Below are 57671 nucleotides of genomic sequence, written 5' to 3' on the forward strand. Positions count from 1 at the left end.
TGCAGATGCCACTTGGAATAGCCTGCTTTAGCCGCCACATTATCCAGTGACAAAGGCTGGTCGAGATGACCTTCCAGCCAGGTGAGCAGGTCGCGAATAATTCCAGCCTGATCCATATACTATCCTCATCCTTAAAACAGCAGGTGCCTGATAACAGGTTAGCGGATAATAGCATTTTTTGATGTTTTAGCATTCAGTGTTTTTTTTGCGCATTCATGCTTTTTAGAGCACATTACAGGCAGATATATTCTAATCCTGTGATCTTGCTACATTTTTGTCTAAAGTGTTGAATAATCGCTCAGTGTAATTTTAAAGAATGGTAACAATATGAAATACAAGACTTTGATCTTCACCGCATTGATGTTGATGGTCGCGCGCGTCGCGCAGGCGGAACAGATTGGTTCCGTCGATACCGTGTTCAAAATGTTCGGCCCGGACCACAAAATTGTGGTGGAAGCGTTTGACGATCCGGACGTGAAAAACGTCACCTGCTATGTCAGTCGCGCGAAAACGGGCGGTATCAAAGGCGGCCTGGGGCTGGCGGAAGATACCTCCGATGCGGCGATCTCCTGCCAGCAGGTGGGCCCGGTTGAATTGAGCGATAAAATTAAAAACGGTAAAGCGCAGGGCGACGTGGTGTTCCAGAAACGGACCTCGCTGGTATTCAAAAAGCTGCAGGTTGTGCGTTTCTACGATGCGAAACGCAATACGCTGGCTTACCTGGCCTATTCCGACAAAGTGGTGGAAGGCTCACCGAAAAACGCGATCAGCGCGGTGCCGATTATGCCGTGGCATTAATTCAGGGATGAACCATGCAACAACCTGTGGTCTGGCTGGTTGAAGACGAAATCAGTATCGCCGATACGCTTATCTACATGCTCCAGCAGGAGGGGTTTGCAGTAAAGGCGTTTGAACGGGGTTTGCCGGTGCTGGAGGAGGCGAGTCGGCAGGCTCCGGCGCTCGCCATTCTGGATGTCGGGCTGCCGGACATCAGTGGGTTTGAGCTCTGTCGCCGGCTGCTGGCGCAGCATCCCTCGCTGCCGGTGCTGTTTCTGACGGCGCGCAGTGATGAGGTGGACAAGCTGCTTGGCCTCGAAATGGGGGCCGATGACTACGTTGCTAAACCTTTCTCCCCCCGCGAAGTCTGTGCGCGGGTGCGGACAATTTTACGGCGTATGCAAAAATCCGCCGCACCATCAGAAACGTTGCGCATCGGCCAGTTTGAACTTAACGAACCTGCCGCGCGAATCAACTGGTGCGGTGAAGCATTACCGCTCACGCGCTATGAGTTTTTGCTGCTCAAAACCTTACTGCAGGCTCCTGGACGGGTGTTCTCCCGTCAGCAGTTAATGGACAAGGTGTGGGGCGAAGACGGCGACAGTTTCGATCGTACCGTGGACACCCATATCAAAACCCTGCGCGCCAAGCTGCGGGCGGTGAACGAGGAACTGTCACCCATCAGCACCCATCGCGGTATGGGCTATAGCCTGGGGCTTTATTAATGCGCATTGGGATGCGTTTGCTGCTGGGGTATTTCCTGATCGTGGCCATCGCCGCGTGGTTCGTGCTGTCGATCTTTGTTCAGGAAGTGAAGCCCGGCGTGCGCAGAGCAACCGAGGGCACGTTAATCGATACCGCGACCCTGTTGGCCGAAATTGGACGTGACGATTTGCTTTCGGGTAATGCGCAGCAGGGCAAGCTGGCACAGGCCTTTTCTCAGCTTCATCAGCGCCCTTTCCGCGCCAATATCGGCGGGATTCATAAAGTGCGTAACGAGTATCACGTCTACATGACCGATGCACAGGGCAGGGTTGTGTTTGATTCCACCGGTCTGGCCGTGGGGAAAGATTACTCGCGCTGGAACGATGTCTGGCTGACGCTTCGCGGTGAATACGGCGCGCGCAGCACCCAGAGCCATCACGACGATCCGGAGAGCACGGTGATGTATGTTGCCGCGCCGGTTGTGGAGCAGGGCAAGATTATCGGCGTGCTGTCGGTCGGGAAACCTAACAGCGCGATGGCACCGGTTATCCATCGCAGCGAGCGAAGGATCCTGTGGGCAGGCGGAGCGCTGCTCGGCATTGCCCTGCTGATCGGTCTTCTCGTCGCCTGGTGGATCAATCGTTCTATCAGTACGTTATCGCGCTATGCCGACTCGGTGACCACGGATACGCCTCTCCCGCTGCCTAATCCAGGCAGCAGCGAACTGCACAAGCTGGCGCAGGCGCTGGAGAATATGCGCATTCGCCTGGAGGGGAAAAACTATATTGAGCATTATGTCCATGCGCTTACCCACGAGCTGAAAAGCCCGATCGCGGCCATTCGCGGTGCGGCAGAAATTCTCTCCGAACAGCCACCGCCGCAGGTAGCCACGCGGTTTATCGATAATATTCTGGTGCAAAACGCACGTATGCAGTCGCTGGTTGAAAAGCTGCTCACTCAGGCGCGGCTTGAAAATCGGGTCGAGATTACGCCTGAGGTCGTCAGCGTCGACTCGCTGTTCACACGGCTTGCCGACGCGCGAGCGGCACTGCTGGCAGCGAAAGAGATTGTACTGACCCTTGAGCCGACTTCGCTTAATGTTGCGGGCGATCCCGACCTTCTCGATCAGGCGCTAGGCAACTTGCTGGATAACGCTATCGATTTCACACCGCAGGGCGGGGCCATCACACTCGCGGCTCGGGAAGATCGCAAGCAGGTACAGCTGATCGTCACCGACAGCGGCAGCGGGATCCCGGATTATGCGCGGGATCGTATTTTTGAACGTTTCTATTCCCTTCCTCGTGAGAACGGGTTGAAGAGCAGTGGACTCGGGCTGGCGTTTGTCCAGGAGGTCGCGCGTTTGCATCAGGGAGAGATCGGTTTGCACAATCGTGATGAAGGGGGCGTGGTGGCCACGCTAACACTTCACCGTCCCTTCACATAACTTCAAACTGGCCCCACACGGCCCGGTTACGCTCTTCTCATCACAAAGGAGACGTAATGATGAAATCCCCCCTGTTCTGGAAAATTAGCACCCTGCTGGGGTGCATCCTGCTGCTGTTAGTCCCGCTTTTTATGGTCAGTAACCTGATATCAGAGCGGGAGAGCTACCGCAACGATGTCGAAAATACGCTGCGCCAAAGTACCAGCGGACCGCAAAAACTGGTCGGTCCGATGATTGCGATTCCGGTGACGGAGATCTTTTACAAGATAGAGGACGAGAAGAAGGTCGAATTTAAGAAAAGCTACATGCATTTCATTCTGCCGGAATCTCTGGTTGTTGAAGGGAACCAGCACGTTGAGTCGAGAAATATTGGCATCTATGACGGGCAAATCTGGAACACGGACCTGAAGATAAAAGCGCAGTTTAATACCGAAGAACTGAAGCAGTTGAGAGGGGAAACGATAACAACAGGGCAGCCGTTTATCGTGACGGGCGTTGGCGACGCGCGGGGTATTGGCACGGTCAGCATCTCTAAAATCAATGGTGAGACGCTAAGCGTGGAACCCGGTTCCGGTGTCTACGGGGCGCTTGCTGGGATCCACATCCCGCTGACCGACAAAGCGCTGGAAGCCAAAACGTTTCCACTTGAGATGTCACTCACTCTGGCGGGAACCGGCAGTTTTGCGGTGGTGCCGGTAGGGCGTAATAGCGAAATGACGCTCAACAGCAACTGGCCGCATCCGGGTTTTATGGGCGATTATCTCCCTGTTAAGCACCAGATAGGCGAGTCCGGTTTCCAGGCGAACTGGCAGAGCAGCTGGTTTGCAAATAACCTTGAGAGCTGGTTCTACGATAAGGAATCGCCGGAGTGGCAGGCGCTTCCGGCCTTCAGCGTGACGGTAGCGACGCCAGCCGACCAGTATCAACTGACGGACCGGGCAATTAAATACGCTATATTGCTGATTGCGCTGACGTTTATGGCCTTCTTTGTCTTTGAAACCTTAACCGGATTACGCCTTCACCCGATGCAATATCTGCTGGTGGGGCTGTCGCTGGTACTGTTCTATCTGGTGTTGCTGGCGCTGTCTGAACACGTTGGGTTTACCCCCGCCTGGATTATCGCAAGCCTTGTTGGGGCAGCGATGAACGGGATGTACCTGCAGGCGGTGTTGAAAAGCTGGAAGCGCAGCGGAATGTTTGTGCTGGCACTCCTCGGACTGGATGTCGTGATGTGGTTCCTGCTGCGTTCGGAGGACAGCGCATTGCTGCTGGGCTCGGCTGTTCTCGCCCTGGCGCTGTTCGCGGTGATGTACCTCACCCGTCATTTTGACTGGTACTCGCTCTCTCAGCCGAAGCGCCCTGAACCTGCTGCAGAGTCTGATAACGACACGATGCGGATCTGGAAATAAAAAAAACGGCGCATAAGCGCCGTTTTTTAATGCGTTAACTGCGGGATTACTCCTGCAGGTCACCGCAGAAACGATACCCTTCGCCGTGAATAGTGGCGATGATTTCCGGCGTATCAGGCGTAGATTCGAAGTGCTTACGAATACGACGGATGGTGACGTCTACGGTACGGTCGTGCGGTTTCAGCTCACGGCCGGTCATTTTCTTCAGCAGTTCTGCACGGGACTGAATTTTGCCCGGGTTTTCGCAGAAGTGCAGCATCGCGCGGAATTCACTGCGCGGCAGTTTATACTGCTCACCGTTCGGGCTAATCAGCGAACGGCTATTGATATCAAGTTCCCAGCCGTTGAATTTGTAGCTGTCTACGCTACGACGCTCTTCACTGACCGTACCCAGGTTCATTGTGCGGGACAGCAGGTTGCGTGCACGAATGGTTAACTCGCGAGGATTGAACGGCTTGGTGATGTAGTCATCCGCACCGATTTCCAGGCCAAGAATTTTATCAACTTCGTTGTCACGGCCCGTCAGGAACATTAACGCGACGTTCGCCTGCTCGCGCAGTTCGCGCGCCAGAAGAAGACCGTTTTTGCCCGGCAGGTTAATATCCATGATCACCAGGTTGATATCATTTTCAGAAAGGATCTGATGCATCTCTGCGCCATCGGTCGCTTCAAAGACATCGTAGCCTTCTGCTTCGAAAATGCTCTTTAACGTGTTGCGTGTTACCAACTCGTCTTCAACGATAAGAATGTGCGGGGTCTGCATGTTTGCTACCTAAATTGCCAACTAAATCGAAACAGGAAGTACAAAAGTCCCTGACCTGCCTGATGCATGTCGCAAATTAACATGATCGGCTTAACGTGACTAAAGTACGTAATTGCGTTCTTGATGCACTTTCCATCAACGTCAACAACATCATTAGCTTGGTCTTGGGTACTTTCCCTTTGGACCCGACAGTGTCAAAAACGGCTGTCATCCTAACCATTTTAACAGCAACATAACAGGCTAAGTGACACCAGACACCCAATAAAACTACGCTTCGTTGACATATATCAAGTTCAATTGTAGCACGTTAACAGTTTGATGAAATCATCGTAGCCGAATGCTAGCCTTTGTCACAATTTTTCAATAAACCAACTAGTTGCGGACATTGATTTATAAACGAAGTGAATCCAATCAGAATAGGGTATTCATGACGCTATTATCATTATAAAACATGGGGATAATAGTGTTCTGTTAACATTCTAACTGATTGTTCAGACAAGGAATAGTTTAGCGTTTTTAATTTGTTATGAAACGCTATTTCGGTGATTTGTGTTGCAATTTTGTAAATTCGCGCTGCGTAATATGTTGAAGCGCATCACATTTTTACCCGCTAACTGATTAAAAAGAGAGCATAAATGCATCTGTCGATTGTACTGGTCGCCCCAGCCAGAGCAGAAAATATAGGCGCTGCCGCGCGCGCCATGAAGACCATGGGATTTACCGATTTACGTATCGTGGACAGCACTGCCCACCTGGAGCCTGCGGCACGTTGGGTGGCGCACGGATCAGGTGATATTCTTGATAATATAACCACTTACGATACGCTCGCCGCTGCGTTACACGATATTTCCTTCACCGTCGCCACCACAGCGCGCAGCCGGGCAAAGTTCCACTATTATGCCACGCCAGCGGAGCTGGTGCCGATGCTGAGCGAGAAAAGCCAGTGGCTGGAGAAAGCAGCGCTGGTGTTTGGCCGTGAAGATTCCGGATTAACAAACGAAGAACTGGAGCTGGCTGACGTTCTTACCGGTGCGCCTATGGTGGCTGATTACCCGTCCCTGAATTTAGGCCAGGCGGTAATGGTTTACTGCTATCAATTAGCCTCCCTAATACAAATTCCCCAGCCTCAGGCAGAAGGGGCAAACGAAAATCAGCTGGCTGCGCTGCGCGCTCGTGTTGAGCATCTGTTATCCCAACTGGGAGTGGCGGACGATCAAAAAATGGCTGACTGGCTGCAGCAGCGTCTTGGGCGTCTTGAGCAGCGAGACACCGCAATGCTGCATCGTTTGCTGCACGATATTGAAAAAAAATTGGCCGAGTAAAATACTGCCATAAGTTTTTACTATGGCAGATAAGTCTGTCCGGAAGGGTTGCATTTGGGGGAATCGGATGAAAATAAATCTGCAAGCAGCGGGACGTGAGAGCCTCCCGAAATGTGATCAAATTAAAAATCCATTGACTTAAGGTGCCCGATCCTTTAACCCTAAAAGAATACAGCACAGACAGATAATAATGACAGAGTACACAACATCCATGAAACGCATCAGCATCACCACCATTACTACAACCATCATCATTACCACAGGTAACGATGCGGGCTGACGCGTACAGGAAAAACAAAAAAAAGCCCGCACCTGAACAGTGCGGGCTTTTTTTTCGGCTAAAGGAAACGAGGTAGAACCATGCGAGTGTTGAAGTTCGGCGGTACATCAGTGGCAAATGCAGAACGTTTTCTGCGTGTTGCCGATATCCTGGAGAGCAACGCCAGGCAGGGGCAGGTTGCAACCGTGCTCTCTGCCCCGGCGAAAATCACTAACCATCTGGTGGCAATGATTGAAAAAACCATCGGTGGCCAGGATGCACTCCCGAACATTAGCGACGCCGAGCGTATCTTCGCTGAGCTACTGCAGGGGCTGGCGGAGGCACAGCCTGGCTTCCCGCTTGCACAGTTGAAGTCCTTTGTAGAGCAAGAATTCGCGCAAATTAAACACGTTTTGCACGGTATCAGCCTGCTGGGTCAGTGCCCGGACAGCATTAACGCGGCATTGATCTGCCGGGGCGAAAAACTCTCTATCGCCATCATGGCCGGCGTGCTGGAAGCGCGCGGCCATAACGTGAGCGTGATCGATCCGGTTGAAAAACTGCTGGCGGTGGGCCACTACCTCGAATCCACCGTTGATATTACCGAATCAACCCGCCGCATTGCCGCAAGTAAAATCCCGTCTGACCACATGATCCTGATGGCGGGCTTCACCGCGGGCAACGAGAAAGGCGAACTGGTGGTGCTGGGCCGTAACGGCTCCGACTACTCCGCCGCCGTGCTGGCCGCCTGTTTACGCGCGGACTGTTGTGAGATCTGGACTGACGTTGACGGCGTCTATACCTGCGACCCGCGCCAGGTACCCGATGCCAGACTGCTGAAGTCGATGTCGTACCAGGAAGCGATGGAGCTCTCCTACTTCGGCGCCAAAGTGCTTCACCCGCGTACCATCTCCCCGATAGCCCAGTTCCAAATCCCTTGCCTGATTAAAAATACCGGTAACCCGCAGGCGCCGGGTACGCTGATTGGCGCCAGTACTGATGAGGACGGCCTGCCGGTGAAAGGCATTTCCAACCTGAACAACATGGCGATGTTCAGCGTCTCCGGCCCTGGGATGAAAGGGATGGTCGGCATGGCGGCTCGGGTGTTTGCGGCCATGTCCCGCAACGGAATTTCTGTGGTGCTGATCACCCAGTCCTCTTCCGAGTACAGCATCAGCTTCTGCGTGCCGCAGGGTGACTGTCTGCGCGCCCGTCGTGCGCTGGAAGAAGAGTTCTATCTGGAGCTGAAAGAAGAGCTGCTGGAGCCGCTCTCCATTCAGGAGCGTCTGGCGATTATCTCTGTGGTCGGCGACGGTATGCGCACGCTGCGCGGTATCTCCGCCAAGTTCTTTGCCGCGCTGGCGCGCGCCAATATCAATATCGTAGCAATTGCCCAGGGCTCGTCAGAGCGTTCAATTTCTGTTGTCGTGGACAACGATGACGCCACCACCGGCGTACGCGTGGTTCACCAGATGTTGTTCAACACCGATCAGGTCATTGAGCTGTTCCTGATTGGCGTCGGAGGCGTGGGCGGTGCGCTGCTGGAACAGGTGAAGCGTCAGCAGGCGTGGCTGAAGAAGAAACATATCGATCTGCGCGTCTGCGGGATTGCGAACTCAAAAGCGCTGCTGACCAACGTTCACGGGCTGAACCTGGAAAACTGGCAGGCCGAGATGAACGAGGCAAAAGAGCCGTTCAACCTGGGACGCCTGATCCGTCTGGTGAAAGAGTATCACCTGCTTAACCCGGTAATCGTTGACTGTACGTCGAACCAGGCGGTTGCCGACCAGTACGCGGACTTCCTGCGCGAAGGGTTCCACGTGGTGACGCCGAACAAAAAGGCCAACACCTCGTCGATGGATTACTATCACCAGTTACGTCTGGCGGCGAGCAAGTCGCGCCGCAAGTTCCTGTACGACACCAACGTGGGTGCTGGCCTGCCGGTTATTGAGAACCTGCAAAACCTGCTCAATGCGGGCGATGAACTGCAGCGTTTCTCCGGCATTCTCTCCGGCTCGCTGTCCTTTATCTTCGGCAAGCTGGATGAAGGCATGAGCCTGTCAGAAGCAACCCGCGCCGCGCGCGAGCTGGGCTATACCGAGCCGGATCCGCGTGACGATCTATCCGGTATGGACGTGGCGCGCAAGCTGCTGATCCTTGTACGTGAAACGGGCCGTGAGCTTGAGCTTTCCGATATTGTGATTGAGCCGGTACTGCCGGCAGAATTTGACAGCAGCGGTGATGTCAGCGCCTTTATGGCCAGGTTGCCGCAGCTTGACGACGTTTTTGCCGCGCGTGTTGCGAAAGCCCGTGATGAAGGTAAGGTATTGCGCTATGTTGGCAATATTGAAGAAGATGGTGTGTGCCGGGTGAAGATTGCCGAAGTCGATGGCAACGACCCGCTGTACAAAGTCAAAAACGGCGAAAACGCCCTCGCGTTTTACAGCCACTATTATCAGCCATTGCCGCTGGTGCTTCGCGGCTATGGCGCAGGGAACGATGTTACAGCGGCGGGTGTGTTTGCCGATCTGCTGCGTACCCTGTCATGGAAGTTAGGAGTTTAACATGGTCAAAGTTTATGCCCCGGCTTCCAGCGCCAATATGAGCGTCGGATTTGATGTGCTGGGTGCGGCGGTCACGCCGGTAGACGGTTCACTACTGGGCGATACGGTCACGGTTGAAGCGGCAGAGAGCTTCAGCCTGAATAACGTGGGGCGTTTCGCCAGCAAGCTGCCGTCTGACCCGCGCGAGAATATCGTCTATCAGTGCTGGGAACGCTTCTGTCAGGAGATCGGCAAAAACGTGCCGGTCGCCATGACGCTGGAAAAAAGTATGCCGATTGGCTCCGGGCTGGGTTCCAGCGCCTGCTCGGTGGTGGCTGCCCTGGTAGCGATGAACGAGCATTGCGGCAAGCCCCTGAACAACAACCGCCTGCTCGGCTTAATGGGCGAGCTGGAAGGCCGTATCTCCGGCAGCATTCATTATGACAACGTCGCGCCGTGCTTCCTCGGCGGCATGCAGCTGATGATCGAAGAAAATGGCATCATCAGCCAGCAGGTGCCAGGGTTTGATGAGTGGCTGTGGGTACTGGCCTATCCGGGCATTAAAGTGTCTACTGCCGAAGCGCGTGCGATCCTGCCCGCGCAGTATCGTCGTCAGGATTGTATCGCCCACGGACGCCATCTGGCGGGCTTTATCCACGCCTGCTACACCCGTCAGCCACAGCTGGCGGCGAAGCTGATGAAGGACGTCATTGCCGAGCCGTATCGCACGAAACTGCTGCCCGGCTTTAACGAGGCGCGACAGGCATCAATGGATATTGGCGCGCAGGCGTGCGGCATTTCCGGTTCCGGCCCGACGCTGTTCGCCTTATGCGATAAGCCCGACACCGCACAGCGCGTGGCGGACTGGCTCTCTAAACACTACCTGCAAAATCAGGAAGGCTTTGTTCATATTTGCCGTCTGGACACGGCTGGCGCACGAGTACTGGGATAATCAATGAAACTCTATAACCTTAAAGATCATAACGAGCAGGTCAGCTTCGCGCAGGCGGTGACTCAGGGACTGGGCAAAAATCAGGGCCTGTTCTTCCCGCATGACCTGCCGGAATTTCAGCTGACCGAGATTGATGAACTGCTGAAGCAGGACTTTGTCACCCGCAGCACCAAAATTCTGTCTGCGTTTATCGGCGATGAAATTCCGCAGGAGCTGCTGGAAGAGCGCGTGCGTGCGGCGTTTGCTTTCCCTGCACCCGTTCAGCAGGTTGAGCCTGACGTCGGCTGTCTGGAGCTATTCCACGGCCCAACCCTGGCGTTCAAAGACTTCGGTGGCCGCTTTATGGCCCAGATGCTGACCCACATCAGCGGCGACAAACCGGTGACCATCCTGACTGCGACCTCCGGCGATACCGGTGCGGCAGTGGCTCATGCCTTTTATGGGCTGAAGAATGTGCGCGTGGTGATCCTCTATCCGAAAGGTAAGATTAGTCCGCTGCAGGAAAAACTGTTCTGTACGCTCGGCGGCAATATTGAAACCGTGGCGATCGACGGTGACTTCGATGCCTGTCAGGCGCTGGTTAAACAGGCTTTCGACGACGAAGAACTGAAGGTAGCGCTGGGTCTGAACTCTGCCAACTCCATCAACATCAGCCGCCTGCTGGCGCAGATCTGCTACTACTTCGAGGCGGTGGCGCAGCTGCCGCAGGAAGCACGCAATCAGCTGGTGGTCTCCGTGCCTAGCGGTAACTTTGGTGACCTGACGGCAGGTCTGCTGGCAAAATCTCTGGGGCTGCCGGTGAAGCGCTTTATCGCTGCCACCAATGCCAACGATACCGTACCGCGCTTCCTGAAAGACGGAAAATGGGCGCCAAACGCCACGCAGGCGACGCTCTCCAACGCGATGGATGTGTCCCAGCCAAACAACTGGCCGCGCGTGGAAGAGCTGTTCCGCCGTAAGATCTGGCGTCTGGGCGACCTGGGCTACGCTGCGGTGACGGATGAAACCACCAAAGCCACCATGCGTGAGTTAAAAGCGGTGGGATACACCTCTGAACCGCACGCGGCGATTGCGTACCGCGCGCTGCGTGACCAGCTTAACCCGGGTGAATATGGCCTGTTCCTCGGCACCGCGCATCCGGCGAAGTTCAAAGAGAGCGTGGAAGCGATCCTCGGTGAAACGCTGCCGCTGCCGAAAGAGCTGGCCGAGCGTGCTGACCTGCCGTTGCTGTCTCATGAGCTGCCGGCGGATTTTGCCGCGCTGCGTAAGCTGATGATGACCCGCGCGTGATGTTTGTCGGGTGGCGGCTACGCCTTACCCGACCTACAACGGCTCAGAACGTAGGCCGGGTAAGCGCAGCGTCACCCGGCAACAGCAGCACTGTACCGAGGCCGGGCAAGGCGAAGCCGCCACCCGGCTTTTTTATGGAGAAATTAAGGAGAAAGTAAGCAGGAAAAAAGCAGAAATTCCCAATAAATGCGGTCACTTAGCGTTTAGGATTGCAGAGAATAACATCCCCGGTTCCCCTCACGTAATCTCCTTACATCGGCCCACGTTGGGCAAGAAGAATAAGGAGTCACCGATGTCTAAACTGAAATCTGCGCTCATCGCGCTTTCACTGATGCTGGTCGCTCCCATGGCGGTACAGGCATCCGAAATTACCCTCGTACCTGCGGTCAAATTGCAGATTGGCGATCGGGATAATAACGGGCACTACTGGGACGGCGGCCGCTGGCGAGATCATGACTGGTGGAAAGCGCATTATGACTGGCGCAATGACCACTGGCGTCCGCATGATGAGCATCGCGATCGGGATAACCACCACGACCGTCACGATGACCGACATGACGATCATCGTCCAGGCCCGGACTGGAAACATCATTAATGCAAAACCCCGCCAGATGGCGGGGTTTGTTTTACTGCTCGTGGCGCTTAAACACCAGCTCACCTTTCCCTGACGACGCCTCGTCAAAGAAATAGCCTTCGCTGTTGAAGGTGGTCAACTGTTCCGGCTTCGTCAGGCGGTTCTGAATGATGTAGCGGCTCATCAGACCGCGCGCTTTCTTGGCGTAGAAGCTGATCACTTTGAACTTACCGTTCTTCTCGTCGAGGAACACCGGCTTGATAATTTCCGCATCCAGTTTTTTCGGCTTCACCGACTTGTAGTATTCATCGGACGCGAGGTTAACCACCACGTTATCGCCCTGAGCGTGCAGCGCCGCATTCAGCTTGTCGGTGATGATATCGCCCCAGAAATGGTACAGATCTTTGCCTTTGGCATTTGCCAGGCGGATCCCCATCTCCAGACGATACGGCTGCATCAGGTCCAGCGGGCGCAGTACGCCGTACAGACCCGACAGCATGCGCAGATGCTGCTGGGCAAAATCGAAGTCGGCTTCGCTAAAATCTTCCGCCTGCAGGCCGGTATAGACATCGCCTTTAAAGGCCAGAATGGCCTGGCGAGCGTTAGCTGGGGTGAAATCCGGATGCCACTCGTGAAAGCGGGTTGCGTTAAGGTCTGCCAGTTTGTCGCTGATGCTCATCAGCGAGGCGATTTGCGGCGCAGAGAGTTTACGCGCTTCGCGGATCAGCTGTTGGGAGTAATCCAGCAGTTCAGGCTGGGTATAGCGTTCAGTGGCGAGCGGGCTCTGGTAGTCGAGCGTTTTTGCAGGTGAAATCAGAATCAGCATATCCAGTCCTTGCAGGAAATTTAGAGCGACTTTAGCAAAAAATCGCTCTGAATTGATCGATAGCTGTTATTGCCGCGGCAAATCATCCCACGTGCCGGGGGCCAGCTGCGCCTTAACGTCGGGATAGCGTGCGGGATCAAATACCGGCGGAATACCCAGTTTGCGCTGACGAAGGTAGTCTCTGGCAATCAGGGTAACAACCGGCGAGAGCAGTAGGATCGCAGTGAGGTTCGTGATCGCCATCAGCGCCATAATGATATCGGCCAGTTGCCAGACCAGCGGCATGCTGAGCAGGGAGCCTGCTATGACCATCAGTATGACGCCCAGGCGCAGCGCCCCGATTGCGGCGCGGGAGTCGAGCTTCAGGAAAATAAGGTTATTTTCGGCGTAGAGGTAATTCACCACAATCGAGCTGAAGGCAAATAAGATCAGGATGAGCGAGACAAATCCGGCTCCCCATCCGCCGGTCAGGCTCATCAGAGCCTGCTGGAGAAGCTGTATTCCGGCGGTTTCCGACGAATGTGGTACGGGGCCTGCCAGCAGCAAAATCATAGCGCTGGCGGAACAGATAATAATGGTATCGGTAAACACGCCAATCATCTGCACAATGCCTTGCGCGGCCGGGTGCGGCGGCCACGACGAGGCGGCGGCTGCCGCGTTGGGGGTTGACCCCATACCGGCTTCATTGGAAAACATGCCTCGCTGAAAACCCGCCATCAACGCCTGGCTGAAGGTGTAGCCCAGCGCGCCGGATGCGACCTCACGCCAGCCAAAAGCGCTTTTGACGATGGTGACTATCACGCCCGGAACCTGGTCGAAGTGCAGTGCGGTGACGAACAGGCTCGCGACAATCCAGAGCAGCGCCATAAGGGGAACCAGCCACTGCATGAGACGGGCGATGCCTTTGAGACCGGCAGAAATGGTGAGCAGAACCACGAGGGCTAAAACGGTACCGGCGATCCACTCCGGACACGCGAAGGCGTAGCGCAGGGCATTGGCGACAGAGTTCGCCTGAACGGTATTAAAAATAAGACCGTACGCGAGGAGTAAAAAAAGCGAGAACAGAACGCCCATCCAGCGCATCCCTAAGCCACGCGCCATGTACCAGGCAGGACCGCCGCGAAACTGGCCGTGCTTATCTTTCTCTTTGTAAAGCTGCGCGAGCGAACTTTCGGCAAAGGAGGTGGCCATACCGAGAAGCGCCGTCACCCACATCCAGAAAACGGCGCCGGGCCCACCGGCACTGATGGCCAGCGCAACTCCCGCCAGATTCCCACTGCCGAGGCGTGCTGCAAGGCTGGTACAGAGCGCCTGGAACGACGTTAATCCGCCCGGCTGGGGCGTAACGCTGTTTTTCAGACTTCTGCCAAACTTGCGAATATAGCGAAACTGGATAAAACCGCTGCGTAACGTAAACCAAATACCTGCTCCCAGAAGCAGGTAAATCATTATCGAACCCCACAGGACTTCGTTAATAAAGAAAAAGAAATCAGGCATTAACGTCCCTCTTGTTGATGCCAAAGTGAATATGTAAGCGCTACCACTGATTGGGCATGCTGTTGCTTAGCAGCCTGTTAATATTCCGAGTTTATCATACTCTACCTAAGCGCACTGTCTGCGGTTGCGCTACCCCTCCGTCGTGTTATCATCAGGGCAGACCGGTTACATCCCCCTAACAAGTAAACCTGTCATTTTTCCGCTGCAGGCATGCTGTCGGTAGCGTGAATTATCCAGGGCACGTTAAAAGAGAAACACTATCATGACGGATAAATTGACCTCCCTTCGTCAGTTCACCACTGTCGTAGCTGACACCGGAGATATCGCGGCAATGAAGCTGTACCAGCCGCAGGATGCCACAACTAACCCTTCTCTGATCCTTAACGCCGCACAGATCCCTGAGTATCGCAAACTGATTGACGACGCAGTGACCTGGGCGAAAGCACAGAGCAACGACCGCGCGCAGCAGGTTGTGGATGCCACTGATAAACTGGCAGTAAACATCGGTCTGGAAATCCTGAAGCTGGTTCCTGGCCGTATCTCTACCGAAGTGGATGCACGTCTGTCCTACGACACCGAAGCGTCCATCGCGAAAGCAAAACGTCTGATCAAAATGTACAACGATGCGGGCATCAGCAACGACCGTATCCTGATCAAACTGGCTTCTACCTGGCAGGGCATCCGCGCTGCAGAGCAGCTGGAAAAAGACGGCATCAACTGTAACCTGACTCTGCTGTTCTCCTTCGCGCAGGCGCGTGCATGTGCAGAAGCGGGCGTATACCTGATTTCTCCGTTCGTGGGCCGTATTCTGGACTGGTACAAAGCCAACACTGACAAGAAAGAGTACGCACCAGCGGAAGATCCAGGCGTGGTTTCCGTGACTGAAATCTACGAATACTACAAACAGCACGGCTATGAGACTGTGGTTATGGGCGCAAGCTTCCGTAACGTCGGCGAAATCATTGAGCTGGCTGGCTGTGACCGCCTGACCATCGCCCCTGCGCTGCTGAAAGAGCTGGCTGAAAGCGAAGGTACCCTGGAGCGTAAACTGTCTTACACCGGTGAAGTGAAAGCGCGCCCAGAGCGCATCACTGAATCCGAGTTCCTGTGGCAGCACAACCAGGATCCAATGGCGGTAGACAAACTGGCGGACGGTATCCGTAAGTTTGCTGTTGACCAGGGCAAACTGGAAAAAATGATCGGCGACCTGCTGTAATCATCCTGCGTGACCGGGCTCCCGGTCACGCGACTTCTTTCGTACCCTGTCTGAATCTCCTCTCTGCGTGTATCATTCCCTTTAATCAGTACTCTTTGAATGGAATGGATATGAATACCTTACGCATCGGCTTAGTGTCGATTTCAGACCGCGCCTCCAGCGGTGTTTACCAGGATAAAGGCATCCCCGCTCTGGAGGAGTGGCTTGGCAGCGCGCTGACTACCCCCTTTGAAATTCAGACCCGCCTGATCCCTGACGAACAGCCGATCATTGAGCAGACGCTCTGTGAGCTGGTGGATGAGATGAGCTGCCATCTGGTGCTGACCACCGGGGGAACGGGGCCTGCCCGCCGCGATGTGACGCCTGACGCGACGCTGGCAATCGCCGATCGCGAAATGCCGGGCTTCGGTGAACAGATGCGCCAGATCGGTCTACACTTTGTTCCGACAGCCATTCTCTCCCGCCAGGTGGGCGTCATCCGCAAACAGGCATTGATTCTGAATCTGCCGGGCCAACCGAAGTCAATCAAAGAGACGCTGGAAGGGCTGAAAGCGGAAAACGGCAGCGTCATCGTGCACGGTATTTTCGCAAGTGTACCGTATTGTATACAGCTGCTTGACGGTCCCTATGTGGAAACCGATGAGAAAGTGGTAGCAGCATTTCGTCCTAAAAGCGCGCGTCGCGACACAATCTCCTGAAAATAATCATTATGTGACATTAGCTGAAGCGGCGATGGCGTGGTAAGGGTTTTACGGTATAGTAATTTTTTCTTTACGACTACTGTAAAAATAAATCCACAACAAAAGCTAAATGGTTCGCTATGTCACATAACACCCGACCTCTGAATCGACAGGACTATAAAACCCTCACGCTCGCGGCCTTAGGCGGCGCGCTGGAGTTTTACGATTTCATCATCTTCGTCTTCTTCGCCGCCGTGGTGGGGGAGCTCTTCTTCCCGGCGGATATCCCCGAGTGGCTGCGTCAGGTACAAACCTTCGGCATTTTTGCCGCAGGGTATCTGGCGCGTCCGCTTGGCGGCATTGTCATGGCGCACTTTGGCGATCTGGTTGGCCGTAAAAAGATGTTTACCCTCAGCATCCTGCTGATGGCCGTACCCACGCTGGCCATAGGTCTGCTGCCTACCTATGCCTCTTTAGGCATTCTTGCTCCGCTGCTGCTGTTGCTGATGCGCGTGCTTCAGGGCGCGGCGATAGGCGGTGAAGTACCGGGCGCGTGGGTGTTTGTGGCGGAGCATGTTCCGGCGCGCCGCATTGGTATCGCCTGTGGAACCTTAACGGCGGGCCTGACCGTCGGGATCTTGCTGGGGTCGGTGGTCGCGACGATTGTAAACACCAGCATGACGCAGCAGGCCGTGCATGAGTGGGGCTGGCGTATTCCGTTCCTGCTGGGCGGGGCGTTTGGTCTGGTAGCGATGTATCTGCGTCGCTGGCTGCAGGAGACACCGATTTTCCTTGAGATGCAGCAGCGCAAAGCGCTGGCGCAGGAGCTACCGGTGAAAGCCGTCGTGGTGCGCCATAAAAAAGCGGTAGTGGTGTCGATGCTGCTCACCTGGCTGCTTTCGGCGGGCATTGTGGTGGTGATATTGATGTCGCCAGTCTGGCTGCAGAAACAGTACGGATTCGCCCCGGCGGTGACGCTGCAGGCAAACAGTATCGCGACCATTATGCTCTGCTTTGGCTGTCTCGCCGCCGGGCTGGCGGCAGATCGTTTCGGTGCCAGCGTAACCTTTATCGTCGGTAGCCTGTTACTGGCCGCATCAAGCTGGGCGTTTTACCATCTGGCAGGCAGCCATCCTGAACAGCTGTTCCTGCTGTACGGCGTGGTAGGGCTGTGCGTGGGCGTTGTCGGGGCGGTACCGTACGTGATGGTCCGCGCGTTCCCGCCAGAGGTACGCTTCACCGGGATCTCATTTTCCTACAACGTGTCGTATGCCATTTTTGGCGGACTGACGCCGATTGCGGTGACGGTGTTAATGGGCGTGTCTCCCATGGCTCCGGCCTGGTACGTGCTGGCGCTATCGTTGATGGGGCTGGGATTAGGGATTTGGCTGGGACAGATGCGAGGATGTCGTGCCCGCGAGGCGGACACGACAGAGGGATCAGTGTTTTTCACCAATCGGTAGAATGGTGCGGTCAAACTGCTCGTTCAGCACTTCACCCATTGCGAGGTAGATAGCGCTTGCGCCGCAGACCAGACCAATCCAGCCTGCCACATGAACGATGCCTTCGTTATCCACCAGGTGGCCAATCGCCAGCAGGGCGAACAGCACGGTCAGGCTCAGGAAGACGAACTGCAGCATGCGGTTACCTTTCAGGGTACCGAAGAACATAAACAGGGTGAAGACGCCCCACAGGCCCAGGTAAACGCCCAGGAAGTGGGCGTTTGCCGCGTCTGCCATGCCCATTTTAGGCAGCAGCAGAATAGCGACCAGGGTCAGCCAGAAAGAGCCGTAAGAGGTGAAGGCGGTTAAGCCGAAGGTATTGCCTTTCTTATATTCCAGCAGGCCCGCGAAGATTTGCGCGATACCGCCGTAAAAAATGCCCATCGCCAGGATGATGCCATCCATCGGGAACATCCCGATATTGTGCAGGTTCAGCAGGATAGTGGTCATGCCAAAACCCATCAGGCCCAGCGGAGCCGGATTAGCCAACTTAGTGTTGCCCATAAGTCCTCAAAAAAATCATCATTAATATGGTGAAATGGTTAAACCCGCGTCAGTTCTCCCTGACGGGGCGCGGCATCATAATGGGCGCAATCGATGGCGTCTATGATCTCATCAGGGTGAAATTAAAAATTTTTTTATCCTTCCCCCTTGATGGATGACGTTGCGACCCCATCTTGTAAGCAACCGCAGTGTGTGGACCTGAAAAAAATCAAATCTGGGCAGTTGAAAAAGCACGTTCTGCCCTTATTACAGGTACACAACCACATGTTGACTGAATTTTTAGTGGAGACGTTTAGATGGGTAAAATTATTGGTATCGACCTGGGTACTACCAACTCTTGTGTAGCGATTATGGATGGCACTACTGCACGCGTGCTGGAGAACGCCGAGGGCGATCGCACCACGCCTTCTATCATTGCTTATACCCAGGATGGTGAAACTCTGGTTGGTCAGCCGGCTAAACGTCAGGCAGTGACAAACCCGCAAAACACCCTGTTTGCGATTAAACGCCTGATCGGCCGCCGCTTCCAGGACGAAGAAGTTCAGCGCGACGTTTCTATCATGCCTTACAAAATCATCGCGGCAGATAACGGCGATGCATGGCTTGATGTGAAAGGCACCAAAACTGCACCACCGCAGATTTCTGCTGAAGTGCTGAAAAAAATGAAGAAAACCGCTGAAGATTACCTGGGTGAGCCGGTAACTGAAGCTGTTATCACCGTTCCTGCATACTTCAACGATGCTCAGCGTCAGGCTACTAAAGATGCTGGCCGTATCGCAGGTCTGGAAGTAAAACGTATCATCAACGAACCTACCGCGGCTGCACTGGCTTACGGTCTGGATAAAGAAGTGGGCAACCGCACTATCGCGGTTTACGACCTCGGTGGTGGTACCTTCGATATCTCAATTATCGAAATCGACGAAGTTGACGGCGAAAAAACCTTCGAAGTTCTGGCAACCAACGGTGATACCCACCTGGGTGGTGAAGACTTCGATACCCGTCTGATCAACTACCTCGTTGACGAGTTCAAGAAAGATCAGGGCATTGACCTGCGTAACGACCCGCTGGCCATGCAGCGCCTGAAAGAAGCCGCTGAGAAAGCGAAGATCGAACTGTCTTCCGCTCAGCAGACCGACGTGAACCTGCCGTACATCACTGCAGACGCGACCGGTCCTAAACACATGAACATCAAAGTGACCCGTGCGAAACTGGAAAGCCTGGTAGAAGACCTGGTAAACCGTTCTATCGAGCCGCTGAAAGTTGCCCTGCAGGACGCTGGTCTGTCCGTCTCTGACATTCAGGACGTTATCCTGGTTGGTGGTCAGACGCGTATGCCAATGGTTCAGAAGAAAGTGGCTGAGTTCTTCGGTAAAGAGCCACGTAAAGACGTTAACCCGGACGAGGCGGTTGCTATCGGTGCTGCGGTTCAGGGTGGCGTACTGACCGGTGAAGTGAAAGACGTACTGCTGCTGGACGTTACCCCGCTGTCTCTGGGTATCGAAACCATGGGCGGTGTGATGACTGCGCTCATCAACAAAAACACCACCATCCCGACGAAACACAGCCAGGTGTTCTCTACCGCTGAAGACAACCAGTCTGCGGTAACCATCCATGTGATTCAGGGTGAGCGTAAGCGTGCGGCGGATAACAAATCTCTGGGTCAGTTCAACCTGGACGGTATTAACCCGGCACCGCGCGGCATGCCGCAGATCGAAGTAACCTTCGATATCGATGCTGACGGTATCCTGCACGTGTCTGCGAAAGACAAAAACAGCGGTAAAGAGCAGAAGATCACCATCAAGGCATCTTCTGGCCTGAACGAAGCGGAAATCGAAAAAATGGTTCGCGATGCAGAAGCTAACGCTGAATCCGACCGTAAGTTCGAAGAGCTGGTTCAGACCCGTAACCAGGGTGACCATCTGCTGCACAGCACCCGTAAGCAGGTTGAAGAAGCAGGCGATAAACTGCCAGCGGAAGACAAGACTGCTATCGAAGCTGCACTGAACGCGCTGGAAACGTCTCTGAAAGGCGAAGACAAAGCGGATATCGAAGCGAAGATGCAGGAGCTGGCGCAGGCTTCCCAGAAGCTGATGGAAATCGCTCAGCAGCAGCATGCTCAACAGCAGGCGGGCGCTGACGCTTCGGCGAACAACGCGAAAGACGACGACGTTGTCGACGCTGAGTTCGAAGAAGTTAAAGATAAAAAATAATCGCCCTGATGCAGGGTAATTAATCGGCACGGGCGTAGGAGAACTCTCCACGCCCGTGCTCGCATGTTAAGGGGCTTAAAAAAACCAATGGCAAAGCAAGACTATTACGAGATTTTAGGCGTTCCGAAAACTGCGGAAGAGCGTGAAATCAAAAAGGCGTATAAGCGCCTGGCCATGAAATTCCACCCGGACCGTAACCAGGGTGACAAAGAGGCTGAAGCCAAATTTAAAGAGATCAAAGAAGCCTACGAAGTCCTGACCGATGCACAAAAACGTGCAGCCTATGACCAGTACGGTCACGCAGCCTTTGAACAGGGCGGCATGGGCGGCGGTGGATTCGGCGGCGGCGGCTTTGGCGGCGGCGCTGACTTTAGCGATATCTTCGGCGATGTGTTTGGCGATATCTTCGGCGGTGGCCGTGGTCGTCAACGCGCAGCGCGCGGCGCGGACCTGCGCTATAACATGGAGCTTTCGCTGGAAGAGGCCGTTCGCGGTGTCACCAAAGAGATCCGCATTCCGACGCTGGAAGAGTGTGACGTTTGCCACGGCAGCGGCGCGAAAGCGGGCACCCAGCCGCAGACCTGTCCAACCTGTCACGGTTCTGGTCAGGTACAGATGCGCCAGGGCTTCTTCGCGGTACAGCAGGCCTGTCCTCACTGTCACGGTCGCGGTACGCTGATTAAAGATCCGTGCACCAAATGCCACGGCCACGGTCGCGTTGAGAAAACCAAGACCCTGTCCGTTAAAATCCCGGCTGGCGTGGATACGGGCGACCGCATCCGTCTGGCTGGCGAAGGCGAGGCCGGCGAACACGGCGCACCAGCTGGCGATCTGTACGTTCAGGTGCAGGTGAAACAGCATGCTATCTTCGAGCGCGAAGGGAACAACCTGTACTGTGAAGTGCCGATCAACTTCGCGATGGCGGCACTCGGTGGCGAAATCGAAGTCCCGACGCTGGATGGTCGCGTAAATCTGAAGGTACCAGGCGAAACTCAGACCGGCAAACTGTTCCGCATGCGCGGGAAAGGCGTTAAATCCGTTCGCGGTGGTGCGCAGGGTGACCTGCTGTGCCGCGTCGTCGTGGAAACGCCGGTTGGCCTGAACGACAAGCAGAAACAGCTTTTGAAAGAGTTGCAGGAGAGCTTTGGCGGCCCGACGGGTGAGAAAAACAGCCCGCGCTCCAAAAGCTTCTTCGATGGCGTCAAAAAATTCTTCGATGATTTGACCCGTTAATCTGTTAGCAGGTTTCCATTCGCAAAAGCCCGGAAGTGATTCCGGGCTTTTTCTATTTGTGGGTATTGCTCGGTAAAACTGAATCTATACTCAATATTAATCTGTTTTTGCCGAGTTATATGGCTTGGTATTATGGTTTTATCGAGGTATTGTTGTTACAGAGAGAATTAAAGTGAAATTACTACACCGTTTTTTTAGCAGTGAAGCATCCGGTGGCGTGATCCTGATTATTGCCGCTGCGGCCGCGATGGTGCTGGCAAACGTCGGTTTTACCCGCGATCTGTATCATGCTTTTCTGGAAACGCCCGTCGAGCTGAAGGTTGGGGCGCTGGAAATCAATAAGAACATGCTGCTGTGGATCAACGATGCGCTCATGGCAGTGTTCTTCCTGCTGGTCGGGCTTGAGGTTAAGCGTGAGCTGGTACTGGGCTCGCTTGCCAGCCGCCAGCGAGCTGCGTTTCCGGTGATTGCCGCGCTCGGTGGGATGGTCGTTCCGGCGCTGCTCTTCCTGGCATTCACCTGGCAGGATCCGATTGCTCGTCACGGTTGGGCAATCCCGGCTGCGACGGATATCGCTTTTGCGCTCGGGGTGCTGGCATTGCTGGGAAGCCGCGTGCCGGTTGCCCTGAAAATCTTCCTGATGGCGCTGGCGATCATCGATGACCTGGGCGCCATTGTGATTATCGCGCTGTTCTACACCAGCGACCTGTCGATCCTGTCTCTGAGCGTGGCCGCAGGCGCGATTGCGGTACTGGCGCTGCTGAACATCTTTAATGTTCGCCGCATCGGTATCTACATCCTCGTGGGGATGGTGTTGTGGACCGCGGTGCTGAAATCGGGCGTGCATGCCACGCTGGCAGGTGTGATTGTGGGCTTCTTCGTGCCGCTTAAGCCGCAGGAGGGCAAGTCGCCTGCCAAACAGCTGGAACATGTGCTGCACCCGTGGGTCGCCTTTATGATCCTGCCGCTGTTTGCGTTTGCCAACGCGGGCGTTTCCCTCGGCGGCGTGACGCTGGACGGGCTGACGTCCGTGCTGCCGCTGGGCATTATTGCCGGACTGTTTATCGGCAAGCCGCTGGGCATTAGCCTCTTCTGCTGGCTGGCAACGAAGCTGAAGCTGGCGTCATTGCCGCATGGCACCACGTTTACGCAGATTATGGCCGTCGGCGTGCTGTGTGGAATCGGGTTTACGATGTCGATCTTTATCTCGACGCTGGCGTTTGGTGCGCATGCGCCTGAGCTTATCGTCTGGGCTAAACTCGGTATTCTCATCGGGTCATTACTGGCCGCGGTGATCGGTTATACCTTGTTGAAGGTGAAATTGTCCGGACAGGCCGTCCAGGCATAACGGAACACAGGGAGGAGGCGAGCCTTCTCCCGATACATACTCAGGGAGAGAAGACGCGATGTCTCATTTGAATTACAACCATCTTTACTACTTCTGGCACGTCTACAAACAGGGCTCGGTGGTCGGGGCGGCAGAGGCGCTTTACCTGACGCCGCAAACCATTACCGGGCAAATCAAGGCGCTGGAAGAACGTCTACAGGGCAAGCTGTTCAAGCGTAAGGGGCGTGGGATTGAACCCAGTGAACTGGGTGAGCTGGTTTTTCGCTATGCGGATAAGATGTTCACCCTGAGCCAGGAGATGCTGGATATCGTCAACTACCGCAAAGAGTCGAACCTGCTCTTTGATGTCGGCGTGGCGGATGCGCTGTCCAAACGGCTGGTGAGCGGCGTGCTGGATGCGGCCGTGGTCGAAGATGAGCAAATCCACCTGCGGTGCTTTGAATCCACCCACGAGATGCTGCTGGAACAGCTGAGCCAGCACAAGCTGGACATGATTATCTCGGATTGTCCGATCGACTCCACGCAGCAGGAAGGCCTGTTCTCGGTGAAAATTGGTGAATGCGGCGTAAGCTTCTGGTGTATTAACCCGCCGCCGGAAAAACCGTTCCCCGCGTGCCTTGAAGAGCGTCGCCTGCTGGTGCCGGGAAGGCGTTCCATGCTGGGACGCAAGCTGTTGAACTGGTTTAACTCACAGGGGCTAAACGTTGAGATCCTCGGTGAGTTCGACGACGCGGCGCTGATGAAAGCCTTTGGCGAAGCGCACAATGCGATCTTCGTTGCGCCGACGCTGTACGCGCACGATCTCTATTCGGACGACAAGATTACGGAGATAGGCAGAGTGGATAATGTGATGGAGGAGTATCACGCCATATTTGCCGAAAGGATGATTCAACACCCGGCGGTGCAGCGAATCTGTAACCGTGACTACTCGGCGCTGTTTACTCCACCGGCAATCTGAAGGCATAAAAAAACCCGCGTTAAGCGGGTTCTTTAAACAAGCAACAACAAGTAGCGATTAAGCCAGTTTGTTGATCTGCGCGGTCAGGTTTGCTTTATGACGCGCTGCTTTGTTTTTGTGGATCAGACCTTTAGCAGCCTGACGATCCACGATTGGTTGCATTTCGTTAAATGCGTTCTGCGCTGCAGCTTTGTCGCCTGCTTCGATTGCTGCGTATACTTTCTTGATGAAAGTACGCATCATAGAGCGACGGCTTGCGTTGTGCTTACGAGCCTTTTCAGACTGAACGGCACGTTTCTTAGCTGATTTGATATTAGCCAAGTCCAACTCCCAAATATGATCTATGTGGACAATTCAAAGGCCGAGGAATATGCCCTCTTTGCCTTCTTTTGTCAATGGATTTGTGCAAATAAGCGCCGTTAATTAGCGACGCTACGTTACGTAGTGATGGCGCAGGATTCTACCAGCTTGTCTTCCCTGAATACAGCCTTTCGGCATAAAAATCGCAGTTTACGAGCAGATTTTTTCGCTGTGAAAGGTCAGCCTGATGAAATCATTACGGCTTTCTGTTTTGTGCGAACAATCGCCGGTTAACCTTAACCGCTGTACAGGGTATACTTTGGCGATTTTCACTGTTTTGAGCCAGACATGAAGCTGATACGCGGCATACATAATCTCAGCAGAGCACCGCACGGGTGCGTGCTGACCATTGGTAATTTCGACGGCGTGCATCGTGGTCATCAGGCGCTGTTGCAGGGATTGCGTAAAGAAGGGGAGGCCCGTGGCCTGCCCGTTGTAGTGATGATTTTCGAGCCTCAGCCGCTGGAGCTGTTTGCCGGCGATAAATCGCCTGCCCGCCTCACCCGCCTGCGCGAGAAGTTGCGCTATCTGGCTGAGTCCGGTGTGGACTACGTCTTGTGCCTGCGTTTTGATCGTCGCTTTGCCGCGCTGACAGCACAAAATTTTGTCAGCGACCTGCTGGTCAATCGTCTTGGCGTACAGTTTCTTGCCGTAGGGGATGATTTCCGCTTTGGCGCTGGTCGTCAGGGCGATTTCTTGCTATTACAGAAGGCTGGTCTGGAGTACGGCTTTGACGTCACCAGTGCGATGACCTTCTGTGAAGGCGGCGTTCGCGTCAGTAGCACGGCGGTACGTCAGGCGCTGGCCAATGATGAACTGGATACGGCAGAAAACCTGCTGGGGCATCCATTCACTATTTCAGGTCGCGTGGTCCACGGTGATGCGCTCGGACGCACTATTGGTTTCCCGACGGCGAATATACCGCTACGTCGTCAGGTTTCCCCGGTTAAAGGGGTCTATGCGGTAGAAGTGGCAGGACTGGGCGATAAACCGTTCTACGGTGTCGCCAACATTGGCACACGTCCTACCGTCGCCGGTGTACGTCAACAGTTAGAAGTGCACCTGCTGGACGTTGTAATGGACCTTTATGGTCGCCATATAGATGTGATACTGCGTAAAAAAATACGCAATGAACAGCGATTTGGTTCGCTGGACGAACTCAAAGCGCAAATTGCGCGAGATGAATTGACGGCCCGCGAGTTTTTTGGGCTTTGAACCCGGCTTAACTGCCTACGTGATAAATACGGAACCGAGAATCTGATGAGTGACTATAAATCAACCCTGAATTTGCCGGAAACAGGGTTCCCGATGCGCGGCGATCTCGCCAAGCGCGAACCGGGAATGCTGGCGCGTTGGACCGATGATGACCTGTACGGCATCATTCGTGCAGCCAAAAAAGGCAAAAAAACCTTCATTCTGCATGATGGCCCTCCATATGCGAATGGCAGCATTCATATTGGTCACTCGGTTAACAAGATTCTGAAAGACATTATCGTGAAGTCAAAAGGCCTCACGGGATATGACTCGCCTTACGTTCCGGGCTGGGACTGCCACGGTCTGCCAATCGAACTCAAAGTTGAGCAAGAGTTTGGCAAGCCGGGTGAGAAATTCACCGCCGCCGAGTTCCGTGCGAAATGCCGCGAATACGCCGCGACGCAGGTTGACGGTCAGCGCGCTGACTTCATCCGCCTGGGCGTGCTGGGCGACTGGTCGCACCCGTATCTGACCATGGACTTCAAAACCGAAGCCAACATCATCCGTGCGCTGGGGAAAATCATCGGCAACGGCCACCTGCATAAAGGCGCGAAGCCGGTGCACTGGTGCGTAGACTGCCGTTCTGCGCTGGCAGAAGCGGAAGTGGAGTATTACGACAAAACTTCTCCGTCTATCGATGTGGCGTTCCACGCGGTGGATCAGGACGCGGTGAAAGCCAAATTTGGCGTCTCCTCCGTTAACGGCCCGATCTCTCTGGTTATCTGGACCACTACTCCGTGGACGCTGCCAGCCAACCGTGCGATCTCTCTGTCCGGTGAGTTTGAATATGCGCTGGTACAGGTTGACGGTCAGGCGGTAATCCTGGCGAAAGATTTGGTTGAAAGCGTGCTGAAACGCGCGCACATCGCGGATTACACGGTGCTGGGCACCGTAAAAGGCGATGCGCTGGAGCTGATGCGCTTCAAACACCCGTTCCTGGACTTCGATGTTCCGGCGATCCTGGGCGACCACGTGACGCTGGAAGCGGGTACCGGTGCGGTTCATACCGCCGGTGGCCACGGTCCGGACGACTACAACATCAGCCTGAAGTACGGTCTGGAAATCGCTAACCCGGTGGGGCCGGACGGATCTTACCTGCCTGGCACCTACCCGGCGCTGGACGGTATCAACGTTTTTAAAGCCAACGACATCATCGTCGACATGCTGCGCACCAGCGGCGCGCTGCTGCACGTAGAAAAAATGCAGCACAGCTATCCTTGCTGCTGGCGTCATAAGACCCCGATCATCTTCCGTGCGACCCCGCAGTGGTTCGTCAGCATGGATCAGAAAGGCCTGCGCGCGCAGTCTCTGAAAGAGATCAAAGGCGTGCAGTGGATCCCGGACTGGGGCCAGGCGCGTATCGAATCCATGGTCGCTAACCGTCCTGACTGGTGTATCTCCCGTCAGCGTACCTGGGGCGTACCGATGTCTCTGTTCGTGCATAAAGAGACGCAGGAGCTGCATCCGAACACGCTGGAACTGATGGAAGAAGTCGCTAAGCGTGTTGAAGTTGACGGTATTCAGGCGTGGTGGGATCTCGACTCCCGCGACATCCTGGGCGCTGATGCTGATAACTACGAAAAAGTACCCGATACCCTGGACGTGTGGTTCGACTCCGGTTCAACCCACTCTTCCGTAGTGGATGTGCGTCCTGAGTTTGCGGGGCATGCTGCCGATATGTATCTGGAAGGTTCTGACCAACACCGTGGCTGGTTCATGTCATCCCTGATGATCTCCACCGCCATGAAGGGTAAAGCGCCTTACCGTCAGGTTCTGACTCACGGCTTCACCGTGGATGGTCAGGGCCGTAAGATGTCCAAATCTATCGGTAACACCGTTTCTCCGCAGGATGTGATGAACAAGCTGGGCGCAGACATTCTGCGTCTGTGGGTGGCTTCTACCGATTACACCGGCGAAATGGCGGTGTCAGACGAGATCCTGAAACGTGCTGCCGACAGCTATCGTCGTATCCGTAACACCGCGCGCTTCCTGCTGGCGAACCTGAACGGGTTTGATCCAGCAAAAGACATGGTGAAACCGGAAGAGATGGTGGTGCTGGACCGCTGGGCGGTAGGCTGCGCGAAAGCGGCGCAGGACGATATCCTGAAGGCCTATGAGTCTTATGACTTCCATGAAGTAGTGCAGCGCCTGATGCGCTTCTGCTCCATCGAGATGGGCTCGTTCTACCTCGACATTATCAAAGACCGCCAGTACACCGCGAAAGCGGACAGCGTAGCGCGTCGTAGCTGTCAGACCGCGCTGTTCCACATCGCAGAAGCGCTGGTGCGCTGGATGGCGCCGATCATGTCCTTCACCGCGGATGAAATCTGGGGCTATCTGCCGGGCGACCGTGAGAAGTATGTGTTCACCGGCGAGTGGTACGAAGGTCTGTTCGATCTCTCCAGCACCGAAGCGATGAACGATGCCTTCTGGGACGAGCTGCTGAAAGTGCGTGGCGAAGTGAACAAGGTTATCGAGCAGGCGCGTGCTGACAAGAAAGTGGGTGGCTCTCTGGAAGCGGCAGTGACCCTGTACGCAGAACCGGAGCTGGCGGCTAAACTGACGGCGCTCGGCGATGAATTACGATTTGTCCTGTTGACCTCCGGCGCGAAAGTTGAGGATTATGCGGATGCTTCTGCTGATGCTCAGCAGAGCGAGCTGCTCAAAGGACTGAAAGTCGCGCTGAGCAAAGCCGACGGTGAGAAATGCCCGCGCTGCTGGCATTACACTACCGATGTCGGTCAGGTGGCGGAACACGCAGACATCTGCGGACGCTGTGTAAGCAACGTCGCCGGTGACGGCGAAAAACGTAAGTTTGCCTGATGAGTAAAACTCTCTGTTCAACAGGACTGCGCTGGCTGTGGCTGGTTGTGGTGGTGCTGATTATTGATCTGGGCAGCAAGTTCCTGATCCTCCAGAATTTTGCTCTGGGGGATACGGTCCCGCTGTTCCCGTCGCTTAACCTGCACTATGCACGTAACTACGGCGCGGCGTTCAGTTTCCTTGCCGACAGCGGTGGCTGGCAGCGCTGGTTCTTTGCGGGTATCGCTCTCGGTATCTGCGTGATCCTGGCAGTGCTGATGTACCGCTCGAAGGCGACGCAAAAGCTGAATAACATTGCCTACGCGCTGATCATTGGCGGCGCGCTGGGCAACCTGTTTGACCGCCTGTGGCACGGCTTTGTGGTCGATATGATCGACTTCTATGTCGGCGACTGGCACTTCGCGACCTTTAACCTCGCCGATAGCGCAATTTGCATCGGTGCGGCATTAATCGTGCTGGAAGGCTTCTTGCCTAAACCGGCGGCGAAAGAGCAGGCGTAAGCATCAATGCCGGGTGGCGCATAGCCATCCCGGCCTACCGAATATGCCGACACTTGTAGGCCGGGTAAGCGAAGCGCCACCCGGCACACAGGCGAGACAACATTAAAGAGCAATGTGTATGTCTAAATCCGTACAGAGCAACAGCGCGGTTCTCGTTCACTTCACGCTGAAGCTGGATGACGGCTCCACGGCCGAATCCACCCGCAACAACGGCAAACCGGCCCTGTTTCGTCTTGGCGATACTTCCCTGTCTGAAGGTCTTGAGCAGCAGCTTCTGGGTCTGAAAGAGGGTGAGAAAAAAGCCTTTTCGCTGGAGCCGGATGCCGCGTTTGGCGTGCCAAGCCCGGACCTGATCCAGTATTTCTCGCGCCGCGAGTTTATGGATGCGGGGGAACCGGAAATTGGGGCGATTATGCTCTTTACCGCTATGGACGGCAGCGAAATGCCTGGCGTGATCCGCGAAATCAACGGCGACTCTATTACCGTTGACTTCAACCATCCGCTTGCCGGGCGTACCGTTCATTTTGATGTTGAAGTGCTGGAGATTGACCCAGCACTGGAGGCCTGAAATGCAGATCCTGTTGGCTAACCCGCGCGGCTTCTGCGCCGGTGTAGACCGCGCTATCAGCATTGTTGAAAACGCGCTGGAAATTTACGGCGCGCCGATTTATGTGCGTCACGAAGTGGTGCATAACCGTTACGTGGTCGACAGTCTGCGCGAGCGCGGCGCCATCTTTATTGAGCAAATCAGCGAAGTGCCGGACGGTGCGATCCTGATCTTCTCCGCGCACGGCGTCTCGCAGGCGGTACGGAACGAAGCGAAAAGCCGCGATTTGACGGTATTCGATGCCACCTGTCCATTAGTGACGAAAGTGCATATGGAAGTGGCGCGCGCCAGCCGGCGCGGTGAAGAGTCGATTCTGATTGGCCATGCCGGGCATCCGGAAGTCGAAGGCACCATGGGCCAGTACAGCAACCCGGAAGGGGGCATGTACCTGGTTGAGTCGCCAGAAGACGTTCTGACGCTGAACGTGAAGAATGAATCCCGCCTGTCGTTTATGACCCAGACAACGCTCTCCGTAGACGATACCTCGGACGTGATTGACGCCCTGCGTCAGCGCTTCCCGAAAATCGTCGGTCCGCGTAAGGATGACATCTGCTACGCGACCACTAACCGTCAGGAAGCGGTGCGTGCCCTGGCTGAACAGGCGGATGTGGTGCTGGTGGTGGGTTCAAAAAACTCGTCTAACTCCAACCGTCTGGCCGAACTGGCACAACGCATGGGTAAAACGGCTTTCCTGATTGATGACGCGTCGGATATTCAGGAAGCGTGGGTTAAAAACGCAGCCTGCGTGGGCGTGACGGCAGGAGCTTCCGCGCCGGATATTCTGGTACAGAACGTCATTACCCGTCTGCAGGAGCTGGGCGGTGGCGACGCGGTGCCGCTGGAAGGACGTGAAGAGAATATTGTTTTCGAAGTCCCGAAAGAACTGCGAATTGATGCCCGCGAAGTCGAATAGTCCCTTTTCTGATGAAAGGCCAGCACCTCCTGTGCTGGCCTTTTTTTTATCCGTTACTTTATCGTGACGACAAAATCATGTCTTTTACTGATATTTAAGTCGGTTTCACGTTAAATTCTAATTATCGGTGTTTTCAGTTGGCAGTGCTTCTAAAGGCTGGTTAATCTGAAAACGGTTTACATCATATTAACGTAAGAGAATAACTATGCATGATGCACAGATCCGTGTCGCTATTGCGGGCGCGGGTGGACGTATGGGCCGTCAGCTTATTCAGGCGGCACTTCAGATGGATGGCGTAGCACTTGGCGCGGCCCTGGAGCGTGAAGGTTCTTCACTTCTGGGGACTGATGCAGGTGAGCTGGCGGGCGCGGGAAAGACTGGCGTCACCGTACAAAGCAGTCTGGATGCGGTAAAAGACGACTTCGATGTGTTCATCGATTTTACTCGTCCGGAAGGAACGCTCACGCATCTGGCGTTTTGCCGTCAGCACGGCAAGGGGATGGTGATCGGCACCACCGGTTTTGACGATGCGGGTAAGCAGGCTATCCAGGATGCATCAAAAGAGATTGCGATTGTCTTCGCTGCAAACTTTAGCGTGGGCGTTAACGTCATGCTGAAGCTGCTGGAGAAGGCAGCGAAGGTGATGGGCAACTATACCGACATTGAGATCGTAGAAGCCCACCATCGCTATAAAGTTGATGCGCCATCTGGTACGGCGCTGGCGATGGGCGAAGCGATTGCTCATGCACTTGATAAAGATTTAAAAGACTGCGCGGTCTATACCCGCGAAGGTCACACCGGCGAACGTGTGCCAGGCACCATTGGTTTCGCAACCGTGCGAGCGGGTGACATTGTCGGCGAACATGCGGCGATGTTCGCCGATATTGGTGAACGTGTCGAAATTACGCATAAAGCCTCCAGCCGAATGACCTTCGCCAACGGCGCCGTACGTTCCGCTTTGTGGCTGAAAAACAAGAAAGATGGTCTTTTTGATATGCGAGACGTGCTTGATCTCAACAATTTGTAAGCATTATTACCCATCGTGATGTGGTTATTGCAGTCGTAATTGATTGATTGCATAGGGCAATATTTTATTGCCCTTTTATTTTATATATCTCATTAGTTTTTATGGCTGTGATCTTTAAAAGCATTGGTATGCTCCTGTTTTTTCGTTGCTGAAATGTAAATTTTGACCATTTGGTCCACTTTATTATGTTTCACTGCCACGATTTTCATAAAACCAGGCACGCAAGCGTTTTCCGCAGTGATTTACCTGATCTTTTTGTCGCTTAAGCTGCATTCCTCTCGCCAGGCCTGCAAAAGACTAAACAAAATATCCGTTTTCAGTTGACTTTCACCTACCAAATCCCCAGAATGCCGCCGTTTGCCGAAAATCCGCCGGCAGCAAATTTGCGTTGCTCATAACGTTGTTGTGAATTAATATGCAAATAAAGTGAGTGAATATTCTCTGGAGGGTGTTTTGATTAAGTCAGCGCTATTGGTTCTGGAAGACGGAACCCAGTTTATCGGTCGGGCCATAGGGGCAACAGGTTCGGCGGTTGGGGAAGTCGTTTTCAATACTTCAATGACCGGTTATCAAGAAATCCTCACTGATCCTTCCTATTCTCGCCAAATCGTTACTCTTACTTATCCTCATATCGGCAATGTCGGCACCAACGCTGCTGACGAAGAATCTTCTCAGGTACATGCGCAAGGTCTGGTCATTCGCGACCTGCCTCTGATTGCCAGCAACTTCCGTAACACCGAAGACCTGTCTTCCTACCTGAAGCGCCATAACATCGTGGCGATTGCAGATATCGATACCCGTAAGTTAACGCGTCTGCTGCGCGAGAAGGGTGCACAAAACGGCTGCATCATCGCGGGTGATAACCTCGATGCGACCCTGGCGCTGGAAAAAGCGAAAGCCTTCCCGGGCCTTAACGGCATGGACCTGGCGAAAGAAGTGACCACCGCTGAAGCTTATAGCTGGACGCAGGGGAGCTGGACGCTGGAAGGCGACCTGCCGGAAGCGAAAAAAGAGAGCGAGCTGCCGTTCCACGTGGTGGCTTATGATTTCGGTGCCAAGCGCAACATCCTGCGCATGCTGGTTGACCGCGGCTGCCGCCTGACGGTGGTGCCAGCGCAGACCTCTGCTGAAGACGTGCTGAAGATGAACCCGGACGGCATCTTCCTCTCTAACGGCCCAGGCGACCCGGCTCCATGTGACTACGCCATCGATGCCATCAAGTCCTTCCTGGAAACCGACATTCCGGTATTCGGCATCTGCCTCGGCCATCAGCTGCTGGCTCTGGCGAGCGGTGCGAACACCGTTAAGATGAAATTCGGTCACCACGGTGGTAACCATCCGGTGAAAGACATTGATAACAACACGGTGATGATTACCGCACAGAACCACGGTTTCGCGGTGGACGAAGCGTCCATGCCGGCGAACCTGCGCGTGACCCATAAGTCGCTGTTCGATGGCACCCTGCAGGGGATTCATCGCACCGATAAGCCAGCATTCAGCTTCCAGGGACACCCGGAAGCCAGCCCGGGCCCACACGATGCCGCGCCGCTGTTCGATCACTTCATCGAACTTATCGAGCAATACCGTAAGACCGCTAAATAATCAGGAGCCGAGAAGACAATGCCAAAACGTACAGACATAAAAAGCATCCTGATCCTTGGCGCTGGCCCGATCGTCATCGGCCAGGCCTGCGAATTCGATTACTCCGGTGCGCAGGCGTGTAAAGCCCTGCGCGAAGAGGGTTACCGCGTTATCCTGGTCAACTCTAACCCGGCAACCATCATGACCGACCCGGAAATGGCTGATGCAACCTACATCGAGCCGATTCACTGGGAAGTTGTGCGCAAAATCATCGAAAAAGAGCGCCCGGACGCGGTGCTGCCAACCATGGGCGGCCAGACTGCGCTGAACTGCGCGCTGGAGCTAGAACGTCAGGGCGTGCTGGCCGAGTTCGGCGTGACCATGATTGGCGCGACAGCCGACGCGATTGATAAAGCAGAAGACCGTCGCCGCTTCGACGTGGCAATGAAGAAAATCGGCCTCGACACCGCGCGTTCCGGTATCGCACACAACATGGAAGAAGCGCTGGCCGTCGCGGCTGACGTGGGCTATCCGTGCATTATCCGTCCATCCTTTACCATGGGTGGTACCGGCGGCGGTATCGCCTACAACCGCGAAGAGTTCGAAGAGATTTGCGAACGCGGTCTGGATCTCTCCCCAACCAAAGAGCTGCTGATTGATGAATCGCTGATTGGCTGGAAAGAGTACGAGATGGAAGTGGTGCGTGATAAAAACGACAACTGCATCATCGTCTGCTCCATCGAAAACTTCGATGCGATGGGGATCCACACCGGCGACTCCATCACCGTTGCGCCAGCGCAAACGCTGACCGACAAAGAGTATCAAATCATGCGTAACGCCTCGATGGCGGTACTGCGTGAAATCGGCGTGGAAACCGGCGGCTCTAACGTGCAGTTCTCCGTGAACCCGAAAACCGGTCGTCTGATTGTTATCGAAATGAACCCGCGCGTGTCCCGTTCTTCTGCGCTGGCCTCCAAAGCGACCGGCTTCCCGATTGCCAAAGTGGCGGCGAAACTGGCGGTGGGTTACACCCTTGACGAGCTGATGAACGACATCACCGGTGGCCGCACCCCTGCGTCCTTCGAACCGTCCATCGACTACGTTGTGACGAAAATTCCACGCTTCAACTTCGAGAAATTCGCAGGCGCGAACGACCGTCTGACCACCCAGATGAAATCTGTCGGTGAAGTGATGGCGATTGGCCGCACGCAGCAGGAATCCCTGCAGAAAGCGCTGCGCGGTCTGGAAGTCGGCGCGACCGGTTTCGACCCGAAAGTAAGCCTGGACGACCCGGAAGCACTGACCAAAATCCGCCGTGAGCTGAAAGACGCGGGCGCCGAGCGTATCTGGTACATCGCTGATGCCTTCCGTGCTGGCTTGTCCGTGGACGGCGTGTTCAACCTGACCAACATTGACCGCTGGTTCCTGGTGCAGATTGAAGAGCTGGTACGTCTGGAAGAACAGGTGGCGGAACTGGGCATTACCGGCCTGGATGCTGACTTCCTGCGCGTGCTGAAGCGTAAAGGCTTCGCCGATGCGCGTCTGGCAAAACTGGCGGGCGTGCGTGAAGCGGAAATCCGCAAGCTGCGCGACCAGTATGACCTGCACCCGGTCTACAAGCGCGTGGACACCTGTGCGGCAGAGTTCTCTACCGATACCGCGTACATGTACTCCACCTATGAAGACGAGTGCGAAGCGAACCCGTCCGTCGACCGCGACAAGATTATGGTGCTGGGCGGCGGTCCAAACCGTATCGGCCAGGGCATCGAGTTTGACTACTGCTGCGTACACGCTTCACTGGCGCTGCGCGAAGACGGTTACGAGACCATCATGGTCAACTGTAACCCGGAAACCGTGTCTACTGACTACGATACCTCCGACCGTCTCTACTTCGAGCCGGTAACGCTGGAAGATGTGCTGGAAATCGTGCGCATCGAGAAGCCAAAAGGCGTTATCGTGCAGTACGGCGGCCAGACCCCGCTGAAGCTGGCGCGCGCGCTGGAAGCGGCAGGTGTGCCGGTTATCGGTACCAGCCCGGATGCGATTGACCGTGCAGAAGACCGCGAGCGTTTCCAGCAGGCGGTTGACCGTCTGAAGCTGAAACAACCGGCAAACGCCACCGTCACCGCCATTGAGATGGCTGTAGAGAAAGCGAAGGATATCGGCTACCCGCTGGTGGTGCGTCCATCGTACGTACTGGGCGGCCGCGCGATGGAAATCGTTTATGACGAAGCCGACCTGCGTCGCTACTTCCAGACTGCTGTCAGCGTCTCCAACGATGCGCCAGTGCTGCTCGACCGCTTCCTTGACGATGCAGTAGAAGTGGACGTTGACGCCATCTGCGACGGCGAAATGGTGCTGATTGGCGGCATCATGGAGCATATCGAGCAGGCGGGCGTGCACTCCGGTGACTCCGCCTGTTCTCTGCCAGCGTACACCCTGAGCCAGGAAATACAGGATGTGATGCGCCAGCAGGTGCAGAAGCTGGCCTTCGAGCTGCAGGTTCGCGGTCTGATGAACGTGCAGTTTGCGGTGAAAGACAACGAAGTCTACCTGATTGAAGTGAACCCGCGTGCGGCGCGTACCGTCCCGTTCGTCTCTAAAGCCACCGGTGTTCCGCTGGCGAAAGTGGCGGCGCGCGTGATGGCAGGCCAGACGCTGGCACAGCAGGGCGTAACCAAAGAGATTATCCCACCGTACTACTCGGTAAAAGAAGTGGTGCTGCCGTTCAACAAATTCCCGGGCGTTGATCCGCTGCTGGGGCCAGAAATGCGCTCTACCGGGGAAGTGATGGGCGTGGGCCGCACCTTTGCTGAAGCGTTCGCGAAGGCGCAGCTGGGCAGTAGCTCCACCATGAAAAAATCAGGCCGTGCGCTGCTCTCCGTTCGTGAAGGCGACAAAGAACGCGTGGTTGACCTGGCGGCCAAGCTGCTGAAACAGGGCTTCGAGCTGGATGCGACCCACGGTACGGCAATTGTGCTGGGTGAAGCCGGTATCAACCCGCGTCTGGTGAACAAGGTGCATGAAGGTCGTCCACACATTCAGGATCGTATCAAGAATGGCGAATACACCTACATCATCAACACCACTGCGGGCCGCCAGGCGATTGAAGACTCCAAGCTGATTCGCCGCAGCGCGCTGCAGTACAAAGTGCACTACGACACCACCCTGAACGGCGGTTTCGCTACAGCCATGGCGCTGAATGCGGACGCGACCGAGAAGGTGATTTCGGTGCAGGAAATGCACGCACAGATTAACAAGTAAGCCTGAATGCCCGGCAATCAACGATTGCCGGGCATTATCCCCATCTTCAGAACCTTCTGGTTTTCCATCCGCATTCAGTCAGTTAGCCTAAAATGGTTAGGTCGATAACGAAATTCAACTGAGAGCAGGGGAAAACACCATGCAAAATAAATTACTGATTGCTTCCGTTCTGGCTGCCACTGCAATGTTTACCGTTGCGGGCTGTTCGTCTAATCAGGCAGTTAAAACCACAGACGGCCGCACCATCGTCACTGACGGCAAACCGCAGGTGGATGACGATACCGGACTGGTGTCCTACAAAAATGCCGAGACCGGTCAAACCGAGCAGATTAACCGCGACCAGGTGAAATCCATGGGCGAGCTGGATAACTAATTCAGAATTCTGACGTAAGCCCGTCAATAATATTCACTATTAGCCTGTTGAATTACTGACTACACTCTTTTGTTAAAAGAAAGCAGTAATAACAGGCTAATCAATGATTCTGATAATTTATGCCCATCCTTATCCGCAGCACTCGCATGCGAATAAGCGGATGCTTGAGCAGGTAAGGACGCTTGATAACGTAGAGATACGTTCCCTCTATCAACTCTATCCCGATTTTAATATTGATATCGCCGCCGAACAGGAGGCACTTTCCCGCGCCGATCTGATTATCTGGCAGCATCCCATGCAGTGGTACAGCACGCCTCCGCTGCTGAAACTGTGGATTGATAAAGTCTTCTCCCACGGCTGGGCGTATGGCCACAATGGCAATGCGCTAAAGGGTAAAAGCCTGATGTGGGCGGTCACCACCGGCGGAGGGGAAAGCCACTTTGATATTGGTTCCTTCCCGGGGTTTGACGTCCTGGCGCAGCCGCTGCAGGCAACCGCACTCTATTGTGGTCTGAACTGGCTCCCGCCTTTTGCTATGCACTGTACGTTTGTCTGCGACGATGAAACGCTGCAGGCGCAGGCTCGCCATTATAAACAACGCTTACTCGAGTGGCAGGAGACGCACCATGGATAGCCATACGCTAATACAGGCGCTGATTTACCTCGGCGCGGCGGCGCTGATTGTACCCGTGGCGGTACGCCTGGGACTGGGCTCTGTTCTCGGTTATCTGATTGCTGGCTGCGTCATCGGGCCGTGGGGCCTTCGCCTGGTCACGGATGCCGAGGCGATTCTTCATTTCGCCGAAATTGGCGTTGTGCTGATGCTCTTTGTGATTGGTCTGGAACTTGATCCGCAACGCTTGTGGAAGCTTCGTGCCTCGGTATTTGGCGGTGGTGCGTTGCAAATGGTTGCCTGCGGCCTGCTGCTGGGTGGGTTCTGTATCCTGTTGGGAATGGACTGGAAAGTCGCTGAGCTTATCGGAATGACGCTGGCGCTCTCCTCGACGGCTATTGCCATGCAGGCGATGAACGAGCGAAATCTGACGGTCTCACAGATGGGACGCAGTGCGTTCTCCGTTCTGCTGTTTCAGGACATTGCCGCTATCCCGCTGGTAGCGATGATCCCGCTGCTGGCGGCAAGTGGTTCCTCGACGACGCTGGGTGCTTTTGCGCTGTCCGCGCTGAAGGTGGCGGGCGCGCTGGCGCTGGTGGTTCTGCTTGGACGCTACGTTACCCGTCCGTTACTGCGGTTTGTTGCTCGCTCAGGCCTGCGCGAAGTGTTCAGCGCCGTGGCGCTATTCCTGGTGTTTGGCTTTGGTTTGCTGCTGGAAGAGGCCGGGCTTTCAATGGCGATGGGGGCGTTCCTCGCAGGCGTTCTGCTGGCGAGCTCTGAATACCGTCACGCGCTGGAAAGCGATATCGAGCCGTTCAAAGGGTTGCTGCTGGGGCTGTTTTTCATCGGTGTCGGGATGTCCGTTGACTTTGGCACGCTGGTGACGCATCCGCTGCGGATTGTCATCCTGCTTGTCGGCTTCCTGGTCATTAAAATGGTGATGCTGTGGCTGATTGCACGTCCACTGAATGTGCCGACCCGTCAGCGTCGCTGGTTTGCCGTGCTGCTGGGGCAGGGGAGCGAATTTGCGTTCGTGGTCTTTGGCGCAGCGCAGATGGCAAATGTACTCGATCCGGAGTGGGCGAAAGCGCTGACGCTGGCGGTGGCACTGTCGATGGCAGCGACGCCTGTTCTGCTGGTGCTGCTGACACGCCTTGAAAAATCGGGCAGCGAACAGGAGCGCGAAGCCGATGAAATCGACGAGGAGCAGCCGCGCGTCATCATCGCCGGATTTGGCCGCTATGGGCAGATCGTGGGGCGTTTACTGTTGTCGAGCGGGGTGAAAATGGTCATCCTCGATCACGACCCCGACCATGTCGATACCCTGCGTAAATTTGATATGAAAGTCTTTTACGGAGATGCGACCCGCGTCGATCTGCTGGAATCCGCGGGGGCGGCAAAAGCCGAAGTGTTGATTAACGCCATTGACGATCCAGAGACCAGCATACAGATGGTGGAACTGGTTAAAGAGCATTTCCCGGCGCTGACTATTATCTCCCGCGCGCGCGATGTCGATCACTATATCCGGCTGCGACAGGCGGGTGTAGAAGCACCGGAGCGTGAAACGTTCGAAGGTGCGCTGAAATCTGGCCGTACGGCGCTGGAAAATCTGGGGCTCGGCGCGTATGAAGCGCGCGAGCGTGCGGACCTGTTCCGCCGCTTTAATACCGAGATGGTGGAAGAGATGGCGGCGATGGCCGGCAGCACGGCTACGGAGCGTGCAGCAGTGTTTAAACGCACCAGCGCGATGCTGACGGAAATCATTAACGAGGATCGTAATCACCTGTCACTGATCCAGCGTCATGGCTGGCAAGGCACGGAAGAGGGCAAGCATACCGGGGATCCGTCTGACGAGCCCGAGAGTAAACCTTCCGCGTGAAGTGGAGTTGCCAGCAATATTAAAAAATTTCTTTATCTTTACCCTGCCGCCAGTCGACGAAAGATTAAGCTTTCCGTATAGTGGCGGCAATTTTTTGCATCCGGGAAATTTTCAATGATCAGTCTGATTGCAGCGCTGGCGGTGGACCGCGTTATCGGTATGGAAAATGCCATGCCGTGGAACCTGCCTGCCGATCTCGCATGGTTTAAACGTACTACGTTAAACAAGCCGGTAGTGATGGGCCGCCTGACCTGGGAGTCGATTGGTCGTCCATTGCCGGGTCGTAAGAATATCGTTATCAGTAGCCAGCCAGGCACTGACGATCGCGTCGAATGGGTAAAATCCGTAGATGAGGCGATTGCAGCGTGCGGCAATGCCGAAGAGATTATGGTGATTGGTGGCGGACGTGTGTATGAGCAGTTCCTGCCAAAAGCGCAGAAGCTGTATCTGACCCACATTGATGCTGAAGTGGAAGGGGATACCCATTTCCCGGACTACGATCCGGATGAGTGGGAGTCGGTATTCAGCGAATTCCACGACGCGGATGCACAGAACTCCCACAGCTACTGCTTCGAGATTCTGGAACGTCGTTAAGTGATTTTCCCTCTCCCGGCCGGGAGAGGGAATAATGTATCAGGAGGCAACGGCCTCGCCTTCTCCTAAGTCCAGCTGTCGGTTGGACGGCTGAATAAAGTAAGCTTTATCTTCCCAGCGTAAGCAGGTTAACTCCCCGCCCCAGCAGCATCCGGTATCAAGACCGTAGATCCCTTCCGGTGTCCCTTTTCCTTCCAGTGCAGCCCAGTGACCAAATACCACGCTGTACTCGCTTGTCACCGGCCCCGGAATAGCAAACCACGGTTTGAGCGGGGCGGGCGCGCTTTCCGGTGTCTCTTTGGAATACATGTCCAGCTGTCCGTTCGGAAAGCAGAAACGCATGCGGGTGAAGGCGTTGGTGATAAAACGCAGACGAGCCAGACCGCTGAGCTCCTCGCTCCAGTGGTTTGGCATATCGCCATACATGGCATCAAGGAAGAAAGGATACGAGTCGCTCGCTAACACCGCCTCTACGTCACGCGCGCAGGTTTTCGCCGTCTCAAGATCCCACTGCGGGGTAATCCCGGCATGCGCCATGACCAGCTTTTTCTCTTCGTCGATCTGCAGAAGTGGCTGACGGCGCAGCCAGTTGATCAGCTCGTCGGCGTCCGGCGCATCCAGCAGTGGGGTGAGGCGATCTTTAGGTTTGTTACGGCTGATCCCGGCGAAAACCGCCAGCAGATGCAGATCGTGATTGCCCAGGACCATGCGTACGCTGTCGCCCAGCGATTTGACGAAACGTAATACTTCAAGAGAGCCGGGGCCACGCGCGACTAAATCGCCCGTCAGCCAGAGCGTGTCCTGTCCTGGCGTAAAGTCGACCTGCTTTAATAATGCGATCAGTTCATCGTAGCAACCGTGAACGTCGCCAATCAGATATGTAGACATTAGATTAATGAATGAGTGTTGTAACGGCGAGACGGAACACAGGAATGGCAACGCGGAAACTATTGCCATCGACGTCGACCATTTCATAATGGCCTTGCATGGTACCCATTGGCGTTTCAATAACCGCGCCGCTGGTATATTGGAACTCTTCTCCAGGATCGATGTGGGGCTGCTCACCGACCACACCTTCACCCTGTACTTCGATTTCACGGCCATTGCCGTTAGTAATAAGCCAGTAACGCCCAAGCAGCTGCACAGGCATCCGCCCCAGGTTGCGAATGGTCACGGTGTAAGCAAAGACAAAACGTTCTTCATCCGGTGAGGATTGCGATTCAACATAGACGCTTTGTACATGGACACATACGCGGGGCGAATCAATCATGGCTTAACTCTCCTTCGGCGGCGCATTTTCGCTGATGTAATTAGCCAGCTTGCAGTACTGCTCTACGGAAATGTTCTCCGCACGCATTGCCGGGTCGATTCCAAGCTCAGCTAACACCTCAACGGTGAACGAATTGCTCAGGCTGTTACGGATCGTTTTTCGGCGCTGGTTAAAGGCTTCCGTGGTGACGCGGCTCAGTACACGCAGATCTTTCACCGGGTACGGTTTCGTTTTGTGCGGTACCAGGCGTACAACCGCAGAATCCACTTTCGGTGGCGGCGTAAAGGCGGATGGCGGAACTTCGAGTACCGGAATCACGTTGCAGTAATATTGTGCCATCACGCTTAAACGACCATACGCTTTACTATTAGGGCCTGCAACCAGACGGTTAACAACCTCTTTTTGCAACATGAAGTGCATGTCGGCAATGGCATCAGTATAGCTAAACAGATGGAACATCAGCGGCGTGGAGATATTGTACGGCAGGTTACCGAACACGCGCAGCGGCTGGCCCATTTTCTCTGACAGCTCGCCAAAGTTCATGGTCATCGCATCCTGCTGATAGATAGTCAGCTTCGGCCCGAGGAACGGGTGCGTTTGCAGGCGTGCGGCCAGATCGCGGTCAAGTTCGATTACGGTCAGTTCGTCAAGACGCTCGCCGACCGGCTCGGTCAGTGCAGCAAGACCCGGGCCGATTTCGACCATAGCCTGCCCTTTCTGCGGATTAATGGCAGACACGATGCTTTCGATCACGAACTGATCGTTGAGGAAGTTTTGCCCGAAGCGTTTACGGGCTAAGTGGCCCTGATGGACTCGATTAGTCATTGAGTATTAACAATCATTTTGATGGCGAGATTAAGCGCCGTAATAAAACTGCCGACATCCGCTTTCCCCTGGCCTGCCAGATCCAGCGCAGTACCGTGGTCAACGGACGTTCGAATAAAAGGTAAACCGAGGGTGATATTCACCCCGCGGCCAAAGCCCTGGTATTTTAGCACGGGCAGGCCCTGATCGTGGTACATCGCGAGCACGGCGTCGGCATTATCCAGGTATTTCGGCTGGAAAAGGGTATCTGCAGGCAGCGGCCCGCTTAAGTGCATCCCTTTTGCGCGCATCTCTTCAAGTACCGGAATAATGGTATCGATCTCTTCGGTTCCCATATGCCCGCCTTCGCCAGCGTGCGGATTCAGGCCGCAAACCAGAACGTGCGGCTGCTTGATGCCGAATTTAGTTTGCAGGTCATGATGCAGGATCCCGATGATCTCCCGCAGCAGTTCCGGGGTGATGGCATCCGGAATGGCCTTAATGGGCAGATGGGTTGTCACCAGAGCAACGCGCATCTCTTCCGTCGCCAGCATCATCACCACTTTCGGGCTGCGCGAGCGTTCTTCAAAGAACTCCGTGTGCCCGGTAAACGGAATACCGGCTTCGTTAATCACACCTTTGTGTACGGGGCCGGTGATCAAAGCGGCGAACTCACCGTTCAGGCAGCCGTCGCAGGCGCGCGCCAGCGTATCAACGACGTAATGACCGTTTTCCGTGCTGAGCTGGCCCGGAATGACAGGCGTACGAAGGGGAACAGAGAGAAGCGTGAGCGTACCGGCTTGCTGCGGTGCAGGCTGTTGACCTTCAACGTAAGGGATGAGCGTTAAAGGCAGACCGAGCAGCGTGGCCCGGTTTTGTAACAGTGTTGCATCAGCGCAGACGACCAGTTCTACCGGCCAGCTGCGCTGGGCAAGCTGGACAACGAGATCAGGTCCAATCCCGGCGGGTTCGCCGGGAGTGATAACAACACGATGTTGTTTCATTAGTTGCTCAGGACTTTCACGTAAGCGCTGGCGCGTTGTTCCTGCATCCACGTTGCCGCTTCTTCAGAGAACTTACGGTTAAACAGCATACGGTAGGCTCTGTCTTTCTGCGCCGCATCGGTTTTATCAACGTTACGGGTGTCCATCAGTTCAATCAGATGCCAGCCAAACGAAGAGTGTACCGGCGCACTGAGTTGGCCTTTGTTCAGCTTCATCAATGCATCGCGGAATGCCGGATCGTAAATATCTGCCGCTGCCCAGCCCAGATCGCCGCCCTGGTTAGCAGAGCCTGGATCCTGAGAGAACTCTTTTGCTGCATTTGCGAACGAGGTTTTACCGCTCTTAATGTCAGCAGCAATCTGTTCCAGCTTCGCCCGCGCCTGATCGTCAGTCATGATCGGTGACGGTTTCAGAAGGATGTGGCGAGCGTGAACTTCGGTGACGGAAATATTCTGGCTCTGACCGCGCAGATCGTTCACTTTCAGAATGTGGAAGCCCACACCTGAACGGATTGGACCGACGATATCGCCTTTCTTGGCCGTACTCAGTGCCTGAGCGAAGATGGATGGCAGTTCCTGAATACGTCCCCAGCCCATCTGGCCGCCTTTCAGCGCCTGTTGGTCCGCGGAGTAGGTGATAGCCAGCTTGCCAAAGTCGCCGCCGTTGCGCGCTTGTTCAACGATAGAACGCGCCTGGCTTTCTGCTTCCGCAGCCTGGTCGGACGTTGGGTTCTCTGGCAGCGGGATCAGAATGTGGCTCAGATTCAGCTCAGTGCTGGCATCGTTCTGGTTACCCACCTGTTTTGCCAGCGCCTCCACTTCCTGAGGCAGGATAGTCACGCGACGGCGTACTTCGTTGTTACGTACTTCCGAAATCAGCATCTCTTTACGGATCTGGTTACGGTAGGTGGCGTAGCTGATGCCGTCATAGGCCAGACGGCTGCGCATCTGGTCTAAAGACATATTGTTCTGCTTCGCGATGTTAGCGATCGCCTGATCGAGCTGCTCGTCAGTGACCTTCACACCCATTTTCTGCCCCATCTGGAGAACGATCTGATCCATGATCAGACGCTCCAGGATCTGGTGGCGCAGCGTGGCGTCATCCGGAAGCTGCTGACCTGCTTCGCCCGAATTGAGCTTCACCGATTTCATCAGACCGTCAACGTCACTTTCGAGCACGACGCCGTTGTTAACCACAGCAGCGACTTTATCAACAACCTGGGGGGCCGCGAAGCTGGTATTCGCAACCATAGCGACACCGAGCAGCAGCGTTTTCCAGTTCTTCATACTTTTTCCATTTCAATTAACCGCAAAGCGGATTACGTTGCAAATCAAGCACATTACAAGGAGCTACGGTACGGCAGAATGTTCGAGCGCAGCATTTTCTGCGTACCCAGACCGTAGTTGGAACTCAGGCCGCGTAACTCGAAGTTAAAGCCAATCACGTTATCGTATTTGCTCTGATTGTTGTTGGTATCCCAGCCGTTAAGCTTACGTTCGTAACCGACGCGCAGCGCGTAACAGCAGGAGTTATATTGCAGGCCTACCATCTGGTCAGCTGCTTTACTGGTGTTGGTGTCAAAGTAGTAAGCCCCTACGATTGACCAACGGTCGGCGATTGGCCAACTCGCTGCGCCACCCACCTGAGAAATACCGTCTTTATACTGTTCTCCAGTGCCATAGTTTGGCAATGTGGCCTGAATATATTCCGGGCTGGCATAACGATAGGTAAACTGCACCATACGATCTTCATCCCGGCGATATTCAATGGCCGCTGTGCTGTTGGCAATATTGTCGAGACGGGTGTCATACTGAACGCCGCCACGCAGGCCCCAACGATCGGTCATACGCCAGTATGTATCGCCAGCCCAAATCAGCGAACCTGTCTTGTTATCTTTCTCCCACTTAATATTGTCATCGCCAGTGCGTGACTCGGTGAAGTAGTAGATTTGACCAACAGAAACGTTAAAACGTTCAACGGCAGCATCATCATAAACGCGTGATGTGACCCCGGTCGTTAGCTGGTTCGCTGATGCGATGCGGTCAAGGCCACCGTAGGTACGGTCGCGGAACAGGCCGCTATAGTCAGACTGCAGTAAAGAGGAGTCGTAGTTATTGATGTTGCTCTGATCGCGATAAGGCACGTACAGATACTGCATACGTGGCTCCAGCGTCTGGGTATAGCCATCCGCCAGAAGACCCATATTGCGTTCGAAGATCAGCTTACCGTCCATTTTGAACTGCGGAAGCGTACGGTTTACAGATTCTTCCAGGTGACCGGTATTGTTCGGATTTGCGTTGTAATCATCAATGTTTTTCTGCTGATAGTGCGTCGCCATCAGCTTGGCTTCAGTGTTCAGGCTCGCCCAGTCGTTAGACCATGGCAAGTTGATGACGGGCTCCAGGTGAACACGGGTTGCTTCCGGCATAGTGGAATTCGTGTTTACAAAATGCACGGCCTGGCCATAAATACGGGTATCGAATGGACCTACGTCATTTTGGTACCAGTTAACGTCCAACTGAGGTTCAGCACCATAGGTACTCGCCGTCTGGCTGGAGAACACCTGGAACTGCTTGCTTGTTACCGTCGCATCGAAGTTCTGCACCGCATAGCCAGCGCTGAAGATCTGCGTGGCATAACCATCAGTACTCGAACCGTATTTTGATGAGAAATCGTTGAAGTAGCTCGGGTCACTGACCTTGGTGTAGTTGACGTTGAAACGCCAGACCTGATCCATCACCCCGGAATGCTGCCAGAAATACATCCAGCGGTGTTTATTGCCTTCGGTCGGATGCTCGTCCTGGAAGACTTTATCCGACGGCAGGTAATCCAACTCCATCAGACCTGCGCCAGCATGTGTCAGATAGCGGAATTCGTTTTCCCACATGATGTTGCCGCGCTTATGGATATAGTGCGGCGTGATCGTCGCATCCATGTTTGGCGCGATGTTCCAGTAATACGGCAGGTAGAACTCAAAATAGTTCGTGGTGCTGTATTTGGCATTCGGGATCAGGAAGCCGGAACGACGTTTGTCACCTACGGGAAGCTGCAGATAAGGGCTATAGAAAATAGGTACAGGACCGAGCTTAAAGCGGGCGTTCCAGATCTCCGCGACCTGCTCCTCGCGGTCATGGATCACTTCGCTGCCCACTACGCTCCAGGTATTTGAACCCGGCAGACACGACGTGAACGTGCCATTTTCCAGGATCGTATAGCGGTTTTCACCACGCTGTTTCATCAGGTCTGCGTCACCGCGCCCCTGGCGACCCACCATCTGGTAATCACCTTTCCAGACGTTAGTATCTTTAGTATTCAGGTTTGACCAGGCTTTCGGACCTTTCAGGATGACCTGATTGTCGTCATAGTGCACATTACCCAGCGCATCCACCGTTCGTACCGGCTCGGCCGCACCTTCCGGCTGCTTCTGGTGCAACTGCACTTCATCTGCCTGCAGGCGGCTATTGCCCTGGTTAATATCCACATTGCCCGTAAACGTGGCATTGTCAGGATAGGTACCTTTAGAACTGTCTGCAGTAATGGTTACCGGCAAGTTATTTGTATCGCCACTCACCAGTGGGCGATTATAACTTGGGACGCCAAGCATACACTGCGAGGCGAGATCGGCCGCCAGCCCCTGTTGACTGTACAGGGCGGTGCCAATCATTGTGGCCAGGAGGGTGGGGATACGTTTTTTCATACGTTGTATTTTATTGTTCCGTCATCAGTGGCTACGGCTTACAAACGCTCAGAGACTATCTTACTCATCTGCGCAGTACCAGCGTTAATCCTGCCCGTTTGCGTGCCAGAGTGTTAGGCTCGCTATCGAATGACGAGTATGATAAAGCAAATTATAGGCGATGTCCTTCAATTGACCGTGACTTGAACACAGTGATGATGACGTTGCGTCGGCCAGGAATATGACTATCCGGGGAGTATATGCAGTATTGGGGTAAAATAATCGGCGTTGCGTTCGCCATCATCATGGGTGCCGGGTTCTGGGGAATTGTGCTTGGGCTTATTATCGGCCATATGTTTGATAAGGCGCGCAGCCGCAAAATGGCCTGGTTTGCCAATCAGCGCGAGCGTCAGTCCCTCTTTTTCTCCACCACCTTTGAGGTCATGGGGCATTTAACCAAATCCAAAGGGCGTGTAACAGAAGCCGATATTCAGATTGCCAGCGTCTTTATGGATCGCATGAGCCTGCACGGTGACTCCCGTCTGGCAGCGCAAAATGCATTTCGCATCGGTAAATCGGATAACTATCCGCTTCGCGAAAAAATGCGTCAGTTCCGCAGCATCTGCTTCGGACGTTTTGATTTAATTCGGATGTTTCTGGAAATTCAGATCCAGGCGGCCTTCGCCGACGGTTCGCTTCATCCCAATGAACGTGATGTGCTGTACGTCATTGCGGAAGAGCTGGGCATCTCCCGTATGCAGTTCGATCAGTTCCTGCGCATGATGCAGGGCGGCGCGCAGTTTGGCGGTGGCTATCATCAGCAGTCGTCTGGCGGTACCTGGCAGCAGGCGCAGCGTGGTCCGACGCTGGAAGATGCCTGCAACGTGCTTGGCGTAAAGCCCTCTGACGATCAGACCACGATTAAACGTGCCTATCGTAAGCTCATGAGCGAGCATCATCCGGACAAACTGGTCGCGAAAGGCTTACCGCCGGAAATGATGGAGATGGCGAAGCAAAAGGCGCAGGAAATCCAGAAGGCCTACGAGCTCATTAAAGAGAAGAAAGGTTTCAAATAAGAAAAAGCCCGACAGCGTCGGGCTTTTTTTTAGAAGTCCACCGGGGCTTTAAACGTCATCGTGTTACCGAAGGCCGGATGGGTGATGGTGAGCGTCTGTGCATGAAGCTGCAGACGTGGCGCTAACGCCAGCGCTTCAGGCGGGGCGTAAAACCGGTCGCCCAGAATCGGATGGCCCAGCGCGAGCATATGCACGCGCAGCTGGTGTGAGCGTCCGGTAATCGGCTTAAGCAGGACGCGCGCGGTGTTATCCGGCGCGTACTCCAGCACTTCATACTCGGTCTGCGCGGCCTTGCCGGTTTCATAACACACCTTCTGCTTTGGCCGGTTCGGCCAGTCGCAAATCAGCGGTAAATCCACCAGACCTTCCGCCTGCGCGGGATGACCCCAGACGCGGGCGACATACTGCTTTTTCGGCTCGCGCTCGCGGAACTGACGTTTTAATTCGCGTTCCGCGGCTTTATTCAGCGCCACCACAATCACGCCGCTGGTGGCCATGTCCAGGCGATGGACGGACTCTGCCTGAGGATAATCACGCTGAATACGCGTCATCACGCTGTCTTTGTGCTCATCCAGACGCCCCGGCACGGACAACAAGCCGCTGGGCTTATTGACCACCATAATGTGCTCATCCTGATACAGAATGACCAGCCAGGGATCCTGCGGCGGATTGTAAGGCTCCATCACCATCTTGCGCTCCGTTTACTGATGCGTCACAACGATAAGACGCAAGGCATCCAGACGCCAGCTCGCCTGATTCAGGCTTTCCAGCACCTGCTGACGGTTGCTTTCAATCGCCGCCAGCTCGTCGTCACGGATGTTAGGATTGACTGCTTTTAAGGCTTCCAGACGTGACAGCTCCGCAGACAGTTTCTCGTCGGCTTCACTGCGCGCGGCATCAATTAGCGCTCTGGCTGCTTTTTCAATCTGGGTTTCGCCCAGTTGCAGAATGGCATGCACATCCTGTTGTACCGCGTTGACCAGTTTACTGCCCGTATGGCGGTTCACCGCGCTCAGCTGTCGGTTGAAGCTCTCGAATTCAACCTGTCCCGCCAGGTTAGTGCCGTTTTTGTCCAGCAGCAGGCGGACAGGCGTCGGCGGCAGGAAGCGGGTGAGCTGAAGCTGTTTCGGCGCCTGCGCTTCCACAACATAAATCAGTTCCACCAGCAGGGTACCCACAGGCAACGCCTTGTTTTTCAACAGGGAGATAGTGCTGCTGCCGGTATCGCCAGACAGGATCAGGTCCAGGCCGTTGCGGATCAGCGGATGTTCCCAGGTGATGAACTGAGCGTCTTCACGGGACAGCGCCACATCACGCTCGAAGGTGATGGTGCAGCCATCCTCTGGCAGGCCCGGGAAATCCGGAACCAGCATGTGATCGGACGGGGTCAGGACAATCAGGTTCTCGCCGCGGTCGTCCTGGTTAATGCCAACGATGTCGAACAGATTCATGGAGAAGCTGATCAGGCTGGTGTCATCATCTTGTTCTTCAATGCTCTCGGCAAGCGCCTGCGCTTTTTCACCGCCGTTGGAGTGGATCTCCAGCAGGCGATCGCGACCCTGCTCCAGCTGTGCTTTCAGCGCGTCGTGCTTCTCACGGCAGGACTTGATCAGCTCATCGAACCCTTCCGCGTTTTCCGGCGCGGCCAGGTAGCCGATCAGATCGCCATGCACCTGATCGTAAATCGTGCGGCCCGTCGGGCAGGTATGTTCAAACGCATCCAGACCTTCATGGAACCAGCGAACCAGCACGGACTGGGCGGTTTTTTCCAGATAAGGCACGTGGATCTGAATATCATGCGCCTGGCCGATACGATCCAGACGACCGATACGCTGCTCCAGCAGATCCGGGTTAAACGGCAGATCGAACATCACCAGGTTGCTGGCGAACTGGAAGTTACGGCCTTCAGAACCGATCTCAGAACACAGCAGAACCTGCGCGCCGCTGTCCTCTTCCCCGAACCACGCCGCGGCGCGGTCGCGCTCAACGATGGACATGCCTTCGTGGAACACGGCGGCACGAATACCTTCGCGTTCACGCAGGACCTGCTCCAGCTGCAGCGCAGTAGCCGCTTTGGCGCAGATCACCAGCACTTTCTGGGCGCGGTGCGCGGTCAGGTAGCCCATCAGCCACTCCACGCGCGGATCGAAGTTCCACCAGGTGCCGGTATCACCTTCAAATTCCTGGTAGATTTGTTCCGGGTAGAGCATGTCGCGAGCGCGCTCTTCCTGGGTTTTGCGCGCGCCCATAATGCCGGAGACTTTAATCGCCGTCTGGTACTGCGTCGGCAGCGGCAGTTTGATGGTGTGCAGTTCGCGTTTCGGGAAGCCTTTCACGCCGTTACGGGTGTTACGGAACAGGACGCGGCTGGTGCCGTGGCGGTCCATCAGCATGTCGATAAGCTCTTTACGCGCCGAGTCCGCGTTATCGCCTTCACTGTTGGCAGCCTGCAGCAGCGGTTCAATATCCTGCTCACCAATCAGATCGCTCAGGGTGTTGAGTTCGTCATTTGAAAGACGTTTGCCCGCCAGCAGCATGGCAACGGCATCCGCGACCGGACGGTAGTTATTCTGTTCTTCTACAAACTGCTCGAAATCGTGGAAACGATTTGGGTCGAGCAGACGCAGACGGGCGAAGTGGCTCTCCAGACCCAGCTGCTCCGGCGTTGCGGTCAGCAGCAGGACGCCCGGTACGCGCTCGGCAAGCTGCTCGATAGCCATATATTCGCGGCTCGGCGCGTCTTCGCTCCACACCAGATGGTGCGCTTCATCGACCACCATCAGGTCCCACTCGGCATCGCACAGATGCTCAAGACGCTGCTTGCTGCGGCGGACGAAGTCCAGGGAGCAGATCACCAGCTGTTCGGTTTCGAACGGGTTATCGGCGTCATGCTGGGCTTCAGCATAACGTTCGTCGTCAAACAGGGAGAAGCGCAGGTTAAAGCGGCGCAGCATTTCGACCAGCCACTGGTGCTGCAGGGTTTCAGGAACCACAATCAGCACGCGCTCGGCAGCGCCGGAAAGCAGCTGTTGATGCAGGATCATGCCCGCTTCAATGGTTTTACCCAGTCCCACTTCATCAGCCAGCAGCACGCGCGGGGCGTGACGACGGCCCACGTCATGAGCAATATTCAGCTGGTGCGGGATCAGACTGGTACGCTGGCCGCGCAGGCCGCTCCACGGCATGCGGTACTGTTCACTCTGAAACTTACGTGCGCGATAGCGCAGGGAGAAGCGATCCATACGATCGATTTGCCCGGCAAACAGGCGATCCTGCGGCTTGCTGAATACCAGCTTGCTGTCGAGCAGCACTTCACGCAGGATGACATCGGACTCGTCGGTGTCCAGGCGAGTCCCAATGTAGGCGAGCAGTCCATTCTCTTCTTTTACGTCTTCAATCTTGAGCTGCCAGCCGTCATGGCTGGTCACGGTGTCACCCGGATTAAACATTACGCGGGTCACAGGGGAGTCATTGCGAGCGTACAGGCGGTTTTCACCGGTGGCAGGGAAAAGGAGGGTTACCATGCGCGCATCGACTGCAACGACGGTTCCTAATCCAAGTTCGCTTTCTGTATCGCTGATCCAGCGTTGACCAAGTGTAAAAGGCATAGTTGTTCGGCTCTAATCTTTAATTGCAGGCAATAGTTCGACCCCGTCAAAAAAGGCGGTCATCGAAAAATGGGTCCGGGAATGGAAAGGGCGCTATGGTACTGGATGGCAGCCATTTCGTCACGCGTCAAAATAGGCCAAGTTGCCCTGTCACTAGTGTAGCAAAGTCGTCGTCGATGAAGGGCAAAATTCCGTCTGCCACCGGCTGAAGCTGACGCGTCAGATAGTGTTCGTAATCCAGAGGAGAATGTTGATAATCCACGGGTTCCGGGCCGCTAATGGTCCAGACGTATTTGATGGTTCCCCGGTTTTGATACTGCGGCGCGCGGCCGCGGCGGACGTTTTCTTCATCCGCCAGGCGCGCGGCGCGTACGTGTGGAGGCACGTTGCGCTGGTACTCTGCGAGCGGGCGGCGCAGGCGTTTGCGATACACCAGCTGCGCGTCAAGTTCACCCGCCATCAGGCTGGCTATCGTCTCGCGCACGTAGTCCTGATACGGCTCATTGCGAAACACCCGCAGATAGAGCGTTTGCTGGAACTGCTGCGCCAGCGGCGTCCAGTCGGTGCGCACCGTCTCCAGCCCTTTAAAGACCATCCGCTGCGCGTTGCCCTCCTGAATCAGCCCGGCGTAGCGCTTCTTGCTGCCCTGATCGGTACCGCGAATGGTAGGCATTAAAAAACGGCTGAAGTGGGTTTCAAATTCCAGCTCCAGCGCGCTGGTTAACCGCTCTTTTTGCAAATGTTCCTGCCACCAGCCGTTCACAAAGGCGACCAGCGCGTTGCCGATTTGCGCGGCGTCCTCGTCTGAATGTGCCCCCTTAAGCCACACAAACGTGGAGTCCGTGTCGCCGTAGATGACGTCATAGCCCTGGGATTCAATCAGCGCTTTGGTCTGGCGCATAATCTCGTGCCCGCGCATGGTGATCGAGGAGGCCAGCCGTGGGTCAAAGAAGCGGCAGGCGCTGGTGCCCAGCACGCCGTAAAAGGCATTCATAATGATTTTCAGCGCCTGTGAAAGCGGCTTGTTGCCGTGGCGCTTGGCCTCGTCGCGGCCGTGCCAGATGTTTCCCACAATCTCCGGCAGGCAGTGTTTTTCCCGTGAGAAGCGTGCGCCGAGGAAGCCTTCCGTGCTGTGTTCATCATCCGGCTGCGCCATGCCCTCAATCAGCCCGACGGGATCGATCAGGAAGGTGCGGATAATCGACGGGTAGAGGCTTTTGTAATCCAGGACCAGAACGGAGTCATACAATCCTGGCCGGGAATCCATGACGTAGCCGCCGGGGCTGGCCTGCGGCGGCACGTCCCCGAGGTTGGGGGCGACATACCCTGCCCGGTGCATCCGGGGGAAATAAAGATGGCTAAAGGCCGCTACGGAGCCGCCGTGCCTGTCAGCCGCAAGGCCGTTTACGGTTGCGCGCTCCAGCAGGAACGGCATGATCTCGGTTTTGTGGAAAATCTGCGTAACCAGTTCGCAATCTTTCAGGTTATAGGTGGCGAGCGCCGGTTTGTCTTCGTTAAAGCGCCGGTCAATCTCATCCATTCTGTCCCAGGGGTTGTCGATGGATTTACCCTCACCAAGCAGCTCCTGCGCGACCGCTTCGAGGGAGAAGGAAGAGAAGCTCCAGAAGGCGGATTTCAGCGCCTCGATGCCGTCGATAATCAGGCGGCCGTTGGCCTGCGCGAAGAAGACGCCGTTCTTAAAACCGTGTTCTCGCCATTCCAGCTCGCTGTTACCGCGCCCGAGCATCAGCGGGATGCGATACCGCTCGGCGTGTTTTTGCAGCACGCGCAGGTCGAATTGCACCACGTTCCAGCCGATAAGGACATCGGGATCGTAGTCGGCAAACCACTGGTTCAGCTTCTCCAGCAGCTGTGGTCGGCTGTTGACATACTCAAGTCGGAAATCCAGCGCGGACGCATCACCTTTCGGCGGCCCAAGCATATAGACAACCCGATCGCCGCACCCTTCCAGCCCAATACAGTACAGCTCACCGTGGCGGGTGGTTTCGATATCCAGCGACACCCATTTTAGCGGCGGACGATAGTGCGGATTTGGCTTCAGGCGCGCGTTGATAATTTTGCCGTTTTGCGGGGAGCCATCGACCCAGACGGGAGCGGTAATAAACCGCTCCATCAGAAAGCGTTCGGGTGGGCGAATATCCGCTTCGTACAGCGTCACGCCTGATTCGCGGAGCAGTTTTTCATAGCGCATCAGCTGGCGATGGGCGCGACAGTAGAGGCCATAAACCGGCTGGCGGTGGAAGTCTTTCAGTTCAAGGGGAGTGATGCGCCAGCCATTTTCACCGCGCAGCAGCTGTTTCACTTTTTCGACGTGAGGTTCTGGAATAAAAGCCACGGATTCCTGCGGCGGAAGCGTCACCTGTAGCGGGCCGTGGTCCGTTGCCAGCCAGAATTCAACCTCGGTGCCCTGAGGTGTATCCCGCCAGTGTCGGGTCAGTAAAAAGCCTTCTTGCGCCTGCGCCACACCGTTATCCCATCAAACAAAACCAGGCCTGATTATAGCCTGGTTGAATATTTTATGCTGGGTATATATACAGTTTACTGCCCGTAATAGGCTTTTGCACCGTGCTTGCGCAGGTAATGCTTGTCCAGCAGGGTTTGCTGCATGTCCGGGAGCTGTGGCGCCAGTTGGCGACAGAAGATCCCCATGTAGGCGACTTCTTCCAGCACGATGGCGTTATGCACCGCATCTTCCGCGTTTTTGCCCCAGGCAAAGGGACCGTGGGAGTGCACCAGCACGCCGGGCATTTGCGCCGCGTCGATCCCCTGTTTCTCAAAGGTTTCGACAATCACGTTGCCCGTTTCCCACTCATACTCGCCGTTAATCTCCGCATCGGTCATGAGGCGGGTGCAGGGAATGGTGCCGTAAAAGTAGTCCGCGTGGGTGGTGCCGGTCGCCGGGATGGACTGGCCCGCCTGCGCCCAGATGGTGGCATGGCGCGAATGGGTATGCACAATGCCGCCGATGGTCGGGAATGACTGGTACAACAGGCGGTGGGTTGGCGTATCGGAGGAGGGTTTTTTCTTACCTTCGACCACTTCGCCGGTCTCGATGCTGACAACCACCATATCTTCTGCGGCCATCACCGTGTAATCCACGCCGGAAGGCTTGATCACGAACACGCCCATTTCGCGGTCGACGGCGCTCACGTTGCCCCAGGTCAGCGTCACCAGGTTATGCTTTGGAAGCGCCAGATTGGCTTCAAGTACCTGACGTTTGAGATCTTCTAACATTGTTGTCTCCCTGCCCGGCGGCGCAGCACCGCCGGGCATTCCGTGCTTTAGCGTTTTGAACCGTAATAGACTTCATTCCAGCGCAGCGAATCTTTGAAGGCTGGCAGGCGGGTATCGTTATCAATCACGGTCAGTTCGATGTCGTGCAGCTCGGCGAACTGACGCATATCGTTCAGATCCAGCGCATGGCTAAACACGGTGTGGTGCGCGCCACCTGCGACGATCCAGGCTTCTGACGCGGTAGGCAGGTCAGGCTGTGCTTTCCACAGGGCGTTGGCGACCGGCAGTTTTGGCAGAGAGTGTGGTGTTTCAACGGCATCGACGCAGTTCACCAGCAGGCGGAAACGATCGCCCAGATCGATCAGGCTGGCGTTGATGGCCGGGCCGGTGCGGGTGTTGAAGATCAGACGAGCCGGATCGGCTTTTCCGCCAATTCCGAGGTACTGCACGTCCAGGATCGGTTTCTCTTCAACAGCAATAGACGGGCAAACTTCCAGCATGTGTGAGCCGAGCACCAGGTCGTTGCCGTTTTCGAAGTGGTAGGTGTAGTCCTCCATAAAGGAGGTGCCGCCCTGCAGACCGGTCGACATCACCTTCATGATGCGAAGCAGAGCGGCAGTTTTCCAGTCGCCTTCACCGGCAAAGCCGTAGCCCTGCTGCATCAGACGTTGTACTGCCAGACCTGGCAGCTGTTTCAGACCGTGGAGATCTTCAAACGTCGTGGTAAAGGCGTGGAAACCGCCCTGTTCCAGGAAGCGCTTCATGCCCAGCTCGATGCGCGCCGCATCCAGCACGTTCTGGCGCTTATCGCCGTTGATTTGTGCCGCAGGTGTAAGGCGGTAGCTGCTTTCGTACTCATCCACCAGCGCGCTTACGTCGCCGTCGCTGATTTCATTGACTACCTGTACCAGGTCGCCCACGGCCCAGGTATTCACGGAGAAGCCAAACTTGATCTGCGCGGCCACTTTGTCGCCGTCGGTCACGGCCACTTCACGCATGTTGTCGCCAAAGCGCACCACTTTCAGGTGGCGGGTATCCTGTTTAGAGACCGCCTGACGCATCCAGGAGCCGATACGCTTCTGTGCCTGGCCGTCCTGCCAGTGGCCGGTTACCACCGCGTGCTGCTGACGCATGCGCGCGCCGATGAAGCCGAACTCGCGGCCGCCGTGCGCGGTCTGGTTCAGGTTCATGAAGTCCATGTCGATGCTGTCCCACGGCAGGGAGGCGTTGAACTGGGTATGGAACTGCAGCAGCGGCTTGTTGAGGATAGACAGGCCGTTGATCCACATTTTGGCCGGTGAGAAGGTGTGCAGCCACACCACCAGACCTGCGCATTTATCGTCGTAGTTCGCGTCGCGGCAGATATGGGTGATCTCATCCGGCGTCGTGCCCAGCGGTTTCAGCACCAGTTTGCACGGCAGTTTGGCTTCTGCGTTCAGGGCGTTAACGACGTGCTCCGCGTGTTTCGTCACCTGTTGCAGCGCTTCCGGTCCGTACAGGTGCTGGCTGCCAATCACAAACCATACTTCATAATGATTAAAAATGGTCATCGTCGTGTCCTTAATGGGTCAGGGTTGCCGTCGTGTCCGCGGTGTGTTTTGACGGGGCGGCGACAGGGAGATAGTGAAGTTCGGCGCTTTTTGCCCATTGCTGGTAGCGCTGATAAAGCTGTTCAAAGCGTTGTGCCTGCTGGGCTCGCGGCTGGAGCGTGTTTTCAACGGCGCTTGCCATATGCTGCTGCGCGGTCGGGATATCCGCATGGACGCCTGCGGCAACCGCAGCGAAAATCGCCGCGCCCAGCGCGCAGCACTGATCGGAAGCGACAATTTGCAGCGGACGGTTCAGCACGTCGCAGCAGGCCTGCATGATCACCGGGTTTTTACGGGCGATACCGCCCAGCGCCATCACGTTATTCACGTCGATGCCCTGTTCGGTGAAGCACTCCATAATCGCGCGGGCACCGAAGGCGGTGGCGGCAATCAGGCCACCAAACAGCGCGGGTGCGTCGGTTGCGAGGTTGAGATCGGTAATGACGCCTTTCAGGCGCTGGTTAGCACCGGGTGTACGACGGCCGTTGAACCAGTCCAGCACCACCGGGAGATGATCGAGGGACGGATTTTTTGCCCAGGCATCGGTGAGCTGGGGCAGGAGCTGTTTTTTACTCTCAGCAATCTGCGTTTTCAGTTCTGGATGTGCCGCCGCCAGCCGATCCAGCGGCCAGCCCAGCACGCGCCCAAACCAGGCGTAGATATCGCCAAAGGCGGACTGGCCAGCTTCGAGGCCGATAAAATCTGGCACTACGCTGCCGTCAACCTGGCCGCAGATGCCCTTCACCGCGCGGTCGCCGACGCTGGCTTTATCTGCCGTCAGGATGTCGCAGGTGGAGGTGCCGATCACTTTCACCAGCGTATTAGGCTGTGCACCGGCGCCCACGGCCCCCATATGGCAGTCAAACGCGCCGCCGGAGATCGCCACGTTCTGCGGCAGGCCGAGGCGCTTCGCCCACTCTTCACAGAGCGTGCCGACGGGAATATCGGCGGTGAAGGTGTCGGTAAACAGCGGATATTTCAGATTTTTGTTGATGATTGGGTCGAGTTCGTCGAAGAAGGCTGCCGGTGGCAGACCTCCCCAGCTTTCATGCCAGAGTGATTTATGCCCGGCGCTGCAGCGGCCGCGGCGGATATCCTGCGGCCGCGTAGTGCCGGAGAGCAGAGCGGGAACCCAGTCGCACAGTTCAATCCAGGAGACCGCCGCCTGGGCAACCGATGCATCCTCGCGGGTAACGTGCAGGATCTTGGCCCAGAACCATTCGCTGGAGTAAATCCCGCCGATGTAGCGGGAGTAGTCTGTTTTGCCCGGCTGATGGCACAGGCGGGTGATGGCTTCGGCCTCTTCCACCGCGGTATGGTCTTTCCACAGCACGAACATGGCGTTCGGGTTGTCGGCAAACTCAGGGCGCAGCGCCAGCACGCGGCCTTCGGCATCCACGGGGGCAGGCGTGGAGCCGGTGCTGTCGACGCCAATGCCGACAATTTCCGCCCGCTGGACGTCAGTCAGTTCAGCGAGCACGGTTTTGATTGCCGCTTCCATCGATTCAATGTAGTCACGCGGGTGGTGACGGAACTGGTTGTTTGGCGCATCGCAGTAGCGCCCCTCTTGCCAGCGCGGGTACCACTCA

The 57671-nt window shown here is 55.4% G+C and carries 49 protein-coding genes and 1 other annotated feature (2 of these 50 cut by a window edge); of the genes, 31 read left to right on the forward strand and 18 right to left on the reverse strand.

The genetic code is table 11. The annotated features are described in order from the left end of the window. On the reverse strand, positions 1-116 hold the beginning of the coding sequence (gene robA / locus E3U32_RS16225) for an MDR efflux pump AcrAB transcriptional activator RobA (RefSeq protein WP_025758049.1). The gene continues 754 nt to the left of window position 1, outside the view; 116 of the gene's 870 nt are visible here — the first part of the coding sequence; its start codon is at positions 114-116; its stop codon lies beyond the left edge, outside the window. Between the two features lie 211 nt (positions 117-327). Between robA and creA the strand changes: the two genes are divergently transcribed. From creA to creD, 4 genes are read left to right on the forward strand one after another with little or no spacing between them, the layout of a single operon-like run. Beyond that, on the forward strand, positions 328-798 hold the full coding sequence (gene creA, locus E3U32_RS16230; RefSeq protein WP_134349600.1) for a protein CreA: 471 nt from the start codon (positions 328-330) through the stop codon (positions 796-798). 14 nt (positions 799-812) lie between these two features. Next, entirely contained in the window at positions 813-1502 is a 690-nt protein-coding gene (gene creB, locus E3U32_RS16235) for a two-component system response regulator CreB (RefSeq protein ID WP_134349601.1), read from the forward strand. Next, positions 1502-2926 (forward strand): two-component system sensor histidine kinase CreC, encoded by a 1425-nt coding sequence (gene creC / locus E3U32_RS16240; RefSeq protein WP_134349602.1) that lies wholly within the window; start codon positions 1502-1504, stop codon positions 2924-2926. The genes creB and creC overlap by 1 nt, the downstream gene beginning before the upstream one ends. A gap of 56 nt (positions 2927-2982) precedes the next feature. Next, positions 2983-4335, forward strand: a complete 1353-nt coding sequence (gene creD, locus E3U32_RS16245; protein ID WP_134349603.1) for a cell envelope integrity protein CreD — start codon at positions 2983-2985, stop codon at positions 4333-4335. 46 nt (positions 4336-4381) lie between these two features. Here the strand turns inward: creD and arcA are convergent, their stop codons facing one another. Then, positions 4382-5098 carry a two-component system response regulator ArcA gene (gene arcA, locus E3U32_RS16250; RefSeq protein ID WP_003856501.1) on the reverse strand — a complete coding sequence of 239 codons (717 nt, stop codon included), beginning with the start codon at positions 5096-5098 and terminating at the stop codon, positions 4382-4384. Positions 5099-5193: 95 nt separating this feature from the next. On the opposite strand from arcA, the gene yjjY reads away from it, so the two are divergent. The 7 genes from yjjY to E3U32_RS16285 all read left to right on the forward strand — a co-directional run bounded on the left by yjjY (position 5194) and on the right by E3U32_RS16285 (position 12059). Further along, entirely contained in the window at positions 5194-5334 is a 141-nt protein-coding gene (gene yjjY, locus E3U32_RS16255; protein WP_085928893.1) for a protein YjjY, read from the forward strand. A gap of 399 nt (positions 5335-5733) precedes the next feature. Next, positions 5734-6420: a tRNA/rRNA methyltransferase gene (locus E3U32_RS16260; RefSeq protein ID WP_134349604.1), complete on the forward strand. Its 687-nt coding sequence runs from the start codon at positions 5734-5736 to the stop codon at positions 6418-6420. 211 nt (positions 6421-6631) lie between these two features. After that, positions 6632-6700, forward strand: a complete 69-nt coding sequence (thrL, locus tag E3U32_RS16265) for a thr operon leader peptide (RefSeq protein WP_015572623.1) — start codon at positions 6632-6634, stop codon at positions 6698-6700. Continuing rightward, positions 6639-6756 (forward strand) — a sequence feature (Thr leader region). Its footprint overlaps the gene before it by 62 nt. 24 nt (positions 6757-6780) lie before the next feature. Beyond that, positions 6781-9243: a bifunctional aspartate kinase/homoserine dehydrogenase I gene (thrA, locus tag E3U32_RS16270; protein WP_134349605.1), complete on the forward strand. Its 2463-nt coding sequence runs from the start codon at positions 6781-6783 to the stop codon at positions 9241-9243. Position 9244: 1 nt separating this feature from the next. Then, positions 9245-10174 carry a homoserine kinase gene (thrB, locus tag E3U32_RS16275; protein ID WP_134349606.1) on the forward strand — a complete coding sequence of 310 codons (930 nt, stop codon included), beginning with the start codon at positions 9245-9247 and terminating at the stop codon, positions 10172-10174. A 3-nt stretch (positions 10175-10177) separates the two neighbouring features. Further along, positions 10178-11464, forward strand: a complete 1287-nt coding sequence (gene thrC, locus E3U32_RS16280; RefSeq protein WP_134349607.1) for a threonine synthase — start codon at positions 10178-10180, stop codon at positions 11462-11464. A gap of 292 nt (positions 11465-11756) precedes the next feature. Beyond that, complete coding sequence (locus E3U32_RS16285; RefSeq protein ID WP_134349608.1) at positions 11757-12059, forward strand: DUF2502 domain-containing protein; 303 nt, start codon at positions 11757-11759, stop codon at positions 12057-12059. A 31-nt stretch (positions 12060-12090) separates the two neighbouring features. Here E3U32_RS16285 and yaaA read toward each other — a convergent pair whose 3' ends face one another. After that, a complete protein-coding gene (gene yaaA / locus E3U32_RS16290) occupies positions 12091-12864 on the reverse strand; it encodes a peroxide stress protein YaaA (RefSeq protein ID WP_134349609.1) in 774 nt (257 codons plus the stop codon). Between the two features lie 66 nt (positions 12865-12930). Then, positions 12931-14361: an alanine/glycine:cation symporter family protein gene (locus E3U32_RS16295; protein ID WP_134349610.1), complete on the reverse strand. Its 1431-nt coding sequence runs from the start codon at positions 14359-14361 to the stop codon at positions 12931-12933. A 262-nt stretch (positions 14362-14623) separates the two neighbouring features. Here E3U32_RS16295 and tal point away from each other — a divergent pair, with 262 nt between their 5' ends. The 3 genes from tal to E3U32_RS16310 all read left to right on the forward strand — a co-directional run bounded on the left by tal (position 14624) and on the right by E3U32_RS16310 (position 17720). Continuing rightward, a complete protein-coding gene (gene tal, locus E3U32_RS16300; RefSeq protein WP_023334458.1) occupies positions 14624-15577 on the forward strand; it encodes a transaldolase in 954 nt (317 codons plus the stop codon). A gap of 110 nt (positions 15578-15687) precedes the next feature. Next, positions 15688-16275: a molybdopterin adenylyltransferase gene (mog, locus tag E3U32_RS16305; protein WP_134349611.1), complete on the forward strand. Its 588-nt coding sequence runs from the start codon at positions 15688-15690 to the stop codon at positions 16273-16275. Positions 16276-16397: 122 nt separating this feature from the next. Then, positions 16398-17720 carry an MFS transporter gene (locus E3U32_RS16310; RefSeq protein ID WP_134349612.1) on the forward strand — a complete coding sequence of 441 codons (1323 nt, stop codon included), beginning with the start codon at positions 16398-16400 and terminating at the stop codon, positions 17718-17720. Here E3U32_RS16310 and satP read toward each other — a convergent pair. After that, positions 17697-18263 (reverse strand): acetate uptake transporter, encoded by a 567-nt coding sequence (gene satP, locus E3U32_RS16315; RefSeq protein WP_023334461.1) that lies wholly within the window; start codon positions 18261-18263, stop codon positions 17697-17699. The two genes, E3U32_RS16310 and satP, sit on opposite strands and share 24 nt — an antisense overlap. Positions 18264-18559: 296 nt before the next feature. On the opposite strand from satP, the gene dnaK reads away from it, so the two are divergent. The 4 genes from dnaK (at position 18560) to nhaR (ending at position 24012) form a co-directional block, all read left to right on the forward strand. Further along, a complete protein-coding gene (dnaK, locus tag E3U32_RS16320; protein WP_134349613.1) occupies positions 18560-20473 on the forward strand; it encodes a molecular chaperone DnaK in 1914 nt (637 codons plus the stop codon). A gap of 87 nt (positions 20474-20560) precedes the next feature. Further along, positions 20561-21706, forward strand: a complete 1146-nt coding sequence (dnaJ, locus tag E3U32_RS16325) for a molecular chaperone DnaJ (protein ID WP_134349614.1) — start codon at positions 20561-20563, stop codon at positions 21704-21706. A gap of 172 nt (positions 21707-21878) precedes the next feature. Beyond that, complete coding sequence (nhaA, locus tag E3U32_RS16330; RefSeq protein ID WP_134349615.1) at positions 21879-23054, forward strand: Na+/H+ antiporter NhaA; 1176 nt, start codon at positions 21879-21881, stop codon at positions 23052-23054. 58 nt (positions 23055-23112) lie between these two features. Further along, entirely contained in the window at positions 23113-24012 is a 900-nt protein-coding gene (gene nhaR, locus E3U32_RS16335) for a transcriptional activator NhaR (protein ID WP_003856462.1), read from the forward strand. A 57-nt stretch (positions 24013-24069) separates the two neighbouring features. On the opposite strand, the gene rpsT is transcribed toward nhaR, so the two are convergent. Continuing rightward, positions 24070-24333 (reverse strand): 30S ribosomal protein S20, encoded by a 264-nt coding sequence (gene rpsT / locus E3U32_RS16340; protein ID WP_003856458.1) that lies wholly within the window; start codon positions 24331-24333, stop codon positions 24070-24072. 327 nt (positions 24334-24660) lie between these two features. Here rpsT and ribF point away from each other — a divergent pair, with 327 nt between their 5' ends. The 12 genes from ribF to folA all read left to right on the forward strand — a co-directional run bounded on the left by ribF (position 24661) and on the right by folA (position 39800). Beyond that, complete coding sequence (ribF, locus tag E3U32_RS16355; RefSeq protein ID WP_134349616.1) at positions 24661-25587, forward strand: bifunctional riboflavin kinase/FAD synthetase; 927 nt, start codon at positions 24661-24663, stop codon at positions 25585-25587. Positions 25588-25632: 45 nt separating this feature from the next. After that, on the forward strand, positions 25633-28449 hold the full coding sequence (gene ileS, locus E3U32_RS16360) for an isoleucine--tRNA ligase (RefSeq protein ID WP_134349617.1): 2817 nt from the start codon (positions 25633-25635) through the stop codon (positions 28447-28449). Further along, complete coding sequence (gene lspA / locus E3U32_RS16365) at positions 28449-28949, forward strand: signal peptidase II (RefSeq protein WP_047346316.1); 501 nt, start codon at positions 28449-28451, stop codon at positions 28947-28949. The genes ileS and lspA overlap by 1 nt, the downstream gene beginning before the upstream one ends. A 118-nt stretch (positions 28950-29067) precedes the next feature. Beyond that, complete coding sequence (gene fkpB / locus E3U32_RS16370; RefSeq protein WP_003856450.1) at positions 29068-29517, forward strand: FKBP-type peptidyl-prolyl cis-trans isomerase; 450 nt, start codon at positions 29068-29070, stop codon at positions 29515-29517. A gap of 1 nt (position 29518) precedes the next feature. After that, complete coding sequence (gene ispH / locus E3U32_RS16375) at positions 29519-30469, forward strand: 4-hydroxy-3-methylbut-2-enyl diphosphate reductase (protein WP_134349618.1); 951 nt, start codon at positions 29519-29521, stop codon at positions 30467-30469. 205 nt (positions 30470-30674) lie between these two features. Continuing rightward, a complete protein-coding gene (gene dapB, locus E3U32_RS16380) occupies positions 30675-31496 on the forward strand; it encodes a 4-hydroxy-tetrahydrodipicolinate reductase (RefSeq protein WP_134349619.1) in 822 nt (273 codons plus the stop codon). 453 nt (positions 31497-31949) lie between these two features. Beyond that, a complete protein-coding gene (gene carA / locus E3U32_RS16385; protein WP_109845591.1) occupies positions 31950-33098 on the forward strand; it encodes a glutamine-hydrolyzing carbamoyl-phosphate synthase small subunit in 1149 nt (382 codons plus the stop codon). An 18-nt stretch (positions 33099-33116) separates the two neighbouring features. Then, positions 33117-36341, forward strand: coding sequence for a carbamoyl-phosphate synthase large subunit (carB, locus tag E3U32_RS16390; protein ID WP_134349620.1), 3225 nt, complete (start codon positions 33117-33119; stop codon positions 36339-36341). 139 nt (positions 36342-36480) lie between these two features. Then, entirely contained in the window at positions 36481-36714 is a 234-nt protein-coding gene (locus E3U32_RS16395; protein ID WP_010427047.1) for a YgdI/YgdR family lipoprotein, read from the forward strand. A 103-nt stretch (positions 36715-36817) separates the two neighbouring features. After that, complete coding sequence (gene kefF / locus E3U32_RS16400; protein WP_023310358.1) at positions 36818-37348, forward strand: glutathione-regulated potassium-efflux system oxidoreductase KefF; 531 nt, start codon at positions 36818-36820, stop codon at positions 37346-37348. Beyond that, a complete protein-coding gene (gene kefC / locus E3U32_RS16405) occupies positions 37341-39206 on the forward strand; it encodes a glutathione-regulated potassium-efflux system protein KefC (protein ID WP_134349621.1) in 1866 nt (621 codons plus the stop codon). Before kefF ends, kefC begins: the two co-directional genes overlap by 8 nt. Before the next feature lie 114 nt (positions 39207-39320). After that, positions 39321-39800 (forward strand): type 3 dihydrofolate reductase, encoded by a 480-nt coding sequence (gene folA, locus E3U32_RS16410; protein ID WP_008502023.1) that lies wholly within the window; start codon positions 39321-39323, stop codon positions 39798-39800. Positions 39801-39839: 39 nt separating this feature from the next. Here the strand turns inward: folA and apaH are convergent, their stop codons facing one another. The 6 genes from apaH to lptD are packed head-to-tail and all read right to left on the reverse strand — an operon-like array spanning position 39840 to position 46575. Further along, complete coding sequence (apaH, locus tag E3U32_RS16415) at positions 39840-40688, reverse strand: bis(5'-nucleosyl)-tetraphosphatase (symmetrical) ApaH (RefSeq protein ID WP_134349622.1); 849 nt, start codon at positions 40686-40688, stop codon at positions 39840-39842. A gap of 4 nt (positions 40689-40692) precedes the next feature. Continuing rightward, positions 40693-41070 (reverse strand): Co2+/Mg2+ efflux protein ApaG, encoded by a 378-nt coding sequence (apaG, locus tag E3U32_RS16420; RefSeq protein ID WP_134349623.1) that lies wholly within the window; start codon positions 41068-41070, stop codon positions 40693-40695. Between the two features lie 3 nt (positions 41071-41073). Beyond that, entirely contained in the window at positions 41074-41895 is an 822-nt protein-coding gene (rsmA, locus tag E3U32_RS16425; RefSeq protein ID WP_010427042.1) for a 16S rRNA (adenine(1518)-N(6)/adenine(1519)-N(6))-dimethyltransferase RsmA, read from the reverse strand. Further along, complete coding sequence (gene pdxA / locus E3U32_RS16430; protein ID WP_134349624.1) at positions 41892-42878, reverse strand: 4-hydroxythreonine-4-phosphate dehydrogenase PdxA; 987 nt, start codon at positions 42876-42878, stop codon at positions 41892-41894. Before pdxA ends, rsmA begins: the two co-directional genes overlap by 4 nt. After that, positions 42878-44164, reverse strand: a complete 1287-nt coding sequence (gene surA, locus E3U32_RS16435; protein ID WP_134349625.1) for a peptidylprolyl isomerase SurA — start codon at positions 44162-44164, stop codon at positions 42878-42880. The genes pdxA and surA overlap by 1 nt, the downstream gene beginning before the upstream one ends. A 53-nt stretch (positions 44165-44217) precedes the next feature. Next, positions 44218-46575, reverse strand: a complete 2358-nt coding sequence (lptD, locus tag E3U32_RS16440) for an LPS assembly protein LptD (protein ID WP_134349626.1) — start codon at positions 46573-46575, stop codon at positions 44218-44220. Between the two features lie 239 nt (positions 46576-46814). On the opposite strand from lptD, the gene djlA reads away from it, so the two are divergent. Next, positions 46815-47630 (forward strand): co-chaperone DjlA, encoded by an 816-nt coding sequence (gene djlA / locus E3U32_RS16445; protein WP_134349627.1) that lies wholly within the window; start codon positions 46815-46817, stop codon positions 47628-47630. 29 nt (positions 47631-47659) lie between these two features. Here the strand turns inward: djlA and rluA are convergent, their stop codons facing one another. From rluA to araB, 6 genes are all read right to left on the reverse strand, one after another. Next, positions 47660-48319, reverse strand: coding sequence for a bifunctional tRNA pseudouridine(32) synthase/23S rRNA pseudouridine(746) synthase RluA (rluA, locus tag E3U32_RS16450; RefSeq protein WP_134349628.1), 660 nt, complete (start codon positions 48317-48319; stop codon positions 47660-47662). A 12-nt stretch (positions 48320-48331) separates the two neighbouring features. Beyond that, positions 48332-51238: an RNA polymerase-associated protein RapA gene (rapA, locus tag E3U32_RS16455; protein ID WP_134349629.1), complete on the reverse strand. Its 2907-nt coding sequence runs from the start codon at positions 51236-51238 to the stop codon at positions 48332-48334. Between the two features lie 127 nt (positions 51239-51365). Next, a complete protein-coding gene (gene polB / locus E3U32_RS16460) occupies positions 51366-53723 on the reverse strand; it encodes a DNA polymerase II (RefSeq protein WP_134349630.1) in 2358 nt (785 codons plus the stop codon). Positions 53724-53797: 74 nt separating this feature from the next. Further along, positions 53798-54493, reverse strand: coding sequence for an L-ribulose-5-phosphate 4-epimerase (araD, locus tag E3U32_RS16465; RefSeq protein ID WP_134349631.1), 696 nt, complete (start codon positions 54491-54493; stop codon positions 53798-53800). A 47-nt stretch (positions 54494-54540) separates the two neighbouring features. Further along, positions 54541-56043, reverse strand: a complete 1503-nt coding sequence (gene araA, locus E3U32_RS16470) for an L-arabinose isomerase (protein WP_134349632.1) — start codon at positions 56041-56043, stop codon at positions 54541-54543. A 10-nt stretch (positions 56044-56053) separates the two neighbouring features. Continuing rightward, positions 56054-57671, reverse strand: the 3' portion of a protein-coding gene (gene araB, locus E3U32_RS16475) for a ribulokinase (RefSeq protein ID WP_134349633.1). 92 nt of this gene lie beyond the right edge of the window; 1618 of the gene's 1710 nt are visible here — the last part of the coding sequence; its start codon lies beyond the right edge, outside the window; it ends in the stop codon at positions 56054-56056.

This window comes from Lelliottia nimipressuralis (genome assembly GCF_004402045.1).
Taxonomy (GTDB): domain Bacteria; phylum Pseudomonadota; class Gammaproteobacteria; order Enterobacterales; family Enterobacteriaceae; genus Enterobacter; species Enterobacter chinensis.

What these genes read in the sequence shown, in the direction of transcription:
- creA (WP_134349600.1), top strand. Translation starts at nt 328, where the DNA reads ATGAAATACAAGACTTTGATCTTCACCGCATTGATGTTGATGGTCGCG.
- creB (WP_134349601.1), top strand. Translation starts at nt 813, where the DNA reads ATGCAACAACCTGTGGTCTGGCTGGTTGAAGACGAAATCAGTATCGCC.
- creC (WP_134349602.1), top strand. Translation starts at nt 1,502, where the DNA reads ATGCGCATTGGGATGCGTTTGCTGCTGGGGTATTTCCTGATCGTGGCC.
- creD (WP_134349603.1), top strand. Translation starts at nt 2,983, where the DNA reads ATGATGAAATCCCCCCTGTTCTGGAAAATTAGCACCCTGCTGGGGTGC.
- arcA (WP_003856501.1), bottom strand. Translation starts at nt 5,098, where the DNA reads ATGCAGACCCCGCACATTCTTATCGTTGAAGACGAGTTGGTAACACGC.
- E3U32_RS16260 (WP_134349604.1), top strand. Translation starts at nt 5,734, where the DNA reads ATGCATCTGTCGATTGTACTGGTCGCCCCAGCCAGAGCAGAAAATATA.
- thrA (WP_134349605.1), top strand. Translation starts at nt 6,781, where the DNA reads ATGCGAGTGTTGAAGTTCGGCGGTACATCAGTGGCAAATGCAGAACGT.
- thrB (WP_134349606.1), top strand. Translation starts at nt 9,245, where the DNA reads ATGGTCAAAGTTTATGCCCCGGCTTCCAGCGCCAATATGAGCGTCGGA.
- thrC (WP_134349607.1), top strand. Translation starts at nt 10,178, where the DNA reads ATGAAACTCTATAACCTTAAAGATCATAACGAGCAGGTCAGCTTCGCG.
- E3U32_RS16285 (WP_134349608.1), top strand. Translation starts at nt 11,757, where the DNA reads ATGTCTAAACTGAAATCTGCGCTCATCGCGCTTTCACTGATGCTGGTC.
- yaaA (WP_134349609.1), bottom strand. Translation starts at nt 12,864, where the DNA reads ATGCTGATTCTGATTTCACCTGCAAAAACGCTCGACTACCAGAGCCCG.
- E3U32_RS16295 (WP_134349610.1), bottom strand. Translation starts at nt 14,361, where the DNA reads ATGCCTGATTTCTTTTTCTTTATTAACGAAGTCCTGTGGGGTTCGATA.
- tal (WP_023334458.1), top strand. Translation starts at nt 14,624, where the DNA reads ATGACGGATAAATTGACCTCCCTTCGTCAGTTCACCACTGTCGTAGCT.
- mog (WP_134349611.1), top strand. Translation starts at nt 15,688, where the DNA reads ATGAATACCTTACGCATCGGCTTAGTGTCGATTTCAGACCGCGCCTCC.
- E3U32_RS16310 (WP_134349612.1), top strand. Translation starts at nt 16,398, where the DNA reads ATGTCACATAACACCCGACCTCTGAATCGACAGGACTATAAAACCCTC.
- satP (WP_023334461.1), bottom strand. Translation starts at nt 18,263, where the DNA reads ATGGGCAACACTAAGTTGGCTAATCCGGCTCCGCTGGGCCTGATGGGT.
- dnaK (WP_134349613.1), top strand. Translation starts at nt 18,560, where the DNA reads ATGGGTAAAATTATTGGTATCGACCTGGGTACTACCAACTCTTGTGTA.
- dnaJ (WP_134349614.1), top strand. Translation starts at nt 20,561, where the DNA reads ATGGCAAAGCAAGACTATTACGAGATTTTAGGCGTTCCGAAAACTGCG.
- nhaR (WP_003856462.1), top strand. Translation starts at nt 23,113, where the DNA reads ATGTCTCATTTGAATTACAACCATCTTTACTACTTCTGGCACGTCTAC.
- ribF (WP_134349616.1), top strand. Translation starts at nt 24,661, where the DNA reads ATGAAGCTGATACGCGGCATACATAATCTCAGCAGAGCACCGCACGGG.
- ileS (WP_134349617.1), top strand. Translation starts at nt 25,633, where the DNA reads ATGAGTGACTATAAATCAACCCTGAATTTGCCGGAAACAGGGTTCCCG.
- lspA (WP_047346316.1), top strand. Translation starts at nt 28,449, where the DNA reads ATGAGTAAAACTCTCTGTTCAACAGGACTGCGCTGGCTGTGGCTGGTT.
- fkpB (WP_003856450.1), top strand. Translation starts at nt 29,068, where the DNA reads ATGTCTAAATCCGTACAGAGCAACAGCGCGGTTCTCGTTCACTTCACG.
- ispH (WP_134349618.1), top strand. Translation starts at nt 29,519, where the DNA reads ATGCAGATCCTGTTGGCTAACCCGCGCGGCTTCTGCGCCGGTGTAGAC.
- dapB (WP_134349619.1), top strand. Translation starts at nt 30,675, where the DNA reads ATGCATGATGCACAGATCCGTGTCGCTATTGCGGGCGCGGGTGGACGT.
- carB (WP_134349620.1), top strand. Translation starts at nt 33,117, where the DNA reads ATGCCAAAACGTACAGACATAAAAAGCATCCTGATCCTTGGCGCTGGC.
- E3U32_RS16395 (WP_010427047.1), top strand. Translation starts at nt 36,481, where the DNA reads ATGCAAAATAAATTACTGATTGCTTCCGTTCTGGCTGCCACTGCAATG.
- kefF (WP_023310358.1), top strand. Translation starts at nt 36,818, where the DNA reads ATGATTCTGATAATTTATGCCCATCCTTATCCGCAGCACTCGCATGCG.
- kefC (WP_134349621.1), top strand. Translation starts at nt 37,341, where the DNA reads ATGGATAGCCATACGCTAATACAGGCGCTGATTTACCTCGGCGCGGCG.
- folA (WP_008502023.1), top strand. Translation starts at nt 39,321, where the DNA reads ATGATCAGTCTGATTGCAGCGCTGGCGGTGGACCGCGTTATCGGTATG.
- apaH (WP_134349622.1), bottom strand. Translation starts at nt 40,688, where the DNA reads ATGTCTACATATCTGATTGGCGACGTTCACGGTTGCTACGATGAACTG.
- apaG (WP_134349623.1), bottom strand. Translation starts at nt 41,070, where the DNA reads ATGATTGATTCGCCCCGCGTATGTGTCCATGTACAAAGCGTCTATGTT.
- rsmA (WP_010427042.1), bottom strand. Translation starts at nt 41,895, where the DNA reads ATGACTAATCGAGTCCATCAGGGCCACTTAGCCCGTAAACGCTTCGGG.
- pdxA (WP_134349624.1), bottom strand. Translation starts at nt 42,878, where the DNA reads ATGAAACAACATCGTGTTGTTATCACTCCCGGCGAACCCGCCGGGATT.
- surA (WP_134349625.1), bottom strand. Translation starts at nt 44,164, where the DNA reads ATGAAGAACTGGAAAACGCTGCTGCTCGGTGTCGCTATGGTTGCGAAT.
- lptD (WP_134349626.1), bottom strand. Translation starts at nt 46,575, where the DNA reads ATGAAAAAACGTATCCCCACCCTCCTGGCCACAATGATTGGCACCGCC.
- djlA (WP_134349627.1), top strand. Translation starts at nt 46,815, where the DNA reads ATGCAGTATTGGGGTAAAATAATCGGCGTTGCGTTCGCCATCATCATG.
- rluA (WP_134349628.1), bottom strand. Translation starts at nt 48,319, where the DNA reads ATGGTGATGGAGCCTTACAATCCGCCGCAGGATCCCTGGCTGGTCATT.
- rapA (WP_134349629.1), bottom strand. Translation starts at nt 51,238, where the DNA reads ATGCCTTTTACACTTGGTCAACGCTGGATCAGCGATACAGAAAGCGAA.
- araD (WP_134349631.1), bottom strand. Translation starts at nt 54,493, where the DNA reads ATGTTAGAAGATCTCAAACGTCAGGTACTTGAAGCCAATCTGGCGCTT.
- araA (WP_134349632.1), bottom strand. Translation starts at nt 56,043, where the DNA reads ATGACCATTTTTAATCATTATGAAGTATGGTTTGTGATTGGCAGCCAG.